The 56248-nt window shown below is 54.2% G+C and carries 58 protein-coding genes (2 of these 58 cut by a window edge); 51 read left to right on the top strand and 7 right to left on the bottom strand.

Features of this window, described 5'->3' with window-relative positions; all coding sequences use genetic code 11:
• The 5 genes in view from lpxK to murB are tightly spaced (at most 27 nt apart) and all read left to right on the top strand, a layout consistent with a single transcriptional unit that may run on beyond the window.
• On the top strand, nucleotides 1-972 hold the 3' portion of the coding sequence (gene lpxK, locus ACT3RU_RS04555) for a tetraacyldisaccharide 4'-kinase (protein ID WP_193056292.1). Its footprint begins 54 nt before the window's first position; only the last 972 of its 1026 coding nucleotides appear in the window; its start codon lies beyond the left edge, outside the window; it ends in the stop codon at nucleotides 970-972.
• Between the two features lie 13 nt (nucleotides 973-985).
• Nucleotides 986-1195, top strand: coding sequence for a Trm112 family protein (locus tag ACT3RU_RS04550; protein ID WP_172116363.1), 210 nt, complete (start codon nucleotides 986-988; stop codon nucleotides 1193-1195).
• Nucleotides 1195-1965, top strand: a complete 771-nt coding sequence (kdsB, locus tag ACT3RU_RS04545) for a 3-deoxy-manno-octulosonate cytidylyltransferase (RefSeq protein WP_483392523.1) — start codon at nucleotides 1195-1197, stop codon at nucleotides 1963-1965. The genes ACT3RU_RS04550 and kdsB overlap by 1 nt, the downstream gene beginning before the upstream one ends.
• A gap of 27 nt (nucleotides 1966-1992) precedes the next feature.
• Nucleotides 1993-2463, top strand: coding sequence for a low molecular weight protein-tyrosine-phosphatase (locus ACT3RU_RS04540; protein WP_192526361.1), 471 nt, complete (start codon nucleotides 1993-1995; stop codon nucleotides 2461-2463).
• Entirely contained in the window at nucleotides 2460-3497 is a 1038-nt protein-coding gene (gene murB / locus ACT3RU_RS04535; protein WP_318779676.1) for a UDP-N-acetylmuramate dehydrogenase, read from the top strand. Before ACT3RU_RS04540 ends, murB begins: the two co-directional genes overlap by 4 nt.
• 70 nt (nucleotides 3498-3567) lie before the next feature.
• On the opposite strand, the gene rne is transcribed toward murB, so the two are convergent.
• Nucleotides 3568-6789: a ribonuclease E gene (gene rne / locus ACT3RU_RS04530; protein ID WP_192526362.1), complete on the bottom strand. Its 3222-nt coding sequence runs from the start codon at nucleotides 6787-6789 to the stop codon at nucleotides 3568-3570.
• A 672-nt stretch (nucleotides 6790-7461) separates the two neighbouring features.
• Here rne and ACT3RU_RS04525 point away from each other — a divergent pair.
• From ACT3RU_RS04525 to sppA, 3 genes are all read left to right on the top strand, one after another.
• Complete coding sequence (locus tag ACT3RU_RS04525) at nucleotides 7462-8403, top strand: RluA family pseudouridine synthase (protein WP_087109302.1); 942 nt, start codon at nucleotides 7462-7464, stop codon at nucleotides 8401-8403.
• Nucleotides 8404-8435: 32 nt separating this feature from the next.
• Entirely contained in the window at nucleotides 8436-9086 is a 651-nt protein-coding gene (locus ACT3RU_RS04520) for an HAD family hydrolase (RefSeq protein WP_192526363.1), read from the top strand.
• A gap of 62 nt (nucleotides 9087-9148) precedes the next feature.
• Nucleotides 9149-10273, top strand: a complete 1125-nt coding sequence (gene sppA, locus ACT3RU_RS04515) for a signal peptide peptidase SppA (RefSeq protein WP_192526364.1) — start codon at nucleotides 9149-9151, stop codon at nucleotides 10271-10273.
• Between the two features lie 8 nt (nucleotides 10274-10281).
• Here the strand turns inward: sppA and ACT3RU_RS04510 are convergent, their stop codons facing one another.
• The gene (locus tag ACT3RU_RS04510) at nucleotides 10282-10881 is read right to left on the bottom strand and encodes a Maf family protein (RefSeq protein WP_192526365.1); all 600 of its coding nucleotides are present in this window, start codon (nucleotides 10879-10881) and stop codon (nucleotides 10282-10284) included.
• 168 nt (nucleotides 10882-11049) lie between these two features.
• Here ACT3RU_RS04510 and ACT3RU_RS04505 point away from each other — a divergent pair, with 168 nt between their 5' ends.
• The 15 genes from ACT3RU_RS04505 (at nucleotide 11050) to ACT3RU_RS04435 (ending at nucleotide 24272) form a co-directional block, all read left to right on the top strand.
• The gene (locus tag ACT3RU_RS04505) at nucleotides 11050-11580 is read left to right on the top strand and encodes a YceD family protein (RefSeq protein WP_087109293.1); all 531 of its coding nucleotides are present in this window, start codon (nucleotides 11050-11052) and stop codon (nucleotides 11578-11580) included.
• 36 nt (nucleotides 11581-11616) lie between these two features.
• Nucleotides 11617-11787 (top strand): 50S ribosomal protein L32, encoded by a 171-nt coding sequence (gene rpmF / locus ACT3RU_RS04500; protein ID WP_087109291.1) that lies wholly within the window; start codon nucleotides 11617-11619, stop codon nucleotides 11785-11787.
• Nucleotides 11788-11830: 43 nt separating this feature from the next.
• Nucleotides 11831-12850: a phosphate acyltransferase PlsX gene (plsX, locus tag ACT3RU_RS04495; protein WP_087109289.1), complete on the top strand. Its 1020-nt coding sequence runs from the start codon at nucleotides 11831-11833 to the stop codon at nucleotides 12848-12850.
• Between the two features lie 196 nt (nucleotides 12851-13046).
• The gene (gene fabD, locus ACT3RU_RS04490) at nucleotides 13047-14006 is read left to right on the top strand and encodes an ACP S-malonyltransferase (RefSeq protein ID WP_192526366.1); all 960 of its coding nucleotides are present in this window, start codon (nucleotides 13047-13049) and stop codon (nucleotides 14004-14006) included.
• Nucleotides 14007-14075: 69 nt separating this feature from the next.
• Nucleotides 14076-14819, top strand: a complete 744-nt coding sequence (fabG, locus tag ACT3RU_RS04485) for a 3-oxoacyl-ACP reductase FabG (RefSeq protein ID WP_087109285.1) — start codon at nucleotides 14076-14078, stop codon at nucleotides 14817-14819.
• Nucleotides 14820-14943: 124 nt separating this feature from the next.
• Nucleotides 14944-15177 carry an acyl carrier protein gene (gene acpP, locus ACT3RU_RS04480; RefSeq protein ID WP_008956801.1) on the top strand — a complete coding sequence of 78 codons (234 nt, stop codon included), beginning with the start codon at nucleotides 14944-14946 and terminating at the stop codon, nucleotides 15175-15177.
• A 191-nt stretch (nucleotides 15178-15368) separates the two neighbouring features.
• Nucleotides 15369-16607: a beta-ketoacyl-ACP synthase II gene (gene fabF / locus ACT3RU_RS04475; RefSeq protein ID WP_172116374.1), complete on the top strand. Its 1239-nt coding sequence runs from the start codon at nucleotides 15369-15371 to the stop codon at nucleotides 16605-16607.
• A gap of 6 nt (nucleotides 16608-16613) precedes the next feature.
• Nucleotides 16614-17441 (top strand): aminodeoxychorismate lyase, encoded by an 828-nt coding sequence (gene pabC, locus ACT3RU_RS04470; protein ID WP_192526368.1) that lies wholly within the window; start codon nucleotides 16614-16616, stop codon nucleotides 17439-17441.
• Between the two features lie 9 nt (nucleotides 17442-17450).
• On the top strand, nucleotides 17451-18455 hold the full coding sequence (mltG, locus tag ACT3RU_RS04465; protein ID WP_192526369.1) for an endolytic transglycosylase MltG: 1005 nt from the start codon (nucleotides 17451-17453) through the stop codon (nucleotides 18453-18455).
• 63 nt (nucleotides 18456-18518) lie between these two features.
• Nucleotides 18519-19172: a dTMP kinase gene (tmk, locus tag ACT3RU_RS04460; protein WP_192526370.1), complete on the top strand. Its 654-nt coding sequence runs from the start codon at nucleotides 18519-18521 to the stop codon at nucleotides 19170-19172.
• Entirely contained in the window at nucleotides 19163-20149 is a 987-nt protein-coding gene (locus ACT3RU_RS04455) for a DNA polymerase III subunit delta' (protein ID WP_192526371.1), read from the top strand. Before tmk ends, ACT3RU_RS04455 begins: the two co-directional genes overlap by 10 nt.
• Before the next feature lie 90 nt (nucleotides 20150-20239).
• Nucleotides 20240-20572 (top strand): PilZ domain-containing protein, encoded by a 333-nt coding sequence (locus tag ACT3RU_RS04450; RefSeq protein WP_087109273.1) that lies wholly within the window; start codon nucleotides 20240-20242, stop codon nucleotides 20570-20572.
• Nucleotides 20573-20618: 46 nt separating this feature from the next.
• On the top strand, nucleotides 20619-21458 hold the full coding sequence (locus tag ACT3RU_RS04445) for a TatD family hydrolase (RefSeq protein ID WP_192526372.1): 840 nt from the start codon (nucleotides 20619-20621) through the stop codon (nucleotides 21456-21458).
• Between the two features lie 25 nt (nucleotides 21459-21483).
• Nucleotides 21484-22068, top strand: a complete 585-nt coding sequence (locus ACT3RU_RS04440) for a DUF1285 domain-containing protein (RefSeq protein ID WP_192526373.1) — start codon at nucleotides 21484-21486, stop codon at nucleotides 22066-22068.
• The gene (locus tag ACT3RU_RS04435) at nucleotides 22065-24272 is read left to right on the top strand and encodes an ATP-dependent helicase (RefSeq protein ID WP_483392522.1); all 2208 of its coding nucleotides are present in this window, start codon (nucleotides 22065-22067) and stop codon (nucleotides 24270-24272) included. Before ACT3RU_RS04440 ends, ACT3RU_RS04435 begins: the two co-directional genes overlap by 4 nt.
• Nucleotides 24273-24317: 45 nt before the next feature.
• Here the strand turns inward: ACT3RU_RS04435 and ACT3RU_RS04430 are convergent, their stop codons facing one another.
• On the bottom strand, nucleotides 24318-25982 hold the full coding sequence (locus ACT3RU_RS04430; RefSeq protein WP_483392521.1) for an electron transfer flavoprotein-ubiquinone oxidoreductase: 1665 nt from the start codon (nucleotides 25980-25982) through the stop codon (nucleotides 24318-24320).
• Nucleotides 25983-26374: 392 nt separating this feature from the next.
• Here ACT3RU_RS04430 and ACT3RU_RS04425 point away from each other — a divergent pair, with 392 nt between their 5' ends.
• The 14 genes from ACT3RU_RS04425 to ACT3RU_RS04360 all read left to right on the top strand — a co-directional run bounded on the left by ACT3RU_RS04425 (nucleotide 26375) and on the right by ACT3RU_RS04360 (nucleotide 38713).
• Nucleotides 26375-27124 carry an electron transfer flavoprotein subunit beta/FixA family protein gene (locus ACT3RU_RS04425; RefSeq protein ID WP_087109263.1) on the top strand — a complete coding sequence of 250 codons (750 nt, stop codon included), beginning with the start codon at nucleotides 26375-26377 and terminating at the stop codon, nucleotides 27122-27124.
• 56 nt (nucleotides 27125-27180) lie between these two features.
• Nucleotides 27181-28107 carry an electron transfer flavoprotein subunit alpha/FixB family protein gene (locus ACT3RU_RS04420; protein WP_483392520.1) on the top strand — a complete coding sequence of 309 codons (927 nt, stop codon included), beginning with the start codon at nucleotides 27181-27183 and terminating at the stop codon, nucleotides 28105-28107.
• Nucleotides 28108-28329: 222 nt separating this feature from the next.
• Nucleotides 28330-28941, top strand: coding sequence for a superoxide dismutase (locus tag ACT3RU_RS04415; protein WP_483392519.1), 612 nt, complete (start codon nucleotides 28330-28332; stop codon nucleotides 28939-28941).
• 251 nt (nucleotides 28942-29192) lie between these two features.
• Nucleotides 29193-29414 carry a glutaredoxin-like protein NrdH gene (nrdH, locus tag ACT3RU_RS04410; RefSeq protein WP_087109257.1) on the top strand — a complete coding sequence of 74 codons (222 nt, stop codon included), beginning with the start codon at nucleotides 29193-29195 and terminating at the stop codon, nucleotides 29412-29414.
• Nucleotides 29415-29421: 7 nt separating this feature from the next.
• Complete coding sequence (gene nrdI / locus ACT3RU_RS04405; protein ID WP_483392518.1) at nucleotides 29422-29859, top strand: class Ib ribonucleoside-diphosphate reductase assembly flavoprotein NrdI; 438 nt, start codon at nucleotides 29422-29424, stop codon at nucleotides 29857-29859.
• Complete coding sequence (nrdE, locus tag ACT3RU_RS04400; protein WP_483392517.1) at nucleotides 29841-32024, top strand: class 1b ribonucleoside-diphosphate reductase subunit alpha; 2184 nt, start codon at nucleotides 29841-29843, stop codon at nucleotides 32022-32024. The genes nrdI and nrdE overlap by 19 nt, the downstream gene beginning before the upstream one ends.
• An 86-nt stretch (nucleotides 32025-32110) precedes the next feature.
• Nucleotides 32111-33082 (top strand): class 1b ribonucleoside-diphosphate reductase subunit beta, encoded by a 972-nt coding sequence (nrdF, locus tag ACT3RU_RS04395; RefSeq protein WP_087109253.1) that lies wholly within the window; start codon nucleotides 32111-32113, stop codon nucleotides 33080-33082.
• A gap of 44 nt (nucleotides 33083-33126) precedes the next feature.
• Nucleotides 33127-33534, top strand: coding sequence for an NUDIX hydrolase (locus ACT3RU_RS04390; protein ID WP_483392516.1), 408 nt, complete (start codon nucleotides 33127-33129; stop codon nucleotides 33532-33534).
• A 252-nt stretch (nucleotides 33535-33786) separates the two neighbouring features.
• The gene (locus ACT3RU_RS04385; protein ID WP_483392515.1) at nucleotides 33787-34572 is read left to right on the top strand and encodes a DUF3450 family protein; all 786 of its coding nucleotides are present in this window, start codon (nucleotides 33787-33789) and stop codon (nucleotides 34570-34572) included.
• Nucleotides 34569-35933 carry a MotA/TolQ/ExbB proton channel family protein gene (locus ACT3RU_RS04380; RefSeq protein WP_483392514.1) on the top strand — a complete coding sequence of 455 codons (1365 nt, stop codon included), beginning with the start codon at nucleotides 34569-34571 and terminating at the stop codon, nucleotides 35931-35933. The genes ACT3RU_RS04385 and ACT3RU_RS04380 overlap by 4 nt, the downstream gene beginning before the upstream one ends.
• 1 nt (nucleotide 35934) lies before the next feature.
• Complete coding sequence (locus tag ACT3RU_RS04375) at nucleotides 35935-36477, top strand: MotA/TolQ/ExbB proton channel family protein (RefSeq protein ID WP_087109245.1); 543 nt, start codon at nucleotides 35935-35937, stop codon at nucleotides 36475-36477.
• The gene (locus tag ACT3RU_RS04370; protein WP_087109244.1) at nucleotides 36470-36877 is read left to right on the top strand and encodes an ExbD/TolR family protein; all 408 of its coding nucleotides are present in this window, start codon (nucleotides 36470-36472) and stop codon (nucleotides 36875-36877) included. The genes ACT3RU_RS04375 and ACT3RU_RS04370 overlap by 8 nt, the downstream gene beginning before the upstream one ends.
• Nucleotides 36874-37644 carry an energy transducer TonB gene (locus tag ACT3RU_RS04365; protein ID WP_483392513.1) on the top strand — a complete coding sequence of 257 codons (771 nt, stop codon included), beginning with the start codon at nucleotides 36874-36876 and terminating at the stop codon, nucleotides 37642-37644. Before ACT3RU_RS04370 ends, ACT3RU_RS04365 begins: the two co-directional genes overlap by 4 nt.
• Before the next feature lie 4 nt (nucleotides 37645-37648).
• Nucleotides 37649-38713 (top strand): tetratricopeptide repeat protein, encoded by a 1065-nt coding sequence (locus ACT3RU_RS04360; protein ID WP_483392512.1) that lies wholly within the window; start codon nucleotides 37649-37651, stop codon nucleotides 38711-38713.
• Nucleotides 38714-38843: 130 nt separating this feature from the next.
• Here ACT3RU_RS04360 and xthA read toward each other — a convergent pair whose 3' ends face one another.
• Nucleotides 38844-39677 (bottom strand): exodeoxyribonuclease III, encoded by an 834-nt coding sequence (gene xthA, locus ACT3RU_RS04355; protein WP_483392511.1) that lies wholly within the window; start codon nucleotides 39675-39677, stop codon nucleotides 38844-38846.
• Entirely contained in the window at nucleotides 39677-39925 is a 249-nt protein-coding gene (locus ACT3RU_RS04350; protein WP_087109236.1) for a hypothetical protein, read from the bottom strand. Before ACT3RU_RS04350 ends, xthA begins: the two co-directional genes overlap by 1 nt.
• Before the next feature lie 145 nt (nucleotides 39926-40070).
• Here ACT3RU_RS04350 and rhlB point away from each other — a divergent pair, with 145 nt between their 5' ends.
• Nucleotides 40071-41345, top strand: a complete 1275-nt coding sequence (gene rhlB, locus ACT3RU_RS04345) for an ATP-dependent RNA helicase RhlB (protein WP_087109235.1) — start codon at nucleotides 40071-40073, stop codon at nucleotides 41343-41345.
• Nucleotides 41346-41350: 5 nt separating this feature from the next.
• Entirely contained in the window at nucleotides 41351-43480 is a 2130-nt protein-coding gene (gene dinG, locus ACT3RU_RS04340) for an ATP-dependent DNA helicase DinG (protein ID WP_483392510.1), read from the top strand.
• A gap of 67 nt (nucleotides 43481-43547) precedes the next feature.
• On the opposite strand, the gene ACT3RU_RS04335 is transcribed toward dinG, so the two are convergent.
• Entirely contained in the window at nucleotides 43548-44624 is a 1077-nt protein-coding gene (locus ACT3RU_RS04335; protein WP_483392509.1) for a 3-deoxy-7-phosphoheptulonate synthase, read from the bottom strand.
• A 329-nt stretch (nucleotides 44625-44953) separates the two neighbouring features.
• On the opposite strand from ACT3RU_RS04335, the gene rpoE reads away from it, so the two are divergent.
• The 12 genes from rpoE (at nucleotide 44954) to acpS (ending at nucleotide 56183) form a co-directional block, all read left to right on the top strand.
• Nucleotides 44954-45553 (top strand): RNA polymerase sigma factor RpoE, encoded by a 600-nt coding sequence (gene rpoE / locus ACT3RU_RS04330; RefSeq protein ID WP_087109228.1) that lies wholly within the window; start codon nucleotides 44954-44956, stop codon nucleotides 45551-45553.
• Nucleotides 45554-45907: 354 nt separating this feature from the next.
• Nucleotides 45908-46642, top strand: coding sequence for a sigma-E factor negative regulatory protein (locus ACT3RU_RS04325; RefSeq protein WP_483392508.1), 735 nt, complete (start codon nucleotides 45908-45910; stop codon nucleotides 46640-46642).
• Between the two features lie 265 nt (nucleotides 46643-46907).
• Nucleotides 46908-47756, top strand: coding sequence for a MucB/RseB C-terminal domain-containing protein (locus ACT3RU_RS04320; RefSeq protein ID WP_483392507.1), 849 nt, complete (start codon nucleotides 46908-46910; stop codon nucleotides 47754-47756).
• Between the two features lie 67 nt (nucleotides 47757-47823).
• Nucleotides 47824-48270, top strand: coding sequence for a SoxR reducing system RseC family protein (locus tag ACT3RU_RS04315; RefSeq protein ID WP_483392506.1), 447 nt, complete (start codon nucleotides 47824-47826; stop codon nucleotides 48268-48270).
• Between the two features lie 66 nt (nucleotides 48271-48336).
• A complete protein-coding gene (locus ACT3RU_RS04310) occupies nucleotides 48337-49752 on the top strand; it encodes a DegQ family serine endoprotease (protein ID WP_087109221.1) in 1416 nt (471 codons plus the stop codon).
• A gap of 194 nt (nucleotides 49753-49946) precedes the next feature.
• A complete protein-coding gene (gene lepA / locus ACT3RU_RS04305; RefSeq protein ID WP_192526394.1) occupies nucleotides 49947-51764 on the top strand; it encodes a translation elongation factor 4 in 1818 nt (605 codons plus the stop codon).
• A gap of 14 nt (nucleotides 51765-51778) precedes the next feature.
• On the top strand, nucleotides 51779-52582 hold the full coding sequence (lepB, locus tag ACT3RU_RS04300; protein WP_192526395.1) for a signal peptidase I: 804 nt from the start codon (nucleotides 51779-51781) through the stop codon (nucleotides 52580-52582).
• 65 nt (nucleotides 52583-52647) lie between these two features.
• The gene (gene rnc / locus ACT3RU_RS04295) at nucleotides 52648-53340 is read left to right on the top strand and encodes a ribonuclease III (RefSeq protein WP_087109215.1); all 693 of its coding nucleotides are present in this window, start codon (nucleotides 52648-52650) and stop codon (nucleotides 53338-53340) included.
• Nucleotides 53337-54236, top strand: a complete 900-nt coding sequence (gene era, locus ACT3RU_RS04290; protein ID WP_087109213.1) for a GTPase Era — start codon at nucleotides 53337-53339, stop codon at nucleotides 54234-54236. Before rnc ends, era begins: the two co-directional genes overlap by 4 nt.
• Nucleotides 54237-54244: 8 nt before the next feature.
• Nucleotides 54245-54937, top strand: a complete 693-nt coding sequence (gene recO, locus ACT3RU_RS04285) for a DNA repair protein RecO (protein ID WP_087109211.1) — start codon at nucleotides 54245-54247, stop codon at nucleotides 54935-54937.
• A 34-nt stretch (nucleotides 54938-54971) separates the two neighbouring features.
• Nucleotides 54972-55802, top strand: coding sequence for a pyridoxine 5'-phosphate synthase (pdxJ, locus tag ACT3RU_RS04280; RefSeq protein WP_192526396.1), 831 nt, complete (start codon nucleotides 54972-54974; stop codon nucleotides 55800-55802).
• Between the two features lie 3 nt (nucleotides 55803-55805).
• On the top strand, nucleotides 55806-56183 hold the full coding sequence (acpS, locus tag ACT3RU_RS04275; protein ID WP_087109207.1) for a holo-ACP synthase: 378 nt from the start codon (nucleotides 55806-55808) through the stop codon (nucleotides 56181-56183).
• Here acpS and ACT3RU_RS04270 read toward each other — a convergent pair.
• Nucleotides 56167-56248, bottom strand: partial view of an ATP-binding protein gene (locus ACT3RU_RS04270; protein WP_192526397.1) — the final stretch only. The gene runs 2639 nt beyond the window's last position; the window shows 82 of its 2721 coding nt (coding positions 2640-2721); its start codon lies beyond the right edge, outside the window; its stop codon occupies nucleotides 56167-56169. The genes acpS and ACT3RU_RS04270 overlap by 17 nt on opposite strands.

The raw sequence follows: 56248 nt of genomic DNA, 5'->3' as shown, positions 1-56248 counted from the left end.
TTGCCGCTAAGGCCATTGGGCGCGCTTTATAAGTATGTCATGGCGCGTCGTGAAGCCGCGTATGTGAGTGGCCAAAAGGCCACATGGCGTGCGCCAGTGCCGGTCATCGTGGTGGGTAATATCACCCTGGGTGGAACCGGAAAGTCGCCATTAGTGGCCTGGTTAAGCCGCTGGTTGGTTGCACAAGGTTGGACGCCGGGTATTGTCACGCGTGGCTATGGCGGTAAAGCCGAGCACTACCCGCTCCAGGTAACGCCCTCGACGGATCCCGCGCAAAGCGGTGACGAGCCGGTTATGTTGGCCCAGCAAACCTTGTTACCCGTGGTAGCAGACCCCAAGCGTGTGCGTGGCGCTCAAGCGTTGGTCGATCTCGGTTGCGATATTATTTTGAGTGACGACGGGCTGCAGCATCTGGCGCTTGAGCGAGACATTGAGATCGTGGTGATTGATGGGGCGCGAGGGTTGGGTAATCGTCGCTGCCTGCCTGCGGGGCCACTGCGTGAGTCGCCCGAACGTTTAGCGCGTGTAGATGCGGTGGTTGTTAATGGTGAAATAGCGAATGGTGAAATAGCGAAGGGAGACATGCGCCAATCACTTTCGGTGAGCGCCACTTCCATGCAGCTAATGCCGATAAGTTGGCGGCGCCTAAATGATGGCAAGCGCTTTCCGCTGACACCGCTACCTTTTAGCGTGCCGGTGTTTGGCGTGGCCGGTATCGGACACCCCGCGCGCTTTTTTACTACATTGCGTGATTTAGGCGTAAACGGTGAGATGCTGGCGTTGGCAGACCATCAGCGTTTTAGTGCGGATATATTTACTCCGGCGAAACAGCGGCCCGTGGTCATGACCGCCAAAGATGCGGTGAAATGCATGGGAATTGCGCCACCCAATAGCTGGATATTAGAAGTGGAGGCAACGCTTCCATTAGAATTTGAACATTGGCTGGCAGCCAGGCTGTCAGCCCTGTCCTGAAGGGGATGCATAAATGGATAAGGAACTGCTGGCAATGCTGGTTTGCCCGTTATGTAACGGCAAGCTTAAGTACGACCGCGAAGCGCAGGAACTGGTTTGTCTTTATGACGGTCTAGCGTATCCGATACAAGAAGGTATCCCGGTTATGCTGCCTGAGGAAGCCCGGGTAATGGACGCTGACGAAAAGCTCCCAACCTCGCCAGGTCGCACGGGAGACCTGTAATGGCGTTTCCTGCATTTATAGCCGTTGTGCCTGCCCGCTATGGTTCAACCCGGTTGCCAGGTAAGCCACTGCTGGATATTGCTGGTGAGCCTATGGTCGCCCATGTGTGGCGGCGTGCCTGTCAAAGCCAGGCGGCTCGTGTCGTTGTTGCGACCGATGATGAACGTATCCGTGATGCGATGCTGCCGTATGGGGCTGAGGTCGTCATGACGCGCGATGATCACGCCTCGGGGACGGATCGGCTTGCCGAAGTTGCCCAGAGCCTTTCTTTGGGTGAAGACGAACTAGTGGTGAATGTGCAGGGTGACGAGCCGCTCATTCCGCCCGCGTTAATTGATCAGGTGGCACTGCGCTTAGCTGATGACGCAGAAGCCTCCATTGCGACGTTGGCTGAGCCGATTAACGATGTAGCATCACTCTTTAATCCCAACGTGGTCAAAGTAGTGCGCTCACTGCAGGGGCGGGCGCTGTATTTCTCACGTGCGCCCATCCCCTGGGATCGTGAGCAGTTCAAGCAGCAGCCTGCACTGCTTGAAACGGATGCATGGCTGCGCCATATCGGGATTTATGCCTACCGCGCGAGCTTTCTAGCCGCCTACCGGGACTGGCCGGCCTCAATGCTGGAGCAGTTAGAGCAGCTTGAACAGCTGCGCGCTTTGCAGAATGGCCATTTAATTCAGGTGGCGTTGGCGTGTGAGGTTAACCCAGCAGGTGTCGACACGGCGGAAGATTTAGCTCATGTTCGCGCTCTGTTAGCGCCATCTGGTTAATACTTTTCAACGTACAGGGAGCGCGTTGTGACGCGGGTACTTTTTGTCTGTTTAGGGAATATTTGTCGCTCGCCCACTGCCGAGGGCCTTTTTCAACGCGCGTTGAAAAACGCAGGTATGAGTGAACGTGTCAGTATTGACTCTTGCGGAGTAGGCGCTTGGCACATCGGGAAAGCACCCGATTCGCGCGCTCAATCAGCAGCCAAGCGGCGAGGTATTGACCTGAGCCAGCTATGTGCCCGGCAGCTGACCCCAGAAGATTTTCTGGATTTCGATTATGTACTGGGCATGGATAACGATAACCTGCGGGCAATGCGTGCCTTAAAACCTGCCGAAAGCAACGCTTATGTCGGGCTTTTTCTGGAGTTCTCTGGAACGCCGGGAGCAGAGGTTCCAGACCCTTACTATGGCGGTGAACAGGGGTTTGAAAACGTGCTTGATATGATTGAAACGGCGTCACAAGGTTTAATCCAGCACCTGAAAAGTGACCGCGTGTGACAGCTTCAGCCCTTAAAAACTCGGCTTGTACCATTAACGAACACGTGGATCTTTCATCGTCCAATACGTTACGTTTGCCCTGCGTGGCTGATTATTACGCTGAACCCACCACGCTAGGCGCCTTACGCGCTACGCTTGCTATCGCCCATCATAAGCGCTGGCCGGTAACGCTTTTGGGCGGAGGGAGCAACGTGCTTTTGCCGCCGCGCTTAACAGGGATTACGATACGCCCGGCACTACGACAGTGGTGGCTGACCTCGGCGGGTAATAATGTGCTGGCGCATGTGGGGGCTGGCGTTAACTGGCATGCACTGGTGCTCAATATGACGGCCCGAGGGCTCTGGGGAATTGAGAACCTGGCGCTGATTCCGGGTGATTGTGGCGCAGCCCCCGTGCAAAACATCGGTGCCTATGGCGTTGAGCTCGCCGATAGCCTTCAGACCGTGCAGATCATGGAGATTGCGACAGGAAGAACGCGTTGGCTTGAGAATGCTGAGTGTACGTTTGGCTACCGCGACAGCCTTTTCAAGGGTGTGCTGTGTGATCGTGTCGTGATTACTCGGCTGGTATTGCGGCTTTCCAGGCAGCCCGCACCGAAGGTTCACTATGGCGATCTTGCCTCGCGCTTGCCGAATGCGCCCACCCCGTTGGATGTTGCAGAGGCAGTGGCCGCTATTCGCCAGGAAAAATTACCTGACCCAAGGCAGCTTGCCAATGCAGGCAGTTTTTTCAAGAATCCCATTGTTTCAGATCAGCAGGGGCAGGCGCTATTGGCCCGCTATCCTGACATGCCGCATTTCCCTTTAGGCGAAGGAAAGACCAAGTTGGCGGCCGGTTGGTTGATTGATCAGTGCGGTCTTAAAGGCGTATGTGAAGGCGCATTTGGCGTGCATGACCGCCAGGCGTTAGTGTTGGTTCATTTGGGCGGCGGCGACCGTAAGGGATTGCTGCGCTTTGCAGGCAAGATTATCGACCATGTGCATGCTCGTTTTAACGTACGGCTGGAGCCAGAGCCACGTTTGGTTCAAGGCTGATAAATGTGTGAGCACTGACGCATAAAAAACCCCGCCGAGGCGGGGTTTGGTTTTTTGCGCAGTCAGCAAATTACTCTTTGCTGGCTTCTTGTGCCTGCTTGCGCAGCTCACGAGGATCGTTATGCGCACGGGTACGGCGACGACGCGGCTTGGGTGCTTCTTCAGCCACTTCTTCGGCGATAGGTGCGTCTACCGATTTAGCGGCGTGTGGCGCAACGTCAGCGGTAGTGTCGTCAGTCTGTGCATCTGCCTGGGGTACGTTATCCGCAGGTGTTCTGCTTTCTACGGATTCCTGAACAGGTGTAGCGTCTGCCAACTCATTTACCGGTGCCAACTGTTGGGGTTCATCGGCAACGCCGCTTTCGGCCAATTCAGTGGGCGATGGCGCGAGCGTAGTATCGGCGTCGCTACTTGCGTCGCTTTCGAGCTTTTCATCGATCTGGTGCGGAAGAGATATGACATCGTCACTCTTCAGTTCATCTGCCGTTTTCGGCTCATCTTCCGTGACCGGTGCGCTTTCAGGCTCGGCAGCTGCGGGCGTCTCTTGCTGGGCCGGTGCTGTTGCTTCAGCTGGCGCATCGTCATGCTCGGCGACTTTCGGAGAGGGCTGTTCCGCTTTAAGTGTTTCGGCGGGTTCAACTGCCGCTACCGGAGTCGTTTCGTCAGCAGCGCTAACGCCGGTATTTTCCGCGTCTTGAGGCTTGGCACTTTCCTGAGCTGCTTCCTGAGCTGGTGCTTGAGATGGTGCTTGAGATGGTGCTTGAGAGAGTTCCTGAACGGTTTCCTGAGTGTTTTCCTCAGCGGTCGCTTGGTGCGATTGGCTGTCAGCGTGATTGCTATCCGCAATGCTGCTGGAAGGCGAAGCCTCGGCTTGCGTTTCAGGCAACTGAACAGAGGCTTGAGAAAGACTTTCGTGAGCTACTTCCTGCTTCGGCGCTTCAGTTTCGGGCGTTTCCGTCGCTGGGGCCGTGGCGCTTGCGTGCGTTGCCTCTTCGGCTGCTTGGGCCTGCAGTTTTAACTGCTCGGCTTCCGCCTGAGGGCTAACCGCCTGCTTGCGTGAACGGTTGCGCGGGTTGTTGCGCGTACGTTTCGGCTTGCCATCATCCTGAGCAGTTGGCTGCTCTGCGTCGTTGTGTGCAGCCTCTTTTGCAGGTTTATTGTCGCGCTGAGCATCTCGACGCGACTCTTTTTGAGGCGCCTTCTTCGATGTGTCAAGATTTTCGTCTTTTGCGGGAGATGCCTCTTTCTGACTCTGGCGGCTGTTTTTGCTGCCACTCTCCTGCGCTTTAGCATCGTCCTGCTGCTGGTTCCGGCGACGATTGCGAGTGCGAGAAGGGCCACTGCGCTTATCGTTGGCTTCTTCGCTGACATCGGCATTGGCATTTCGCGACGGTGTTTGCCGCTGATCTGCCTTGCTGTTTTCGGTGCGCTCGCTACGGGCAGGACGCTGTTTCGTCTCACTGCCTAATGGGGCCGGTTTCTGTTGGCTGCGTTCGGCTTGTTTACGTGGCGCAGGTGCTGCTGGCTTGCTAGTAGGGGCTTCGGCTGCGCTGTTGTCATCGCTGCCCAGTAGCTTTGCAAACCCGCGGATAAAGCGCCCAATAACGCTGGGTTGCTCATCATTGGTTGTGGGCGCGGTGGCCTTGGCTGCTGCTGGCTCATCCGTCTGTAGCGAGGCGGGTGCGGGTGCATTATGAGCAATGCTCTTAACTGCCGCTTCAGCGCGCTGTGTGGGCGGCGCGAAGTTGGGGTTGGGCTCTTTACCTACTTCGGTATCGGTAGATAGCTCGAAGCTTGACAGTGTTTGTGTGTCATCTTCATCTATATGATCATCGCGTAAACGCTGCACGTCATAATGAGGCGTATGCATTTCCGGGTTAGGTAGCAGTACAACGCGTACCCCTTGGCGCGACTCAATATCGGCCAGTACGCTACGTTTTTCATTGAGCAGGTAGGTAGCGACAGGTACTGGCAGAATCGCGCGGATTTGTGCGCTACGCTCTTTCATGGCCTCTTCTTCGATAAGGCGCATAATCGAGAGTGAAAGCGAGCGTACATCACGGATGGTGCCTTGGCCGATACAGCGCGGGCAGACCACGCCGCTGGTTTCGCCTAGTGAAGGACGCAGGCGCTGGCGTGACATCTCCATCAAGCCAAAGCGTGAAATGCGACCAATCTGTACCCGTGCGCGGTCAAGCTTCAAGGCATCGCGCATGCGGTTTTCGACTTCGCGCTGATTGCGTGCCGGACCCATGTCGATAAAGTCGATCACCACCAGGCCGCCAATATCACGAAGGCGCAGCTGGCGGGCGATTTCATCGGCCGCTTCAGAGTTGGTCTGAAGGGCGGTTTCTTCAATATCGCTGCCGCGGGTCGCCCGGGCGGAGTTGATATCGATTGAAACCAGTGCTTCGGTGTGGTCGATAACGATCGAGCCGCCAGACGGGAGTTTTACCTCACGCTGATAGGCTGTTTCGATTTGGGACTCGATTTGAAAGCGTGAGAAAAGCGGCACTTCATCCGCATAGAGTTTGATTTTTTGCTGATACGAAGGCATTACCTGGCGGATAAAGCCTAGCGCTTCAGCATGAATCTCAGGGCTGTCAATGAGCACTTCGCCGATATCCTGGCGTAGGTAATCCCGCATGGCCCGGATAATAACGTTGGATTCGCGGTAAATCAGGAACGGAGCAGGGCGCTTGGCGGCCTCCGTGGTGATTGATTCCCACACCTGAGCCAGATAATCCAGGTCCCACTGAAGTTCTTCGGGATTACGACCAATGCCCGCCGTACGCACGATGAGACCCATTTTGTCAGGTACGGTGAGCTGACCCATGGCGTCTTTTAGCTGGCTGCGCTCTTCACCCTCAATGCGGCGAGAAATACCGCCTGCACGAGGGTTGTTGGGCATAAGCACCAAAAAGCGGCCTGCCAGGCTAATGAAGGTCGTTAAGGCTGCGCCTTTGTTGCCGCGCTCTTCCTTGTCCACCTGCACGATAACTTCCTGACCCTCTTTCAGTACCTCTTTGATACTGGGGCGGCCAGATACATCTTTGATAAAGTATTCGCGGGAGATTTCCTTGAGCGGTAGAAAGCCATGGCGTTCTGCGCCAAAGTCAACGAAGGCCGCTTCAAGGGAAGGTTCCACGCGGGTAATCTTGCCGCGGTAAATATTGGCTTTTTTCTGCTCTCGTGCACCTGATTCAATATCCAAATCGTACAGGCGTTGTCCATCAACCAGCGCGACCCGAAGCTCTTCGGGTTGGGTCGCATTGATAAGCATCCGTTTCATGTTGTCTCGCATAGCGTTGTGCACCGACGGACCGTCTAAGGAGTGACGTAGACGAATCGGTGGGTGCTGCGTGCTTGTGCTCGGCGCATGGTTATGCTGACGCGGCAAGCCAGGAAGGTTTTAACCGACCCGGCTGACAGGTTGAGTACGTGGCGGAGGCAGGACGTGTTTCGGTGGCTGTCACGTCCATCCGGCCCTGCTGACACCGCCTACACCTAGCATTCATCGATTCGTCAACGCCGGCCGTCGGCACAGCGTTGAACTTGTCGCCCAGAAGTGGCCAGCGCCTTGTGACGAAAAGGCGGGGCAGTTCTGAGCGTGGCGTTTTATTCAGCATTCGCTTGCCGTTTTAGGCCAAGCGTTAGCAAATCTGTCGACATCATACGGGCGACAGAGTGACTGCATTTAATACGTTAAGATTCGGGCAATGCGTACACTGGCGCCGCTTCTTGTGCTCAGGCCTGCGTGTTAGTCGGGCAGGCGCTTTTAGCTAAACGTGGTAGTAGCTCTTGTGAAAACAGTAATACTCGACAAGCTGCCCACGCTTAGTAGTGAACGATTTGGAATATAACAGTAAAGACAACTACCAGCAATTGACGCAATGCCCTTGGGTCTACGTTAGAATGCCGTTTTTAGCCTGGCATCATAGAGACACAGCAGGAGTGCGCGGCAATGGCCGAAGGGCGTGAAGTACAGTGGGTGGATATCGCCCCGGAACAGGCAGGTCAAAGAATTGACAATTTTTTGATGACTCGCCTGAAAGGTGCTCCTAGAGCATTGATATACCGCATCGTACGTAAAGGTGAAGTGCGGGTTAATAAAAAGCGCGTCAAGGTGGACTATCGTCTCCAGGCGGGTGACCTGGTTCGGGTGCCGCCATTACGTTTGGCGCCGCGTGAGGCGGTGAAGGAAGTCAGCGATAATTTGCGTGACGTGTTAGTAGGTAGCGTCATTATGGAAGGCCCTGACTGGATGGTGCTTAATAAGCCTTCTGGCTTGGCGGTGCATGGGGGGAGCGGGGTTAAAATCGGGTTGATTGAAGCACTGCGTCAGGTGCGGGATGATTTGAGCTTTTTGGAGCTTGTTCATCGGCTTGATCGCGATACCTCTGGCTGCTTGTTGCTGGCGAAGTCTCGTGATGCCTTGGTGACACTTAACGAGTCGTTAAAAAAACATGGTATGGACAAGCGCTATCTGGCGCTAGTGAGTGGTCGCTGGCCTGCACGTAAAACCTATGAGAGCGCGCGTCTTGACCGGTTCGACGCAGGCAACGGTGAGCGTAGAGTGCGGGTGGATCCAAACGGCAAGGTATCGCGCACCCATTTTGCGGTTGTTGAAACCTTTGAGAAAGCCACGCTGATTGAAGCCGAGCCGGTGACCGGACGAACACATCAAATTCGCGTTCATGCGACTCATGCGGGGCATGCGCTGCTTGGGGATGATAAGTACTCGACACGTGAAAGTGCGCACTTGACGAAACAGCTAGGCGTTAGCCGTCTGTTTCTGCATGCCCGCTCGCTAACGTTTCCGGAACCTACCAACGGCCGCCCAGTGACCGTTAAGGCGCCGTTGCCAGAAGTTCTGGAAGACGTGCTCAAGCGTGCTCGGCAATAAATGCACGGGCAGTGAAGTAATAAGGGGCGGTAATGCGTTACGAGCTGATTATTTTTGATTGGGACGGCACCCTGATGGATTCGGTGTCGAAAATTGTTGCCTGCATGCAGGCAGCGGCCCAAGAGGCAGAGTGGGGCGAGCTGGACGTCGCGGCAATTAGAGATATTATCGGCCTGGGACTCCCTGAAGCCATCGCCAAGCTGTGCCCGGGCATCGGTCCTGCTCAGGCCGAACGCTTGCGTCAGCGCTATGCACATCAGTTTGTGCATGGGAACACAACGCCCATGCCGTTTTTTAATGGGGTCGAGGCGCAAGTGGCGCGCCTTCGCGAGCGCGAACAGCAGCGTTTGGCCGTTGCCACGGGTAAAAGCCGTCGTGGCCTTGACCGGGTTTTCACTGAAACGGGAAGTGGGAGCTGGTTTCATGCTAGTCGCACCGCAGATGAAACACGTTCAAAGCCACACCCGCAAATGCTGAATGAGTTGCTTCTAGAGCTTGACGTTCCTGTGGGGCGTGCGGTGATGGTAGGCGATACTGAATATGATTTGGAAATGGCGCGGGCCATCGGCATGGATCGTGTGGCAGTAACTTACGGTGTTCATACGCCAGAGCGGCTAGCGGCAAGCCAGCCCAAGTGGGTCGCTCATAACGTTGAAGATCTTTTTGGCTGGCTGCATGGATAGAGGATGCGACGTTGGGTGGATGGTCAATCATCTAGCGTCCCTAAACTCAAGAAGGATGATATATGAGTGATGATTGGCGCCGCAGTGATAGCCGCGGGTACCAACAGTCTGCGGACAACCCTACGCCTGATCATTCAAGTCAGGATCGCTGGACACAGGGCCCGGACGTGGCGGCTTATAAAGATGAGGCTGCTACGGTGGGGGCGGCAGGCGATGATGCTGAAACGCTACGTGAGCGGCAGCGCTTGGCTCAGGTTGAAATGATGGATCGCTGGATTGGTGGCGTGTTAACGGAGCAGCGCCGTACACGGCGTTGGAAGTTGTTTTTCCGTTTCATGACGCTCTTTTTGATACTGGCGTTCGTCGCGACCGTTGTATATAACGCCTTTTGGGCGACAACGGGCGATGCGTCTACCCTGCAGCGTCACTTAGGCATCGTAGACGTTAATGGCGTTATCGCCAGTGACGCTCCAGCAAATGCCGAGCGTATCATTCAGGGGCTAAACCGCGCCTGGGAATCCGATAATGTCGAAGCCGTTGTGCTGCACATTGATAGCCCTGGTGGTAGCCCGGTTCAATCGCAGCGTATTTATGCGGAAATCATGCGCCTGCGCGAACAGGGTGATAAGCCGATTCTGGCGGTTATCGAGGATATCGGTGCGAGTGGGGCGTATTATATCGCCTCGGCAGCAGATGAAATTATTGCTTCACCGGCAAGCCTGGTGGGCTCGATTGGGGTTATTTATGCAGGGTTTGGCTTTCAGGATGCGATCAGCCAGATAGGTGTGGAGCGCCGTGTGTTAACGGCGGGCGAGAATAAGGCATTTTTGGATCCGTTTCAGCCGCTTGATGAAGAAGCGCAGGTATTCTGGCAGAGTGTTTTAACGCAAACACATCAGCAATTTATGGATGACGTTCGTGCTGGGCGAGGCGATCGGCTAAGCGATCAGCCCGATATATTCTCTGGGCTTATCTGGAGCGGCGAGCAGGCGCTTGAGCTTGGCTTGGTGGACCAACTGGCAAGTCTGGAAGAAGTGGCGCGTGATCAGGTGGGTGAGGCGAGTTGGGAAGATTACACGCCGCGCCTTGATCCGTTTGATCGGCTGACGCGACGCTTTACTCAAGTGGCGGCGGAGGTGCTTGGCTTTAAGGCGCCTAACTCGCCGCTACGCTACCAGGCACAATAAGCCTGACGTTAACCGTCGAGTGGGTCCATGCCCACTTGACGCAGCATGCTACATAGCGCAATAAGCGGAAGTCCGATCAGTGCATTCGGGTCGCGCCCTTCTAACGCTTCAAACAGCGTGATGCCTAATCCTTCCATTCGAAAGCTGCCAGCGCTGTCCAATGGTTGCTCAAGGGCGACATAGCGCTCAATTTCGCGTGTGGTTAGCGGCCGAAAGACAACGTCGAAAGGCTCTATATGGGTATAGTGACGTTGCCTTTGGGTATCAAGCAGCGCTAAGCCGGTTAAAAAGGTAACGCGCTGACCTGAAAAGCGCGCCAGGTTGGCGCAAGCGCGTTCCTGCGTGTGAGGCTTGCCCAGTATGTCGCCTTCAAAGAGCGCTACCTGGTCTGAACCGATGATGTAGTGATTGGGGAAGTGGGGCGCCACGGCGTTGGCTTTGCTGAGCGCTAAACGATGCACAAGCGCCTTGGGGGACTCATTGGCACGAGGTGTTTCGTCAATATCGGGTGAATAGCACTGATAGGGAAGCTGTAAGCGTTCCAACAGCTCTCGTCGCCAGCGCGAACTTGAGCCCAGCACCAGCGATGCGTTTTGAGTAAGCGGCACGCCATTTCTCCTAAGCGATTTGGAATAAAAAGGGAGTGTAGCGAAAGCCAGCGAGCGTGCCTAATTTGCTGGTTTGGGCGATAAGTCATGGGGAAATGTGCGATAAACCATGAAGAATTGTGTTGAAGCTTTGACACCAGCGGGGGGAGTGCCTATCATTGCGCGCCTATGTTGACCTCACAACTCCCCAGCCGGGTTGAGCCTTATAAGCTTGCAGCCCGCCGCGAACGACTAGAAGGCGTAGTGGCACTGAATTCGTTGCCACGGCTTGCCGAAGAGGCAGGTGACCAAACAGGCGACTGTCATGTTGTCCTTGAGTTTGGTGTGGATGCCCAAGGTCGTCGTGAAATTCGTGGCCATTTGCAAGCGACACTGGCATTGCCATGTCGTCGTTGCCTGGTGCCGCTGAGCCAAGACGTGTCCAGTGATTTCCTGCTTGGAATGATCAGTGACGAGGCCTTGGCCGCCGAGCTGCCTGCCAGTCATGAACCGGTGCTGGTGGAAAAAGAACAGCTGGATCTACTAACGGTAGTTGAGGATGAACTTATCCTCAGTCTGCCGCAGGTGGTCTATCACGATGAGACCGAATGCCATGTCTCGGCGGAGCAGCTGGTCAGCAAGACAGACGGCACGTCAGAAGAAGCGACGCCGGCCACGAACCCTTTCGCAGTGCTTAATGCCTTAAAGGGCAAAAAGTAAGCGTTATTTACCCTACACACCCTGGAGTAAACACCCATGGCAGTTCAAAAGAACCGTAAGACTCGTTCCAAGCGCGGTATGCGTCGTAGCCACGACGCGCTGAGCGCGCCGACGCTGTCTCAGGACAAAGAAACCGGTACAACGCACCTGCGTCACCACGTCGCTGCAGATGGTTTCTACCGTGGTCGCAAGGTGGTTGAGGTATAAGCCTTAACTATCTTGTTAAGCGGCCAAGTAGAGTGGGTGCTGCATGCGCCTAGCGATTGATGTGATGGGAGGCGATCAAGGCTCCCATGCGGTTATCGAAGGCTCTGCAAGAGCAGTGATTGAACATCCTGGTCTTGAATTGACTCTGTTTGGTCCGCGTCAGCAAATTATTGCTGAGCTTTCACGCTTGCCGCAGCCTTTGGCTGCGGCAGCGTCACGTTTAGCGGTTAGTGATGCCCCTTTAAGCATCTCTCAGGCATCAAGTGCTGCCTGGGCGCTTAGGCACGGCCAGGCGAGTAGTATGGCGTGTATGCTGCGAAGCCTTCGGCTGGGTGAGTCAGTTGCTGGAGTAAGCGCGGGCAATACGGCTGCGTTGGTGGCTCTTGCTCGTCGTGAACTGGGAACGCTTAAAGGTATTTCGCGCCCTGCCATTAGTACTGCGATTCCGGCCCGTTACGGTCGCCGCTGCTACTTACTGGATTTAGGGGCGAACGTGGATTCACCCGCGCACCGGTTGGTTGATTTTGCCGTCATGGGTGCTGCGATGGCACAGTGTGTCGATAATGTAAGCCTGCCCCGTGTTGCGCTGCTTAATGTGGGGGCGGAAGCCACAAAGGGGAGTGCTAATGTGCGCGAAGCAGACCGGCTTCTGCGCGAATATCCTGATGCGTCCGCCTTTGCCTATCACGGGTATGCCGAAGGTGGTGATCTTTTTGAAGGCAAGCTTGATGTGGTTGTGTGTGATGGCTTTGTCGGGAATGCCGTACTCAAAGCAAGCGAAGGTTTGACTCGTATGCTGGTTGAGCGTGTCCAAATGGCGTTTGAATCGCGTCTAAGCGGTCGTTTGGCAAGTCTACTGGCCAAGCCTGTGTTGCGCTATCTAAAGCAAGAATTAAACCCTGTGCGCTACAATGGAGCAAGCCTGCTTGGTTTGAAGGGCATCGTGGTGAAAAGCCATGGTGGTACCCAGGCAGAGGGTTTTTACTATGCGATCCAGCGCGCTGTACGTGAAGTGGAGCATAATCTGCCCGCGCGTATGGCAGGGCGTTGGGAGCGCCGTTAATACAATTTTCAGCTATTAAGAAAGGCGCCCATGTGTGCACCATGGTGTAGGGTATGGGTGCAGAGTGCTACTAGGTAAAGTGCTCGATAATAATAGGTTAGAACTTATTTTGCGGGCTATTGGTGACAGCAGGATGTACCCATAGCCACGCCTATCGCTCAAATGAGCAAATGCCTAAAGAGCAAAGGTGAACGACATGTCTCAACCCCTTGCCCTCATTTTTCCCGGGCAAGGCTCTCAGCAGCTTGGAATGCTGCGTGAGCTAGCCGAACGCTATAGTGTAGTGGGAACAACATTTGAGGAAGCTTCGGATGCACTTGGTTACGACTTGTGGAAAGTCGTCCAGGAAGGCCCCGAGGCCACGCTAAACGCGACCGCTTGCACGCAGCCTGCGCTGCTTTCTGCTAGTGTTGCAATTTGGCGGGTGTGGCAGGAGCTTGAAGGGCCTCGACCTACTGTCATGGCCGGGCATAGCCTGGGTGAATATAGCGCCATGGTGTGTGCGGGCGTGATGGGCTTTGCTGAAGGCGTTCAACTGGTTCGCCTTCGTGGCGAAGCCATGCAGGACGCAGTGCCGGTCGGTGAGGGCGGTATGGCGGCTATTCTCGGCTTGGAGGATAATGCGGTTGAAGCCGCTTGCGCCAGTGCTGCGCAGGGAGATATTGTTTCGGCCGTTAATTATAATTCACCGGGCCAGGTCGTGATTGCTGGAAGTGCCGCTGCGGTTGAGCGGGCGATTGTGGCGTGTCAGGAGGCGGGTGCCAAGCGTGCAATGGCGCTACCGGTTTCGGTGCCTTCACATTGTGAACTGATGCGTCCAGCAGCCGAGCGTTTGGCCGCCGCTATGGAAAGTGTCGAATTTCGAGCGCCACGTTACACGGTTATTCAAAACGTAGATGCGCAGGCGCATGCCGACATTGATACGCTGCGTACGCGGTTGATCGAACAGCTTTATCAACCGGTGCGTTGGGCAGCATGCGTTGAAGCCATGGCTGCTCAGTCTGTTAATGTGTTTATTGAGTGTGGCCCAGGTAAAGTGCTGACAGGGCTTAACAAGCGCATTGTCCGTGGTGCTAAAGGGTTGGCAGTCAATGACCCTGACAGCTTGGATGCGGCGCTTGAGCTGGCACGTGAAGCGCAGGCTAGTGACGCCTAGTTAGCCGAAATTTTCGCTATCCTTGCTTATTTACGTGGTTAAAAAGCAAATAGTTAAAGGCAAAAAATTATGACGCAAGAACGCCGAGTTGCGCTTGTTACTGGTGCCAGTCGTGGTATCGGTCGAGCGATTGCCCACGAGCTGGGCCGTCAGGGCCGTATCGTGATCGGAACCGCGACCAGTGAGTCCGGTGCACAAAAAATTGATGCCGATTTGCAGCAAAACGGCATTGAAGGTGCTGGTCTTTGCCTTAACGTGACGGACCAGACGAGCATTGATGACGTGCTTAAGGTCATCGCGGAGCGCTTTGGTGCGCCGACAATTTTGGTTAATAACGCGGGTATTACGCGTGATAATTTATTGATGCGCATGAAAGAGGATGAGTGGGATTCGGTGATGGATACCAATCTCAAGTCCGTCTATCGTGTAAGCAAGGCGTGCCTGCGAGGCATGACCAAAGCGCGTTTTGGACGTATCGTATCCATCAGCTCTGTAGTGGCGACCATGGGCAACCTTGGCCAGACTAACTATGCGGCTGCAAAAGCGGGTATGGAGGGTTTTAGCCGTGCGTTGGCACGTGAAGTGGCTTCACGTGCAATTACCGTTAATGCGGTAGCACCAGGCTTCATTGCCACCGATATGACCGAAGCGTTGCCGGAAGCACAGCATGAAATGCTGCTAAAGCAAATTCCGTTGGCTCGTCTGGGCGGCCCGGAAGAGATAGCCGCCGCTGTCGGTTTTCTTACCAGTGATGCTGCAGGTTACATTACCGGTGAGACGCTGCATGTGAATGGCGGCATGAATATGCGTTGATGGCCTTAGGCTTAGCGGTTGCGTCTGCCTAAGGGCGTCTATAAACTACCCCGCAGCTTTTGGCTTGCGGTTTCCAAATAGCTGGTTATCCAAAACGGCTAATGTGAACGACTGGAGTACGTTAATGAGTACTATTGAAGAGCGCGTTAAGAAAGTTGTAGCAGAGCGCCTGAACGTTAAAGAAGAAGACATCCAGAACAGCTCTTCTTTCACTGAAGACTTGGGTGCTGACTCGCTTGACACTGTTGAGCTGGTAATGGCTTTGGAAGAGGAATTCGATACTGAAATTCCTGATGAAGAGGCGGAAAAAATTACGACAGTTCAGGAAGCCATCGACTACGTAAACGCCCACCAGTAAGGGCAAGTTGGTGCATCAAACGAGGGTGTGGTGCTAGCACCCCCCTTAAAAGCCGCCCTTTTAACGGGCGGCTTTTTTGCTTTGTGCTTCACCGTAAACATAACGTTCAATCTCCGTTATACTAGGCACCTAATTTCTGCTGAAAATGACCCGGATGGGTCGAGTCACCATGGATGCCTGGAGGAAAGCTAATGGCGCGAAGAAGGGTAGTGGTAACTGGGTTAGGCCTGGTGACCCCAGTGGGCAATAGCGTGGATGAAACGTGGGCGAATATTACGGCCGGTAAGAGCGGCATAGCGCCCATTGAGCACTTTGATACAAGTAGCTTCAATACACGCTTTGGTGGTTCGGTTAAGAATTTTGATATTAGCCCTTATCTGAATCCCAAAGAAGCCCGCAAAATGGACCTGTTCATTCAGTACGGCATGGCGGCTGGCGCGCAGGCAATTCAGGATGCTGGTATTACCTGTACAGAAGAGAATGCACCGCGTATCGGGGTGGCCATGGGGTCAGGCATTGGTGGCCTGCCCATGATCGAGCATAACCACAATGCGCTTAATAAGGGCGGCGCTCGTCGCGTATCACCTTTTTTCGTGCCGGGCTCCATCATCAATATGATCTCGGGCAATTTGGCGATTCAACATGGCTTTCAAGGCCCTAACATCGCTATTACCACCGCATGTACCAGCGGTACGCACAATATTGGCTATAGTGCACGTACGATTGCCTATGGTGATGCGGATGTCATGATCTGCGGTGGTGCTGAAATGGCAACGACGCCACTTGGCCTGGGAGGCTTCTCTGCCGCCCGAGCGCTTTCAACGCGTAATGATAATCCCGAAGCAGCAAGCCGTCCTTGGGATAAAGATCGCGATGGCTTTGTTCTCTCGGATGGTGCCGGTGTACTGGTACTCGAAGAGTACGAGCATGCCAAGGCACGTGGCGCGAATATCTATGCCGAGCTTGTCGGGTTTGGTATGAGTGATGATGCCTATCACATGACGGCACCGCCTGAAGATGGTCGCGGGGCTGCGCTTTCCATGAGCAATGCGATTAAAGATGCTCAAATGGACCCTTCCGAAGTGCACTATATTAACGCGCATGGAACCTCCACGGCCGCTGGCGACCTTGCAGAAAGCCGTGCTGTTGAACGGGTGATGGGCAGTGCCGCTCAGGATGTGGCGGTAAGTTCTACCAAGTCCATGATTGGCCATTTGTTAGGAGCTGCTGGCGCTGTTGAAGCGGTGTTTAGCATCCTGGCCATTCGTGATCAGGTGGCACCTCCAACCATTAACCTGGATAACCCTCAGGAAGGCTGCAATCTGGATTATGTGCCGCACACGGCGCGTAACATGCGCATTGATGTTGCCTTGTCCAACTCGTTTGGGTTTGGCGGCACCAACGGCTCGCTGTTGTTTAAAAAGGTATAACGCAAGATGACCCTGCCTCAGGTGCCGTTTGATGATCGCGGGCTGGCGTATGGGGACGGCGTGTTCGAAACGGTGCTGCTGCGTAACGGTAAACCGGTGCTGTGGGCATACCACGTAGCGCGGTTGGTGAAGGGGTGTCAGCGGCTCGGCATTCCAGTTCCCTGCCAAGAGGCGATTGATGCCACTTGGCAGGGAAACGCCACGGCACCGCTTGAAGTATTAAAACTGATTGTTACACGGGGTAGTGGTGGAAGGGGGTATGCATTACCTGATACACCAACACCCCGTTTGCTAAGTCGGCGGACTTCTTTCGCCCCTATGGTTGAGCGCTGGAAAAGCGGCGTGACGGTGCGTATCTGCCGCATACGCTTGGCTCACCAACCGGCTTTGGCTGGTATCAAGCATTTAAACCGCCTCGAAAATGTAATGGCACGACAGGAGTGGCAGGATGTGTCGATTGCCGAAGGTTTGTTGGCGGACGCTCAGGGGCAGCTGATCGAGGCGACCAGCATGAACCTGTTTTGGCAGCAACACGGTGAACTGTTTACGCCGCCACTCGATACATGTGGCGTGGCCGGTACATTGCGTGCCGCGTTAATTGCTGAAGGCGCTGTGCGCGAAGCCAATCTAACCCTTGAAGCCTTACCCGCCGTTGAGCGCGCTTGGGTGGCGAACTCCGTACAGGGGGTATGGCCAGTGGCGACGTTATTGTCTGAAGATGCGGATTGTCTGCAGCGTTGGCCGATTAATCAGCCCGATAAGCTCCAAACACAGGCGCATCGTCTGCTTGGCTATGCGTCAACTTATACCGCAAGCCCTGACCTATTTTGTTGAGGTGATACGTTGAAACGGTTACTGGCCGCTGTTGGAATTATTCTGGTATTGGGCATCGTTGGCGTCGCAGGCAGCTATTTTTATTGGCAAAGCCGATTAGACGCTCCTCTTGCTTTAGAAGCCCCTGTTTTATATCAGGTGCCTGCTGGAGCAGGCTTTAATCAGGTGGTTGCGCAGTTGGAGGCGCAAGGGATTCTTGAGGATGCCTGGGCTTTTCAAGTATTGGCTCGGGTTCAGCCGGAACGTATTCCCCGTCTTCGGGTGGGCGAATATGAGTTAACGTCCGGTATGAATGGGCTTGAAATGCTGGCGCTGTTAGGCAGTAACCGAGTGGTGACGTATCCGTTGACGCTTCCAGAAGGACGCTCATTCAGTCAACTACGCGACCTACTCAATAACGCGCCCAAGCTGGAGCATCGCACGGCGGAGTTGAGCGATGAAGAAATAATGACCTTGCTGGATAGAGAAGGCACCTTTCCAGAAGGCTGGTTTTTCCCCGATACGTACCGCTACCACCTGGGTATGAGTGACGTCGATATTTTGCGCCAAGCGTTGGTGCGGATGGAAAACATTTTAGAAGAGGTATGGGCCGCACGCTCGGATGACCTGACCATTGAGACGCCTTATGAGGCGCTTATTATGGCATCGCTGATTGAGCGTGAAACAGGCGCGCCTGAAGAGAGGCGTGAGATCGCCGGTGTCTTTAAGCGCCGGACGGAGCAGGGCATGCGCCTACAAACTGATCCGACCGTGATTTATGGTATGGGCGACCGGTATCAAGGGCGCATTACCTATGCCGATCTGCGTGAAGCCACGCCTTACAATACCTATGTGATTGATGGCATGCCGCCTACGCCGATTGCCATGCCGGGGCGAGCGTCGCTTGAAGCAGCGGTCGATCCACTGCCTGGCGAGACGCTCTATTTTGTATCCAAGGGTGACGGTACACACCACTTTTCGCGTACGCTGCGTGAGCACAATAATGCAGTTAATCGCTATATTCGCAACCGCTGATCCAAAGTGTTGGTTTTTCATGAAGTTAATCTCAACGATGCACGCGTTGATTAAGGGATGGCAATGACCAAGCGGGGACGCTTTATTACGCTTGAAGGCGGTGAGGGCGTAGGTAAATCCACCAATATGGCTTTTGTGGTCGCATCGCTGGAAGCGCAAGGTCTTGACGTGGTGAGCACCCGCGAACCGGGGGGAACGCCGCGCGCCGAGGCGATCCGCGCGCTACTGCTGGACCCCGCTCCCCAAGAGCCATTGCACGCCGATGCCGAGCTGTTACTCATGTTTGCCGCGCGAGCGCAGCATCTGGCCGAAAAAATAGTACCTGCATTGGAGCGCGGTGCATGGGTGGTATGCGACCGTTTTACTGATGCAACCTTTGCCTATCAGGGCGGCGGGCGTGGTATGTCGGTTGAGCGTATTGCCCAGCTTGAAGCCTTTGTGCAGAAGGGGCTAACGCCAGACCTGACGTTACTGCTCGATATGCCGTTAACTGCGGCGCAGTCGCGCCTGGAGTCACGGCTTAACAGCCGCAATGAACAGCGTGACCGCTTTGAGCAGGAGCGGGGCGAGTTCTTTCAAGCCGTCCGTGACGCCTACCTGGCGCGTGCTAGTGCTGAGCCTGAGCGCTTTGCGCTCATTAATGCCCATCAGCCGCTGGCCAGCGTGCAAGCCGATATACTGGGTACGCTCGCCGAACGGATAGCGCTATGGCGTTAAGCGGTCTACTGCCTTGGCATGAGGCCACATGGCAGCAGTTGGTGCGGCTGTCAGATGAGGGGCGTATGCCCCATGCCATTTTGTTAAGCGGCGCTCACGGCGTGGGTAAGCAGCAGCTGGCAGAGGTGCTAATTGCCCGCATGTTGTGCGCAAGCCCGAATGGGCTGGCATGCGGCCAGTGTCACAGCTGTTCCATGCTGGCGTCGGGTTATCATCCGGACCTGTTGCGGGTTTCGCCTGAAGAAGGCAAGCGCCAGATACGTATTGACCCTATCCGCGATGTTAATCGGTTTGTCTCACAGACCGCTCAGCAGGGCGGCTATCGCGTGATTGTTATTTCACCGGCAGAGAGCATGAATATCGCCGCGGCCAATGCGTTGCTTAAAAGTCTGGAAGAGCCTGGTGCTAAAACGCTGTTTATTCTGCTGTCTGATGTGCCATCTCGCATGTTGGCGACTATTCGCTCCCGGTGCCAGCAGTGGTCGTTGCCCAGTGTACCTTTCACTGCGTGTCGCAGCTGGTTAATCGAAAAGTTGGGCGGTGAGGAAGAGGCGCACTTTTGGTGGCAGGTATCGGGTGGATTACCGCTTTTGGCGGCTGAATTAGCCTCGCCTGAAGAGCGGGCATTACGCCACCAGATTCATGATTGCTTTGAGCAACTGGTGCGGGGCGCTGAGCCGGTGTCGGAGGCCGCACGGCTGGACCGCCAAGCGATTGACGCTATCTTGTGGTACGGTATCGCGTGGCTTGAAGACTTAATTCGTTTGGGTATTTCAGGTGAAGCAAGCGTACTACATAATCCCGATTTAGAGCCCCTTTACCGCCAGGCGGTCAAAAACGGCCGTGCACAGGATTGGTTCCGTTTGCTGGATTACGCCCGAGAACAGCGGCGCCTGTTAGCGGTTGGGGCCAACCCAAATCCGCAGTTGGTGCTTGAAGCATGGTTAGTGCGTTGGGCAGCGCTACTGCGCTCATAGCGTTATTGCGTTGGCTATGGATTTCAACCATCAACCTCTAGTTATGTATTTACGACTGTGGTTATGGGTTTACCGGCGAGTGAGGTTGATATGAGTGTTCAGAAAGCCCTTGCCCTCACCGTACCTGATACGTCTACGCTATTTTCAGCTTATATGCCGTTTTTGGAGCGTGGAGGTCTGTTTGTACCTACCAAAACGCCCTATGCGCTGGGTGATCAGGTAACTTTATTGCTCACGTTGCCGGGTGAGTGTGAACGCCTGACGGTTTCGGGTGATGTCGTATGGATATCGCCTGACGAGGTAAGTAGTCAGCGTGTCGCGGGAATTGGTGTTCACTTTAGCTTCAAGGATAGCGCTCTGCGCGAGCGCATCGAAATGCTGCTGGAAGCTGATGACCATACGGCTCCCTCATTGACGCTTTAGCGTTATCCTGCCTTTTTTATTTCTCTTTTTGGTTGATGAGACGTTCATGTTTGTTGATTCGCACTGTCATTTGGATCGTTTGTCGGAGCACACACACGGTGGTGATATCGCCGCCACGCTAAATGCGGCGAGAGCTGCAAACGTTAGCCAGTTTTTGGCGATTTCAGTGACCCTTGAGGATATGCCAGGCCTCGCTGCGATTGCTCGTGAGCATAGCGACGTCGCTATTTCGGCGGGCCTTCATCCGCTGCATACGCCTGTTCAAGAGCCATTGGCGAGTGATATTCAAGAAGCCGCAGAGCAGTACGGCGCCATTGCCATTGGTGAAACCGGGCTGGATTATCACTATCAGGAAAGCGTGCCGGTTGCGGTGCAGCATGAGCGCTTTAAGCAGCACTTGATTGCTGCCCGCGAGCTTGAGTTGCCAGTTATCGTACATACCCGGGAAGCCAAGGAAGACACGCTTGCCTTGTTGCGAGAACATAGCGATCCACGCGTCGGTGGTGTGCTCCACTGCTTTACTGAAGACCTGGACATGGCGCGTGAAGCGGTGCGGCTTGGCTTCTATATTTCGTTGTCCGGTATTATTACCTTTAATAACGCGGCGTCGCTGCGTGAATTGGCCCGTCAACTGCCGCTGGATCGTCTTCTTGTTGAAACCGATAGTCCTTACTTGGCCCCTGTGCCTTACCGTGGCAAACCCAACGAACCTGCGTGGGTCGTTGAGGTGGCAGAGTGCATCGCCAAAGCGCGGGGTATCAGTGTCGATGAAGTGGCCATGCAAACGACGGCCAATTTCTTTCAGCTTTTTAAAGCGGCCGTGCCGGATGCGCCTGCGCATGTTAAGCAGGCCCTGGCGCAGTCTGGGCTCGTGTCTTCACGTTAAGCGGTATTAGCGCAAGGCGGATGCAATGAATATTGATCGACTCCTGCAGCAGCGTCAAAGTGTGGCCACTATTCCGCCTGTGGATCAATGGCAGCCAGCGCTGTCTGGCGATATCAATATTGTGATTCAAGCAGACGGCACCTGGTTACACGAAGGACAACCGTTTGCCCGTCCTGATGTTGTGCGTTTGCTATCCTCGCTGTTGCGCCACGACCCGGAAGGCTACTGCCTGGTTACACCTGTTGAGCGTTGGTGTCTCCAGGTAGACGATTTGCCCTTTGTGGCTGTTGAGGCCGACTTTCATGATGATGCCTGGTGGTTTACGACCCAGTTTGAAGATGTCGTGCGCCTTGACGCGACACACCCTCTGGCGTTCAGCGAGACCCCGGGTGGCGAGATGCTGCCGGAAATTGCTGTCCGTTATGGGTTATCCGCCCGATTACATCGCCATGTTTTTTATCAGTTGGTTGACGCGGCAAGTATGAAAACGCTGGCTAATGGCCAGTGTGAAGTCGGTGTGTGGAGTGCCGGTGAATGGTTTCCACTCGGCTGTGTGGATGCTGAAGACGGTGCTGGTGGCGGTAATGGCGCACCGAGTGAGGCTTTGTGAAGTTAACCGCAGAACAACATGCTGTTGTCCATCATGAAAACGGCCATGCCAGAGTAGCGGCAGTCGCCGGTGCGGGTAAAACCACCACTATGGCAGCACGAGTACTGCACCTGCTGGCCGGTGGGGTTGCGCCCAAGCGGATGCTGATATTGATGTTTAACCGCTCAGCACGGGATGATTTTCATCAGCGCTTGGTAAGCATGGCCCCCTCCGGGCAGGCGCTGCCTGCGGTGCGTACTTTTCACTCGCTGGGGCATCGATTAACCCAAAGTCTGTGCCGATGGGGAGTGCTCGCATCACGCCGATTGCTGTCGGCTGATTGGCAGTTGGAGCGCTTGCTTCGCCAGGCAAGTTTAAATGTACTGCATGAAAGCGTTGAGCGGCGTGATGCGGCCATTGAGGGCGAGCGCCTGGAGGCGCTGGCGCATTTTTGTAATCTGGTCAAAGCAGAAATGGCCGAACCTCAAGCACTTTATGAGCGGCTTAACTACGAGCCGGACACCGATTATTTCCCCGGCGCGTTTAACGAAGCAGAGCGAATGCTAGCGGATGAAGGTCTTATGACCTACGCCGATTTGCTTTATCGGCCACTCTTGGCGCTGGAAGCTGACCGTGCGCTACGCCAGCGCGTGGAGGGCTTTTTGGATCACGTTATTATTGATGAGTATCAGGATATCAACGCGGCTCAGCAACGCCTCCTTGCGGTATTAGCGGGAAGCACGGCTGCGGTTATGGCGGTAGGGGATGCCAATCAGTGTATTTACGAGTGGCGTGGTGCGCGGCCGGACACCATGCTGGAGGATTTTACCGCGACCTTCGGGCAGCCCACCGATTACCCACTATCAACGACGTTTCGCCATGGGCATGCGCTGGCATTAACGGCGAATCACGCGATTGTTGCCAATCAACGACGTCCCGATCAGCTCTGTTTAGCGGCGGCAAATAATCCGGATACGCGGGTATCGGTCGGGCAGAGAAGTGCTGTCCTGCTGGATACCTTGATGGATTGGAGTGCGCAGGGACGCGCTTTTTACCAGGTCAGCCTGTTAGTGCGCAGTTGGGCACTTTCCGTGCCGTTCCAGCTGGCGTTATTGCAGGCCGGCATCCCCTTTCGCTTACTACGTGAAGATCGTTTTGTCTTTCGCTTACCGCTGGTGCAGGCGTTGGTGGGTTACTTAAAACTATCTCGCCGTCCTGAGCTTCTCCACGACCCGGAGCACTTGCTGTTACTACTCTCTCAGCCGACCCCTTTTGTTGCACGGGAACGGCTACAGCGCTTGGCCTACCAGTTGGCCACTACGCAAGACTGGCCAGAACGGCATGACCCCGTGCTTACTGAGCTAAAGCCGCTTCAACGGCGTACGCTAAAAAAACGCTGGGCGTTATTGTGTGAGCTTCCCAAGCTAAGTGCATGGCCATCCGCTAAATTACTTAGCCATGTAGTGGAAAGCATCGACGCTGAAAAAACGTTAAAGCGTGCCGCAGCCCGGCGAGATAAAGGTGAGGAGGACGTCCGACTTTTGGATGTGCTGATCGAACAGGCTCAAAGCGTGCCTGATCCTGACGCCTTTATAGCGTTATTAGAGCGTCCGGTTGAAAACCAGGCCGAGGGTGTACTGATTTCAACCGTGCATGGTGCCAAAGGGTTGGAGTGGCCGCTTGTGGTCGTCGCTGGCGTCAATGAGGAAGACTTCCCGCATTATAGCCGGGATACGCCGCTTAGCGATGAGCGTCTTGAAGAAGAACGCCGACTCTTTTATGTCGCGATTACTCGCGCAGAAGAGCAGCTTCTGGTCATGCACGATGGTGGCTCGCATCGTCCAAGTCGCTTTATTGCTGAAAGCGCCTGGCAAGACAGCATGCAGGTTGCCGAGTGTTTGGCGAAGAGCGAACCCTCAAGAGCTGCGTTACAAGCGGCTTCGCCAGCGATTGTAAAACGCTATCTTGAGCGGTTAGGACGTGAAGATATTACGTTAACGGTGCCCGAGGTGAAGGAGCCCCAAGCCGCTTATGCGCCTGGGGAGCACTTTTACCCCGGTCAACGCCTGCATCACGCCGTTTTTGGTGAGGGAGAGATTGCCTCGGTAGAAGGTAATCCCTCTGACCCGGTCATTGATGTGCGTTTTGTTCAAGCAGGCAGGCGACGTTTAATTGCTCGCCGCGCACCCATTGAGCGATTAGAGCCACCTGTGCAATCCGCCTAACAATTAGGCGGTGCAAGTGGCTCTTTTGCCGCTGTCGTTTACAGCTTACATATTAGGATAGTTGGGCCCACCGCCGCCTTCAGGCGCTACCCAGGTAATATTCTGGGCCGGGTCCTTAATGTCACAAGTTTTGCAGTGCACGCAGTTCTGGAAGTTGATCTGAAAACGTGGCTGCCCAGCATCATCCTCTACCACTTCATACACGCCAGCGGGGCAGTAACGCTGGGCCGGCTCGGCATACTTGGGTAAGTTGTGCTTAATCGGAATGTCAGGATCGTCCAGGTGCAGGTGGCACGGCTGGTCCTCTTCGTGATTGGTGTTGGAGAGAAACACCGAAGACGACTTATCAAACGAGAGCTTTCCGTCCGGCTTGGGATAGTTGATTTTTTCAAACTCAGCCGCCGGTTTTAGAGCGCCGTAATCAGTGGTCGTATCGTGAACATTGGGCAGCTTGTTGCCCAGCAACTGATTAACAAAGTTGTAAGCGCCGCCACCCACGGTGCCGTACTTATGCATGGCGGGTCCAAAGCTTGCGCTCTCTTTAAGCTCTTCGTAAGCCCAGCTGGCCTCCCACTTTTGGGTAAAGCTAGCCAGTTCTTGCGCGCCTTCATCACCTGCTTTTAGGGCTTCAAAAACGCTTTCAGCGGCCACCAGGCCTGACTTCATGGCGGTATGTAGGCCTTTGATTTTGGAGAAATTAAGGGTTCCTGCATCACAGCCAATTAGTAGGCCGCCTGCAAACGTCATTTTAGGCAGGCAGTTAAAGCCTCCTTTGGTGAGCGCTCGGGCGCCGTAAGCCACACGCTTACCGCCTTCCAGATATTGGCTAAGCGCCGGGTGGTGCTTCATGCGCTGAAATTCATCAAACGGTGAAAGCCAAGGGTTCTGATAGGAAAGATCCATAATCAGGCCAACCACTACCTGCTGGTTTTCAGCGTGATACAGGAACCAGCCCCCAGAGGTATCTTTATCCAGCGGCCAGCCAGAACCGTGAACCACAAGCCCCGGTTCATGCTTGTCAGCGGGAACGTCCCAGAGCTCTTTTAGGCCAATGCCGTAGTGTTGCGGGTCGCGTCCGGCATCAAGGGAAAAATGCTTGATTAAGCGTTTGCCTAAATGGCCACGCGCGCCTTCAGCAAACAGCGTGTATTTGGCGCGCAGCTCCATGCCGGGCATATAGCCATCTTTCGGCGTGCCGTCAGCGGCAACGCCCATATCGCCTATCAAAATGCCGCGTACGGCGTCTTCTTCAATAATGACGTCCTGGGCGGCGAAGCCAGGGAAAATTTCAACGCCAAGCTCTTCAGCTTGCTCGGCGAGCCAGCGGCACAGATTGCCAGCACTGATCACGTATCGCGTTTGATCACCGCCGGTATTGTGCATGCTTTTGGGGACCAGCGAATTGGGTAGCTTCTGCGCCTTTTGATCATCTTTCAGTAGGTATACATCGTCGCGAATGGCGGGAGTGTTCAAAGGGGCGCCACGCTCTTGCCAATCGGGAAAGAGCTCATTGAGCGCCCGTGGTTCAAACACCGCGCCAGATAAAATGTGCGCGCCCACCTCTGAGCCTTTTTCCACCACGCAGACGGTGAGCTCATGTTCGGCTTCATTTGCTTGTTGCATCAGGCGGCAGGCAGCGGCAAGTCCAGAAGGGCCCGCGCCTACAATCACTACATCGAAGTCCATGACGTCGCGTTCAACATTTTCCACCTGGTCTCTCCTTATTCTCATAAGTGCAGTGCCTTATAAAAACACGGCCTTAATATAAAACGGTCGTTTGCTTCTGGTTATGCTCCATGATAGGCATAATACCGTGGTCAGGTCACGCCTACGATGCTAAAAGCCGCGTTTCACACTAAGTGGCCCAAACGTATCCCTGTTTGGCGACTGTTCGACTATTGCGGTAGCGAATGGGTATTGTTGCTATTGGGCAGGCTGTGGCAAATTAACAAGGTTTTGAACTGCGTGCCTATCAAACGCTTGCATGAATCTCTTCGGCATCGTCATCGCGTATGGCGAGGCTGACTCTTTTATAAGCGGTGTCCGCTGGGCGGGTGCCGACTTTGGTTAACGGCTTTTGCCACCAGCCAAGCGAGGAACCTATGAAAGTACTCGTCGCGGTTAAACGCGTCATCGACTATAACGTCAAAATCCGCGTCAAAGCAGACCACTCTGACGTTGATCTTACCAATGTCAAAATGGCCATGAATCCCTTCTGCGAAATTGCGGTGGAAGAGGCGGTACGTCTAAAAGAGAAGGGCGTTGCTACTGAAGTAGTGGCCGTCACCGTTGGCCCCAAAGCCGCCCAGGAGCAGCTGCGTACGGCGCTGGCGCTGGGTGCTGACCGCGCTATTCACATCGAAACCGACGCGCGAGTTGAGTCGCTAGCAGTTGCCAAGTTGCTGGCCAAGGTGGTTGATGAAGAGCAGCCCGGCCTGGTCATTCTGGGTAAGCAGGCGATTGACACCGACAATAACCAGACGGGCCAGATGCTGGCCGCATTAACCAACTTGCCGCAAGGCACGTTCGCCTCAGAAGTGGTCGTTGATGGTGATACGGTTAATGTTACCCGTGAAATCGATGGCGGCTTGCAGACCGTTGCCCTGACGCTGCCTGCCATTGTGACAACCGATTTGCGCTTGAACGAGCCACGCTACGCCAAGCTGCCGGATATCATGAAGGCCAAAAAGAAACCGATGGATGTCAAAACCCCAGCCGATTACGGCATTGAGGTGGCATCCAAGGTAAGCCTTTTGAAAGTCGAGTCCCCGGCAGAACGTAAAGGCGGTATTAAAGTTGCGTCGGTGGATGAATTGATCGATAAACTAAAAAATGAAGCCAAAGTTCTTTAAGAAAAGTTCTTTGAGATAAGTTCTTCAAGATAAGTGCTTTGAAAGGAGCTGATCTAATGAGCATTTTGGTACTTGCCGATATCAATGACGGCCAACTCGCCAGCGCCACCGCTCACGTGGTAGCTGCCGCCAAAGCCATCGGTGGCGATATTGACGTTCTGGTGGCTGGAGAAGGCGTCCAGGCCGCCGCTGAAGCAGCCGCCAAGCTTGATGGCGTAAGCAAGGTGCGGGTTGCAGATAACGCTGTTTACGCTTACCAGCTGGCTGAGCCCATGGGTGCGCTGCTGGTGGAGCTAGCCAATGGTTACACCCATGTGCTGGCGAGCGCCTCCACAGCAGGTAAAAATGTGTTGCCGCGTTTGGCTGCACTGAAAGATGTTAGCCAGCTTTCCGACGTCATTGGCATTGAGAGCGCTGATACCTTCCTGCGTCCCATTTATGCGGGGAACGCCATCGCTACCGTGAAAAGCGATGATCCGCTGAAAGTAATTACCGTGCGCTCCAGCGCGTTTGATGCCGTTGCCGACAGCGGCAGCGCTACGATCGAAGCGGTCGACGTGGTGGTTGAAAACACCCAGTCAAGCTTTGTTAAAGAAGAGCTTGCACAGTCCGACCGCCCCGAGCTGGGTGGCGCCAAAGTGGTTATTTCAGGCGGCCGCGGCATGGGCAATGGTGAAAACTTCAAGCTGCTGGACGGTATTGCCGATAAGCTGGGGGCGGCCGTAGGCGCCTCACGGGCAGCGGTAGATGCAGGCTTTGTTCCTAACGACATGCAGGTCGGGCAAACTGGCAAGATCGTCGCGCCGGATCTCTACATTGCCGTGGGCATTTCGGGCGCGATCCAGCATTTGGCGGGCATGAAAGACTCCAAGGTCATTGTCGCGATTAATAAAGACGACGAAGCGCCGATCTTTCAAGTAGCGGACTATGGTCTGGTAGGCGATCTGTTTGATATTCTGCCTGAACTAGAGAGCAAGCTATAAGCTGTTTTGGGGGATCTGATTGATGTAAGCCGGCTGAATCAAGAGCCGGCTTTTTGCATGCGAGCAGTTAGATAAATCGCCCGTAGTTGGCTAAAGTACGGGCACAATACGAAACAGCATCAGCCAAGGCTGAGAAAGTATCGCCATGGCGGTTGAAAAAGGTGCGGGCTGACCGCATGTAATGTAGTGAACGCAACGAAAGCCACTCAAGGAGATGATAAAATGGCACATACCCTTCCCGAACTGCCGTACGCTTATGACGCTCTCGAGCCGAATATCGATGCGATGACCATGGAAATCCATCATTCGCGTCACCACCAAACGTACGTTAATAATCTCAACGCTGCGCTTGAAGGCACAGGCCTTGAGGACGTTGCGATTGAAGAACTCGTTTCAAACCTGGACCGCGTACCAGAAGCCAAGCGCCAAGCGGTTATTAACAACGGCGGCGGCCATGCCAACCACTCCATGTTCTGGCAGATGATGTCACCAAATGGTGGTGGTCAACCCCTGGGCGATGTTGCAAAAGCTATCGATAGCGAGCTGGGCGGCTTGGACTCCTTCAAGGAAGAGTTCAAAAAGGCAGCCGTAGGTCGTTTTGGTAGCGGCTGGGCATGGCTCTCTGTTACTCCCGATAAAAAGCTGGTTGTTGAAAACACGCTAAACCAGGATAACCCGTTGATGCACGGCAACACGCCGCTGCTCGGCTTGGATGTATGGGAGCACGCCTACTACCTGAAGTATCAGAACAAGCGTCCTGATTACGTTGCTGCGTTCTTCGACGTCGTTAACTGGGAAGACGTAGAGCGTCGCTACCAGGCTGCTATCGCTTAATTTAGCGCTATGTAGGGCAGGATGCCAGCCGTTGGCGCCTGCAAAAGGCCGCCCCTCTGTGGGGCGGTTTTTTTATTTCCAGGCCATAGGCTGGGCATGAGCTGTCAATAACCTGTGGATGAAAAAATACTATATATGCTTGAATTGATTTTCCCATGGTCTATATATAGTATGCGTGATGTCTTCAGAGAGGGGGAGATACTAGATATGCTCTACCCGAAAAATACCGCTATGAAAAGGGGAAAATGACCATGGCAATCCAGATTTATAGCAAGCCTGCTTGTGTTCAGTGTACTGCTACCTACCGTGCTCTGGATAAACAGGGTTTAGCGTATACCGTTATCGATATTACGGCCGAGTCGGGTGCCCAACAAGAAGTAGAGGCCCTGGGCTACCGTCAGCTTCCGGTTGTCGTTGCTGGTGATGATCACTGGTCGGGTTTCCGCCCGGACCGTATCCAAGCGTTGGCGTAAAATTGCTATGTTGGTGGACGCCGCCGCTGCAACACCCAAGGTCGGCAGCCTAATTTATTTCTCCACCAAATCAGGTAACACTCATCGTTTTGTACAAAAACTTGGTCTGGCCGCACAGCGTCTTCCGCTAGGGCGTGATGAACCGACGCTACATGCCACAGCACCTTATATATTAATCACGCCCACCTACGGGGGCGGCGAGGCAAAAGGCGCAGTGCCAGGACAAGTCATTCGCTTTCTTAACGATGAGCAGAATAGGCGCCTTATTCGCGGCGTCATTGCTGCCGGTAACACTAATTTTGGCGAAGCGTATGGCCTGGCTGGTCGCATTATTGCAGAAAAGTGCCGTGTGCCATTGCTGTATCGATTTGAATTATTTGGCACCGACGACGACGTGGCCAAGGTTCGCAAAGGAGTAGAAGAGTTTTGGAAACGACAAACCTAGTCACGAAAAACCAGGCTGAACCCAAACGGCCGGCTACGGGAGCTTCCGAAGCGCGTACTATGGATTATCACGCGCTAAACGCGATGCTTAATTTGTACGGTGCCAACGGTGAACTACAGCTGGATAAAGACCGTGAAGCAGCACGTCAGTACTTCCTGCAACACGTTAACCAGAACACCGTCTTTTTCCACTCGCTGGAAGAAAAGCTCGATTACCTGATGGAAGAGGGCTATTACGAAGCGGAGATGCTCGGCCAATACAGCTTCGCCTTTGTTAAAGCGTTGTTTGAACAGGCGTATGCCTACAAATTCCGTTTTCCAAGCTTTTTAGGCGCTTTCAAGTACTACACCAGCTATACGCTAAAAACGTTCGACGGTAAGCGTTACCTTGAGCGCTATGAAGACCGCGTATGTATGGTGGCACTGACCCTGGCGCGCGGCGATGAAGCGCTGGCAAAATCCTTGGTTGATGAAATAATCAGCGGTCGTTTCCAGCCAGCGACGCCTACCTTCCTAAACTGCGGCAAGCAGCAGCGTGGTGAGTTGGTATCGTGCTTCTTGCTGCGTATTGAAGACAATATGGAGTCGATCGGTCGCTCGATTAACTCAGCGCTGCAGCTTTCCAAGCGGGGCGGTGGTGTTGCCTTTTTGCTGAGCAATATCCGTGAGTCCGGCGCACCCATCAAGCGTATTGAGAATCAGTCATCGGGCATTATCCCGATCATGAAGCTTTTGGAAGACGCCTTCTCCTATGCGAACCAGTTAGGTGCTCGCCAAGGCGCTGGCGCGGTTTATCTGAATGCGCACCACCCCGATATCCTGAGCTTTTTGGATACCAAGCGTGAAAATGCTGATGAGAAAATCCGCATTAAAACGCTGTCGCTGGGTGTGACGATTCCGGATATTACGTTTGAACTCGCCAAGCGTAACGACGATATGTACCTGTTCTCGCCTTACGACGTTGAGCGCGTTTATGGCGTCCCGTTTGGCGACATCAGTGTTACCGAGAAATACCATGAGATGGTCGCTGACGCGCGCATCCGTAAGCAAAAAATCAATGCGCGGGCGTTCTTCCAGACACTGGCAGAGCTGCAGTTTGAGTCGGGCTATCCGTACATCATGTTTGAAGATACGGTCAACCGGGCGAACCCGATTGCTGGTCGTATCAATATGAGTAACCTGTGCTCGGAAATTCTGCAGGTCAATACGCCTACCGAATACGACGATGATCTTGGCTATCGCCAAATGGGTCAGGATATCTCCTGTAACCTGGGGTCGATGAACATCGCCAAGGTAATGGACGCCGGCAACATTGGCGAAAGCGTTGAGATCGCCATTCGCGGGTTAACCGCGGTTTCTGAAATGAGCAATCTGCGTAGCGTACCCTCTATTGCCGAAGGTAATGCCAAGTCACGCGCTATTGGTCTTGGTCAGATGAACCTGCACGGTTACCTGGCTCGCGAACACATTTATTATGGCTCCGAAGAGGGGCTGGACTTTACCAACCTGTATTTCTACTGCATCGCCTTTCATGCCATTCGCGCTTCGAACCGCTTGGCGATTGAGCATAACGATACGTTTGCAGGCTTTGAAGACTCCAAATATGCAACGGGCGAGTTCTTCGATAAATATACGGAGCAGGAGTGGCTGCCGCGCACCGATAAAGTACGTGGACTGTTCGAGCGTAGCGACATTACGCTACCTACTCAGCAGGACTGGCAGGAGCTCAAGGCATCGGTAATGGCCCACGGCCTTTATAACCGCAACTTGCAGGCAGTGCCGCCCACGGGTTCTATTTCCTATATTAACCACTCGACCTCAAGCATCCATCCGGTAGCGGCCAGGATCGAGATTCGTAAAGAAGGCAAGCTGGGGCGTGCTTATTACCCTGCGCCGTTCTTGAGCGAGTCCACGTTTGATTACTTCCAGGACGCTTATGAAATTGGTCCTGAGAAGATTATTGATACCTACGCTGAGGCTTCCCAGCACGTTGACCAAGGGCTCTCATTGACGCTGTTCTTCCCGGACACTGCGACAACGCGTGATATCAATAAGGCGCAGATTTACGCCTGGCGGAAAGGTATTAAAACGCTTTATTACATTCGTCTGCGCCAAAGCGCGCTGGAAGGTACTGAGGTGGAAGGCTGCGTTTCCTGCACGCTTTAATACCCGTGCCTGGAAAATTGCCAGCATTTGATATTCTGTACTTGATGCGCCGTATGTAATACGGCGCTTTTAATGAGAGTTATTTCATGACTACCACGCAACGCTTATCGCGGGTGAATGCGATTAACTGGAACCGTCTTCAGGATGACAAGGATCTTGAAGTATGGAATCGCCTGACCAGTAACTTTTGGCTGCCGGAAAAAGTGCCGCTTTCCAACGATATTCAATCGTGGAACACGCTGACTCAGCAGGAAAAGCAGCTGACCATTCGCGTGTTTACGGGCCTGACGCTGCTGGATACCATCCAAAGCAGCATTGGTGCTCCGGTGCTAATGGAAAATGCTCGCACACCCCATGAAGAGGCGGTATACACCAATATTGCGTTTATGGAGTCGGTGCATGCGCGCTCGTACAGCTCGATTTTCTCAACGCTTTGCGCCACGCGCGATGTTGACGATGCCTTCCGATGGAGTGAAGAGAATCCCACGCTCCAGGCTAAGTCAGAACTGATTCTGGAGCGCTATCGCTCTGATGACCCGTTGATGCGCCAGGTGGCCAGCGTATTTTTGGAGTCCTTTTTGTTCTATTCGGGCTTCTATCTGCCCATGTACTGGTCCAGCCACGCCAAGCTAACCAACACCGCTGATCTTATTCGTTTGATTATTCGCGATGAAGCGGTACACGGTTACTACATTGGCTACAAATTCCAGCAAGCCTTGGCAGAAGCCACGCCCGAGCGTCAGCAGGAAGTCAAGGATTACGCGTATGAACTGCTTCTTGAGCTGTATGATAATGAAGTGCGCTACACCGAGTCGCTGTATGACGAAGTGGGGCTGTCGGAAGATGTGAAGAAATTTCTTCACTATAACGCCAACAAAGCGCTGATGAACCTGGGCTATGAGCCGCTGTTCCCCAGTAGCGTGACCGATGTTGACCCGACGATTATGGCGGCTCTGTCGCCCAGCGCGAATGAAAACCACGACTTCTTCTCAGGCTCTGGCTCCTCGTATGTTATTGGCAAAGCCATTGCCACTGAAGATGATGACTGGGAGTTTTAATAGTCTCATCCGGTAAGCGGTAAGGGTAAAAAGAGGGAAGGGCCATGCCAGATGTAGCGCCAAACAAGGCCAGTGTACTGCAAATCGTAGCGGCTGTTGTAAGTGACCTTGATGGTCAACTGCTACTGGTGCGTAAACAGGACACCGCTTTCTTTATGCAGCCGGGCGGTAAGATCGACCCGGGTGAAACGGCGCTGGCAGCACTATGTCGTGAGCTTAAAGAAGAGCTCGGTTTGCATGTCACTGAAGACCGGCTGCTTCCTTTGGGCGTACAGAAGGCCCCTGCGGCGAATGAGCCTGGCATGACGATTGAAGCACAGCTCTATGGGTTGGTGATTGATGAGCCGGTAGAGGCGGCCGCTGAAATCGCTGAAGCCAAATGGGTAAGCCATGAGCAGGCGAGGGAGCTTCCACTCGCGCCGCTAACCAAAGACTATGTCATCAAAGGCTAAGTCATCAAAGACATGTGTCATGTTGAGCGTTTAAAGACATCAAGCATCAACATTATAACCGGGGCGCCATTTGGCGCCCTTTTTTATACCCAAAATAAAGCAAAAAGCGTCTTAATGTTAATGATAAATATTGTCATTTATTGAGATGGTGGTAGGCTAGCGCGTAGAATTTAAACGCAAATCGTTCTTATACTTAATTAGTTTCTAGTGTGGCTAATGGTAAAGCCCGCTAGGCAGTAACGGAGAGTCGACGTGCTGAACAGGTCTTTCTTTGCCGTGCGTACGTGTTGCTTAGCCTTTGTGCTAGTCAGCGGTGGGCTAATGGCAAGCGATGAAACAGCGGGCCAGGCAGCCCAGAGTGTAGAAGCCCAGCAAACCCAAGCGGCCCTGCAGCAGCAAATTGACGCAGCCGATGAAGAGACCCGGGGGGCGCTAGAAGAGTTACGTCGGCTAGAGCGTGAGACTCGTCAAATGGAGGCCGCAAACGCGTCGCTAAGTGCGCGTTTGGTAGAAGAAGCCGATCGTCAGCAGCGTTTAAGTACTGCACTGAATACTCTGGAAGAGACACGCGCGGCGCTACCGCTTATCGAGCAGGATATGCAAGCGCAGTTAACGCGCTGGATTGAGCAGGATATGCCGTTCTTGCGCGATGAGCGCTTGGCTCGAGTCGCGCGCTCTGATGAGGCGCAGAGCACCGACACCGTTGAGCGGATCAACGGCTTATTAGAAGCATGGCGAGTAGAGCTTGAGTACGGCCGTGACATTGATAACTGGCGTGGACGCTTGCAAAGCCCTGAAGGCAACGCTCGGGAAGTGGATTATCTACGCGTCGGTAGAATTGGATTTTACTACCTGACGCCAGACGCTCGGGAAGGGGGTGTTTGGGATGCCGCCAACCATGAATGGCTACCGCTGGATGAGCGAGCACGGCGCGAAGTCCGCAATGGCCTGCGCATCGCCGCTGACCAGCGCACGCCGGATCTATTGAGGTTGCCGCTATCCATTACCGTTGCAGAACAGCAGGGAGGTCAGCCATGAGCGTCAATCGTCAACGTCTGCAACGCCTGATAAGTGCTGGTTTGTTGGTAGGACTTGTCGCCGTCAGTTTCGGTGTCTCGGCGCAAAGTGAGCCTGTTTCATCACTACGGGAAGCACGCCAGGCCGCTGAGGCGCGTGACCAGGAGCGCTTGGCGCGCTTTTTGGAAGATCAACAAGCGTTAAATGCAGCGCTTGAAGAGGCTCGCGCCGCCCATCAGTCAGCCGAGGAGCAGAGTGAAGCGCTGCAAGCCCAGCAAACCGAGCAGGCTGAGCAGGCCAGTGAGCTAACCGAGCGACAGAACGAACAGGGTGAAGCGCTTTCCGGCTTGTTGGCAAACCTTGCGCGACACAGTACCGAAGTGCGCAATGGATTGGGTGAAGATAGCTGGTTAACCTTGCAAGAAGAGATACTGCCGCCTCGCCTGGATAACGCGGAAGTGCTTGAGCGTAGTCAGCTAGAAAACGTGGTCGACAGTCTGGCAACGCTGGCTGCAAAAACTGGGCAGGTTGAACGTTTGGAGCTTCCGGTCGCGGATTCCAGCGGCGCGATCGCGCCCCGTAACGTGGTTCGATTGGGTGACTTCGCCGCCTTTACGGAAAATGCACTACTTCGTCAAGAAGGTGGCGTCAGTCATTTGGCCGAAGTCTCGCGTACGCCAGATGAAATTCAAAGTGTGCTCGCGGCTTACCATCGGGGAGAAAGCAGGGAGTTCCTGATTGACCCCACTCAAGGCCCCGTTTTACAGGCACTTTCTCAACGTCCTAGCCTGTGGGAGCGTTTCCAGCAGGGTGGGTATGTCGGTTATGTCATCGTCGTACTGGGGGTGTTGGGTCTGCTGGTGGCGCTGGGGCAATATGCCTACTTGGTGCTACAGAGTCTTCGCGTGCGCCGTCAACGTCAGTCGCTTAATCAGTTGCAGTCGAATAACCCGCTAGGCCGCGTGTTGCTACGCTTTAAAGAGATGGATAAGCACCAAACCCCTGAAGCGTTAGAAGCGCGTTTGGATGAAGCGGTACTAGCAGAGTTACCGCGCATTGAGCGGGGTCAGCCCATTGTTAAGCTATTGGCTGCTATTGCGCCGCTGCTGGGGTTGTTGGGAACGGTGACCGGCATGATTGTAACGTTTCAGGCGATTACCGTGTTTGGTACCGGCGATCCGCAGCTCATGGCAGGGGGGATTAGTCAGGCACTGGTCACCACGGTACTAGGCCTCATTACGGCGGTACCTTTGCTGTTTGCACAAACGGCGCTTTCAAGCCGCAGCCGTCACTTAAGCCAAGTGATTGAAGGCGAGGCGAGTGCGACCTTGGCGGATCATTTGGAAGCTCAATCTACTGTTCATGCTACGTCGGTGAATTGATATGCCCACGCTACCTCTCTGGCTTGAACCGGTAGAGCGGCTAGTCGATGCCGGTGGTGCGGTTCTGGTCGTACTGGCGTTGGTCGCGGTGCTGGTATTCGGTATGGCGATAGAGCGCTGGTGGTACTACCGCATTACCTGGCGTTCCGCCCGTCGGCAGTTGATTCGTCGCTGGGCGGAGCGCCGCGACCACCGTAGCTGGAGCGCGCGCACGCTACGCCACGTGTGGACAGAAGCATTGGTGGCCAAGCTTCGTCGTCCGCTACCCTGGTTAAAACTGCTGGTCGCGCTCTGCCCCTTACTAGGCCTGCTGGGTACTGTTACTGGCATGATTACCGTGTTTGATAGCCTCTCGATGAGTGACACGCATCAGGCGCGCGCGATGGCCGATGGTGTGGCGCGTGCAACGCTGCCAACGTTAACCGGCATGGCGATTGCGGTCGTGGGGCTTCTGTTTATTAGTCGTTTAGAGCACGTGATTCGTCGAGAAGATCAGCGGTTGCATGACCGGCTGGCACGTGCCTTGGAGGAGAATGATGCGTAGACGCCGTTCAATGGACGCAAACGCAGAAAGCAATGAAGTCAACCTGACGCCCATGCTCGATGTGGTGTTCATTATGCTGATCTTCTTTATCGTAACGACCAGCTTTATTAAAGAGAGCGGCATTGAAATTGAGCGCCCCGAATCCAGTGCGGCGAGTCCGCGTCCGGAAGCGCAGGTGCTGGTGGCTATTACGCCTGAAGGTGCTGTCTGGGTGGACGGTAAGCCAGTGGATATCCATCACGTAGGGCGGGAAGTGGCCGGTATGTTGACCGAGCAAGGGTCTGCTGTGATTCAGGCGGACCGGGCATCGACGACGGGGCTGCTCATTGAAGTTATGGATCGCCTGAAAGAGGCCGGGGTAGAGCAGGTGGCCGTCGCTGCGAGCCGGAGTGCGCCATGATGCGTCATGCGGTGTCCTTTCTGGTGGGAATTACGCTGGCAGTGGGTCTGTTTTGGCTGCTGGCGCTACTGGTAACGCCGCCAGAAAGTGAGCCTGAATCGCCGATAATGGCTATGACCATGAATATGGTGGAAGCGCCAGAAGTGGCGCCTGAGCAAGAGGCGCCAGTGCCGCAGCCTGTGCAAGCCACGCCTCAGCAGGCGCCGCCGCCCATGCCGACACCCGAGCCGCCTCCGGTAACCGATAGTGTTATTACGCTGCCTGATGTAGAGCTACCTGACGTGCCCGTCGAGCCGGTGGAGATGGATGATGAGCTGCCGGAGTTAACGGAAATAGCGCCCGAGCCTCAACCTGAGCCTCAGCCCGCACCGCAGCCGGAACCTGCACCTGAGCCATCCCCTGAGCCGCCGACGGAAGCAGCGCCAGTAGCGACGCCCACGGAGGCACCCGCTCAGCGTGAAGCGGCCCCAGTAGCCGAAGCGCCGCCTTCCAACGAGCCAGTAAGTGTCGGGCAGGTAGCGCCTACCAATCGTGTTAACCCCACTTATCCACCGCGCGCGCAGCGCAGAGGTATGGAAGGGTTCGTTGAGGTGGTATTTATTATTCGTCGCGATGGCAGCGTTGACCGGTCCTCCGTTCGAGTGACGGACTCTCAGCCACGGCGTGTATTTGATGATGCCGCCCAAGAGGCTATTGGGCAGTGGCAGTTTGCCAGCAGCCAGCAGATCCGGCGTGCCACACAGCGCATAGAGTTTCAATTGAGGTAGCGGTATGCAGCGTTTAGCGTGGATTCTAATATTCAGTGTTTGGGTCTCTGCCGCCCAGGCCGATGCGCCACTTCCAGGTGATGTCATTCGTGATTTAAAAGCGCAGCAGGAGCAGTTACAGAGCGGCGCATTTGAAGCGGTGGCTGAACGCGCCACCGCCCAGGCGAATCGATTGGCTGGAGGAAATGTTTCTGACCGTTGGGCTAGTGCGCTCTACCATCAGCTGGCGGCAAGCGCTTTGGCTCGCCAAGAAAAGCCTGCTCAGGCCGCTGATCATCTCGCATTGGCGCGTCAGACCAGCGGTGTGGATGCAGAGCAGGCAGCGCGTTGGCTGCGTGAAGAAGCGTCGCTGCGGCGTGTGGCGGGGCAAAATGAGCAGGCCATTGATTTATTGAGCGAATGGCTGGAGAGCGAGCAGGATACCGCCACGCTATGGCAGTTGGTGCGTTTGATGGCGCAAGAAGCGCAGTGGGATGCTGCCGCTGAGCGGCTGAATCAGGCCGTTGAGCAGACACAAGCGCTTGATGAGAGCCAGCAAGCACTGGCGCTTGCCATACTGCGCCATTCAGGGCAAAACGAGCAGGCGCTTGGCTGGTTGGTTGAGGGCCTGGGCCCTCAAAGCGATAGAGACGCGTGGCAGCAGGCAGCGGGGCTTGCCCAGCAGGCAGGCCAGCCAGGCGTTGCCGCTGGCTTGTGGGAAAGGGCGTGGCAGTTGGGCAAGCTGGAATCAAAGGATGACTTTTGGCTACTGATTCAGTTGCATCGAAGCGGAGGAACGCCTGCGCGGGCCGCTGAGCATGTGGAAAATGCCTTGGCGAAGGGGGAGCTTGAGCGAGATGAGCGCTCGTTACGCTTGCTCGCCACGTCCTGGCAGCAGGCCAGGCACGTCGACAATGCGCTAAGTGCCTGGCAAGCATTGGCTGAATATACCCAGGCGGCCAAGGACTGGCGCCAATATGGGCAGTTGGCTTATGCCTGGGGAAGTGAAGAGCAGGCCGAACAGGCACTTTCCAAGGCTGCTGAGTTGGGCGATGAAGAAGCCAGCCAATGGCTGGCTAATTTCAATTAACGTCAGAATGACTGAGAAGATTAACGTCCGGCGCGTAACTTACACAGAGGGGTTATGCAGAAGGGCTATGCAAAGGGCTCTGGCAAAGGGCTACGGCAAAGAGCTTGTGCAGAGGTTTTGTACAGAACAATTACGCTGAAGGACTGAGCGTAATCGCAAAATCGCTCCAGGTAGGCGCGTGGTCGGAGGGACGTTCCATGGCGCGCAGCTCATAATCGATCCCCGCTGCCTGAACGCAGCCGGCAAGCGGTTCTGTCACCAGAATATAGTCGATCCGTAGGCCACGTTTGGGCTCGCGATCAAAGCCTTTGGAACGATAATCAAACCAACTGAACCACTCATTGTTCTCTGGGTAGCAAAGGCGATAGCTGTCGGTTAGCCCCCAGGCTTTGATGCCCTCCAGCCATTCGCGCTCAATCGGCTGAAAACTTGCTTTGCCTTCACGCAGCCAGCGCTTGCGGCTCGCCTCGCCAATGCCGATATCCTGATCTTCAGGTGAAATGTTAAAATCACCCATAATCGCTAGACGCTCGTCCGCGCGGTAATGTTCGTTGAGCAGGCTTGTTAGTTGGCGGTAAAATTGCGCTTTATGGGGAAATTTCGTCGGATGGCTAACGTTTTCACCCTGTGGGAAGTAGCCGTTCCAAACGGTGACTGATTCGCCGTCGTTAGCCAGCAAGCGTACGCCAATCATGCGCCGCTGCGCTTCTTCGCCATCATCGGGAAAGCCATAAAAGATGTCCTGAGGCTTTTGGCGGCACATTAACGCCACCCCATAGTGACCTTTTTGCCCATGGTAATAAACGTGGTAGCCCATGGCCTCCACATCGGCCAAGGGGAACTCGCTGTCCTGTACTTTGGTTTCCTGCAGGCCTATAACGTCAGGCTGCTGGGTATCAATCAAGGCCTGCAACTGATGAAGCCGAGCGCGAATGCCGTTGATGTTGAAAGAAACCAACCGCATTACGATTTATCCTCTGGCGTGTGATCCGCCCCTTTGTCAGGATGGATGGCGATACTTTGTCCCTCCTGTTGGCGCGCTAGCTTGCGCACTGCCTGAAGTTTACGCTGCTGCTGCTTTTTGGCGACAAAACGGCGTGAAGAGGTCACCTGGTCGGGGTTATCATGGCGCCACTGTTTATAGTCTTTGCGGCGCCCGGTGCGAATCGTCACCTTGTCAGCCAAAGAACGTGTTTTTTTCTTACGCGTCATGTCGCGCTCCTTATGTCGAATTAAGCCATATTCTAACAGGCTCTGGCCTACCTTCGACAGCAGGACGCGCTCTTAGCGCCAACCCCTGATACAATACGCGCTTCGTGATGCCTAACATTCACAGTAATGGACAGATACATAGCCTATGAGCGAGTCGGAACAGACCATAGCATCGGCCCAGAACCGCAAGCCGAAACGTCGCCGTCGGAAACCGCGTCGCCGCCAGTCGAGCTGGGATCTTCGTCAGTTTCAGGTGCCTGCCGTGGCTGGCAAATGGCGCTTTCATGACTTTGATCTGCCGCTACCGTTGATGCGCGCCATTCATGCCCAAGGGTTTGAGTACTGCACACCGATCCAAGCTGAAGCGCTGCGTGCAACGCTGCTGGGTGGCGATATTGTTGGTAAAGCGCAAACCGGTACCGGCAAGACGGCTGCATTTTTGATCTCGGTAATGGCGTACTTCCTTGAAGAGCCTGCACCGGATGGTCAAAAGCCCGGTGCGCCGCGAGCCCTGATTATTGCGCCTACGCGTGAGTTGGCCCTGCAAATCGAAAAAGACGCCAAGGCGCTTGCTCGCTTTACGCAGTTGAACGTGGCCAGCGTTGTTGGTGGAATGGACTATCAAAAGCAGCGCGAAAGCCTGGGCAAAAAGATTGATATCCTGGTCGCAACGCCAGGCCGCTTGTTGGATTTCCATCAAAAGCGCGATATCGACCTTTCTGAAGTGGAAGTGCTGGTATTGGATGAAGCCGACCGTATGCTGTCGATGGGCTTTATTCCTGACGTGAAGCGTATTATTCGCTACACGCCGAAGACAGAAGAGCGCCAGACGTTCCTATTTTCTGCCACCTTTACAGACGATATTCTCAATCTGGCCAATCAGTGGACGGTTAACCCGGCCCACGTTGAGATTGAAGTCACGGTTGAAAACCAGGCGGATATTGACCAGCGTGTTTATCTTGTCTCGGACGACGATAAGCAGCGCCTGTTGGTAAACCTGCTTGAGCAAGAGAGCTTTGAGCGTGTGATGGTATTCGGTAATCGCCGCGATTTGGTTCGTAAGCTGGATGATCTGCTGAAAAAAGCCGGTATCAGTGCGGCCATGTTGTCGGGTGACGTACCGCAAAACCAGCGCATCACTACGCTTGAGCGTTTCCGCGAGGGTGAAATCCAAGTGCTGGTTGCCACGGATGTGGCAGGCCGCGGTATTCATATTGAAGACGTAAGCCACGTCATCAATTACACGCTGCCTGAAGACCCGGAAGACTATGTTCACCGTATTGGTCGTACCGGTCGTGCAGGCGCCAAAGGCGTTTCAATCAGCTTTGTGGGCGAAGAAGATGCCTTCTCATTGCCTGAGATCGAACGCTATATCAACGGCAAACTACCCTGCGAACATCCGCCGGAAGGTATGCTGTAAAGCACATGCTTGATGATGCCCTAAAAAGCGATATTCAGGACGCTTATCGTCGCGTGGTGGAAAAGCTTGAGCTGACTCCGCGCTACGGGCAGCGTCTGATGATTGCTGAGATTGCCCGCACGTTAGGGGATATCGAAAGCGATAGCGAAGGCAAGCGGACCAGTGACAGCCATGTCTGTGTGCTGGAGGCGGGCACCGGAACCGGCAAAACGCTGGCGTATCTGATCGCTGCATTACCTATTGCGAAAGCTCGTGGTAAGCGGTTGGTCATTTCGACCGCTACGGTTGCCTTGCAAGAGCAGGTGCTGAATCAGGACTTGCCCGCGCTTGCCAGCCATAGCGGCATCGCTTTTCGCTACGCGTTGGCAAAAGGTCGCGGCCGGTATGTCTGTGTGGCCAAGCTGGACCAGGTCATGGAAGGCGCTGAGCCTAACCCGACGCTTTCGCTATTCGAGCAGTCCCTGCAAACGGAAAGCAGCGATTTTACCGTGCTTGCCACTGATATGACGGACGCCTATGGGCAGGGGAATTGGGAGGGCGACCGCGATAACTGGCCCACCACCATTGATGATGCCCACTGGCGGCGGCTAACGGTAGACCACCGCCAATGCACCGGTAGGCGCTGTGGCCACTTTGGCGCCTGTGCCTTTTTTCGCTCGCGTCGTGATCTTGAGAATGCGGATGTCATCGTTGCTAACCATGACCTGGTGCTGGCAGATTTGGCACTGGGAGGTGGGGCTATTTTACCGGATCCTTCCGACTGCATTTTTGTATTTGATGAAGGTCATCACCTGCCTGATAAGGCGCTTTCGCATTTCGCCCACCGGTTTGCCGTACACGGCTGTGTGCGCTGGTTAAATACGCTTAAAAGCAGTTTGACCGACCTGAATCAGGCGTTGGCGGTGCAGCCCACCATCGCACGCCTACTGGCAAGCCTCCCCGAAGCTATTCATGGCCTGGAGCCTGTGCTGGGCGATGTGTTTAGCGTAGGGCACCAGTTGGCAGGGCGGCCCAATGGGCTGTCAGATGAAGAAAGCACACTGCAATCGCGGTTTGAAAAAGGCCAAGTGCCTGATGCGCTGCGTGAACAGGCGCAGCAGTTGTTGGTGATGTTTGCCACGCTCTCGCGTTGCCTGGAGAGTATCAGCGATATTCTGCGTGAAAGCCTTGATCCTGATAAGCAGACCGGGCTTGATCGCGAGCAAGCGGAAAGCTGGCTGCCACTGGTCGCGCTGTTGCATGGCCGCGCCTTGGAAGCCCACGCCTTATGGCAAGCGTTTAGTGAGCAGGATGCACCTAACGCCCCGCCGAGTGCTCGGTGGCTTACGCTAAGCCGGGTGGCGGGTGAGCCCGAGATTGAGTTTTCTGCAAGCCCAGTATCAGCGGCCCATACGCTTGCCAAGCATTTATGGGGGCGCTGCCATGGTGCAGTGGTCACCTCGGCAACGCTTACTGCACTGGGTCGATTTGAACGCATTCAGGAGCGCGCCGGGTTAGCTAATCGGTACCGCTACCAGGCGTTGCCCAGCCCGTTTGATTATGCCAATGCGGTGCTGCGTGTGCCAAAGGAGGCGACTGACCCTGGTGATCGCGATGCGCATGAAAATGCGATCGCTCAGTTTGTCACGCAGTTGACCGATAAAGAGGCGGCCCTGGTGCTGTTTTCTTCTCGTGCGCAGCTTCGCGCGGTAGAGAAAAGCCTGCCAGCGGCAATCAGAGAGCGGGTGCTTGCCCAGGATGCGCTGCCCAAAAGAGAGCTAATTGAGCGGCACCGCGCAGCGGTCGACAAGGGCAAAGGTAGTATTATTTTCGGACTAGCAAGCTTTGCCGAAGGAATCGATCTGCCTGGTGACTATTTGACCCATGTGGTGATTACTCGGTTGCCGTTTTCAGTGCCGGATGACCCGGTAGGGGCGACGCTTGCCGAATGGATCGAGAGCCAGGGCGGGAACTCTTTTATGCGCATTAGCGTGCCGGATGCCTCGATTAAACTGGTGCAGGCCTGTGGGCGGCTAATTCGTAAAGAGAGCGACCAGGGGGTGATTACCTTGCTGGACAAGCGCGTGATTACCCGGCGCTACGGTCAGGCGCTACTGGATGCTTTACCACCGTTCAGGCGCGAGATTCACCCATAAGCCACCCGCAATCATCTGAACCCCCGCTATGGCATACGCCATAGCGGGGCATGTGCATGCAGTCGGGTTACTGCGCAATGCGCTTGGCAAGTGCCGGTGCCAGCTTATCGTTCATGCGGGTAAACGTTTCAACCGTTGTATCCCAGTCGATGCAGGCATCAGTAATGGAAACGCCGTACTGCAGTTGGCTTAGGTCCGCAGGGACTTTTTGATTGCCCCAGCCGATATTGGATTCCACCATCAAGCCGATGATAGAGGTGTTGCCTTCAAGGATCTGGTTGGTCACGTTCTCCAATACCAACGGCTGCAAAGCCGCGTCTTTATTAGAGTTGGCGTGAGAACAGTCGATCATGATGTTGGCAGAAAGATTGGCTTTTTTAAGCTCTTTTTCGGCCAGCGTCACGCTAACACTGTCGTAATTGGGTTTGCCGTTACCGCCCCGTAGAACGACGTGGCCGTATGCGTTACCTCGGGTGCGAATAATGGCCACTTGACCGGCTGGGTTAATGCCCAGGAAATTATGCGGGCTCGCCACGGACTGCAGCGCATTGATGGCGACATCCAGGCTGCCATCGGTTCCGTTTTTGAAACCGACCGGCGAGGAGAGGCCTGAGGCCATTTCGCGGTGGGTTTGTGACTCAGTGGTACGTGCACCAATCGCTGACCAACTGATACAGTCTTGAAGGTATTGAGGCGAAATGGGGTCGAGTGCTTCGGTCGCCAGCGGCAAGCCAAGTTCCGCCAGGTCGACCAGCAGCTTGCGCGCAATATGCAGGCCTTCATCAATCTCAAAGGAGTCGTTGAGGTGCGGGTCGTTGATAAGGCCTTTCCAGCCGACTGTTGTGCGAGGCTTTTCAAAATACACGCGCATCACGATATAAAGACTATCGCTCACCTGGTCGGCCAGTTTGCGCAAGCGGCGGGCGTAATCCAGCGCTGCGTCTACATCGTGGATAGAGCAGGGGCCGACGACGACTAAAAGGCGTGGATCTTTACCATCCAGAATATTCTGAATGGTTTGACGCCCTTCGATGACCGTACGTTCAGCTGTGTCGGTAAGAGGAACCGCCTGCTTGAGCGCGTCGGGTGTGGTGAGGACATCCTGGGCGAGGACGTTAAGGTTATGAACCTGTTGTTCTGACATCTAGCTACCTATGCGTGCGTAGTGAGCGAAAAATAACGCCTACTATGGCGTGTCAGGGTGGTAAAAATCAATTCTTGAGGAACTTGAAAGCGTTGAGCAGTGTCAGCTTCAAGATTTTGCAAGTAGTGTGTAAGCGCTTGATGCCTCGTACAGAACGCGTAACACTTAACGTTATGAACCATAAACACAGCGGCATATTGGTCGCCGCTGTCATCATTGTCATTAATTAATGCCCAAGGGACGCTATGCTGCTTGCTGTGAAGGCCCGATCAAAAGGGGTGACAGAAATAGGGCTCGACGCATGTCGTACGAGCTGGAGGGGCGTGTGAATGGGCACTCGGGAAACGGATCAACAGCTTGTCGAACGTGCCCAGAAAGGCGATACGCGCGCGTTTGATCTGCTGGTAAAAAAATACCAGCATAAAATTATTGGTTTGATCGGCCGCTACGTGCACGACCACTCTGAGGTCCAGGATGTGGCCCAGGAAGCGTTTATCAAAGCCTATCGAGCGCTCGGTAAGTTTCGTGCTGAAAGTGCTTTTTATACCTGGATGTACCGTATTGCTATCAATACGGCTAAAAACCACTTGGTGTCTCGGGGCCGACGGCCACCTGGTAGCGACCTGGACATCGTGGATGCAGAGCTTGTCGATCAGAGCGGCCGACTGGCCGATGCCGAGTCGCCAGAAGCCGCTATCGCACGTGATCAACTTGAAGCCGCCGTTTATGAGGCGATTGAAAAGCTGCCGGACGATCTACGTACGGCGATTACGCTGCGCGAACTGGATGGTCTTGCCTATGAAGACATTGCTCAGATAATGCAGTGTCCAGTGGGGACTGTGCGTTCGCGGATTTTTCGCGCGCGTGAAGCGGTGGATGAACACATTCGACCGTTAGTGACGACCGCACGGAACAGTCGCGATGAATAGTGGTCGATAGAACTGAATAAACACAGTGCTGCTGGAAGTTGCAGGTAGAAGTTGCAGGTAACGGTCAGGACACAGAAAATTACGTTTTTCCTTTTTTTGTGAACTGTCTGGCAGGTAAAGCGTCATACACACCAGCTGCTTCCGTTAAACGGATGAGAACAAGCAGCCGTGACGCTCTAGCTACCATGTCGCATCGAGCGGCTGATGTACCGAAGAATGAGGCAACATGATGCGAGGTGCATTGCACTAAGCGAGTTGTTATCAGATCTTGGCCAGTGGAGTTGTTACAGCGGTCGCTGCTTATTTGCCGTGCTGCGGTAAGGCTTCATTTAACACAGTGTGAGGGTGTGAAGTATGAGTCAAAACACACGGGAATCGCTTTCAGCGTTAATGGATAGCGAAAGTGATGAGCTGGAACTACGCCGAGTGTTGAAGGCACTGCCAAATGATGCTGATGCGGCAGATACGTGGCGACGTTACCACTTGGCTCGTAGCATGATGCAGCGTGAGCGGAGTGTTGATGTGAGTGCCGACCTTTCCGCCGGTATTATGGCGCGTTTACAGGATGAACCTGCTCCGATGATGGCTGACGCCCCAGCGTCAACTCCTGCTCGGTCAAGTAACATCTCTTTTGCTCGCGGCGCCGGTGTTGCGGCAGCAGTATCGCTTATGGTGATTACTGGTGTTCAGTTCTTTGGTGCTGACGGTGAAAGTATTGAACCCGGCAACACTATTGCGGCAACGTCCTCGACGGGAGGAGGCGCAGCGGGTCAGGTTCAGCCTGTCAACCTTGCCGCCTCGCAGCCAGCATCAATGACCTCTGCTGGTATGCCGATGTTTGAACCAACGCCTTTTCGGGTTAATGGTCAAGCGCAAAACGGGCTAATGAACGTAAGCGAGACGGGTTTCGCTTCAGCCGCCGTGGCTCAAAGTGCTCCCGCGCAGCAAGTTAACACTATTGATGTTGATCAGATTAGGCTTCTGCAGTCGTATCTAGAGCAGCATTCTCAGGGCGCCGCTTATGGCAATGGCGACAGCTGGATGCCGTTGATGCGTTCTTCTGTCACTGAACCGCTAGGCCAACGCTAACACGTTATTACAATGTTTCCTGAGTGTGGTACCTGAATACGAGTTTTAAACGCGTATTCGTAAAACCAAGGCTCGGGAGCATGCCTTAATCTCTAGATAGGCATTTGAAAGATTGTACGTAATAGCAGGCTAAGAGTGGCTACCGATAGATAAGGGAATACCCCGGATGATGGTGACCTGGCGAAACAGGTGGGTGGCTTCTGCTGCGTTATTGAGCATTAGCCTGTTGCCTTTACAGCTATATGCACAAACTGATGAACCTGACATGTGTGCGGATGCGCCCTCTGAAAATGCATCTGGCAATGTTCAGCTGTGGCTGGAAAGAAGTTTACAAGCGAGCCATTGTTATACTTTTCAAGCACGGGCTGTTGCGATTAATGCCATTGATGTGCGCACGCTAGCGCTTTCACATCGCATTCAGGATGGTATTCGCCAGCAAGTTGTTCAGTTGCTTGATGGTCCCTCTATAAGCGTCGAACGCCGCTCTCGGGTAGGGCAGCTGGCTTGGTCAGCAGAGAGTAAAAACGGTGCATTTCCTTCCCTGGAAGGGTGGGTTGAGCACACTTCTCGTTTTTATGATATTTCACTGGATGAAGACGTCCGAGTCGCTGGGCGCGAGGCAGCAACGCTTCGATTTGAGCCGCACGACCAGCAGCGCTATACCCATGAGTGGTGGTTGGATAATACAACCGGCTTATTGTTAAAACACGTGTTAAGTGATTCAACGGGTCGTATTTTAGAAACCTTTCAAATAACACAATTAAATGAGCCCGAGCGCTATACAGGTCCGGTTGTCATTGATGCGTTGCCCGTCAGCACAGAGCCCGCTTGGCAGCCTTCATGGCTGCCCGAAGGCTTTGTCGCTCAGCCGACATTCTCCCAGGATGACGACGCGCATCAGCGTTTGTATAGCGACGGTTTGGCCACCATTAGCATTTTTGCCGAGCCTCAAGCGGGGCCGCAAGAGTTGAATCGCGGCGTCCATCAAATTGGTGTTTCGTCGATAGCGGTTGACGAATATGCTGAAGGCGAGCAGTACTGGCAGCTAGTCGGTATTGGTGAAGTTCCCCCTTCAATGCTTCAGCGTATTGTTCAATCGGTTGAGTTTGACTAAATTTTCTTATTTACATTGTGCGCATGTTCTCCAGCTCAATCAGTTCAGCCAAGGTGTTAGTGCGTTGATGAAATCTGAAGGTGATGCCTTGCTGCGCACCGGTCGCGTTGTTGGCTACACCCCGCGTGGGCTGTTAGTTGATGTGTCGGTGAAAGAGAGCTGTCAGCAGTGTGCCCAGGGTCGTGGATGTGGCATGGGCGTATTGGCGCGTCAGCAGCGCCAGCGTATCGAAGTAAAAACCTCTTATGCTTCCTCTCAACTTTGCGAGCACTACCCGCTTGGCACAAGCGTAACGCTTACTCTTGGTCGTTCTGATATTACCCTGTTAGCCTTGCTTGTCTATGCGCTGCCGCTATTGGTTGCGCTACTGTTATCAGGAGGGGTTGCAGCGTTAGACGGGGCTGTGTGGTGGGCACCTGCCAGTTTTTTTATGACGCTGTTCGTTGGATGTGTGATTTTAAAAAAATTGATTAGCGGGCGAACGGAACGCTTTCGCCCTCAATTGGTCAGTTAGGCGTCCTGCATCTCATGGTGAGTTGCACTTCCTTCGTTTGATGTCTGCTTTATTAGGAGCTCTTACATGAAGCGCTTGGTTCTTCCTTCCGCATTATGGCTATGGTTAGTTACATTATTGATGATAGGCCAAAATGCCTATGCCTATAATTTACCCGATTTCACTGAATTGGTTGAAGAGGCTGCGCCAGGCGTTGTCAATATTTCAACCAGCCGTACCGTGCAACGCAGCAGCGGCCCTTCAATGGGTGGGTTCGGCGGGCAAGAGATACCTGAAATTTTCCGGCATTTTTTTGGTGATAGTTTTCCCACGCCGCCAGGCAGTGGCGGACAAGGACGTAGTGAAGAGCGTCAGTCGCTGGGGTCTGGGTTCGTGATTAGCGATGATGGCTATATCATGACTAACGCCCACGTTGTACAGGATGCTGATGAGATATTGGTGCGCTTGAATGACCGTCGAGAGCTCTCCGCTGAGTTGATCGGCAGCGATGCTCAGACCGACGTTGCACTTTTGAAAATTGATGCTTCTGAATTACCGGTCTTGAATCTTGGCAATTCTGACGATCTTAAAGTGGGTGAGTGGGTGGCCGCGATTGGCTCTCCGTTTGGGTTTGATCACTCAGTCACTGCAGGCATTATCAGCGCGATTAATCGCACATTGCCGCGTGATGCCTACGTTCCCTTTATTCAAACGGATGTGGCGATCAACCCAGGTAATTCCGGTGGGCCGCTGTTTAATCTTGACGGAGAAGTCGTCGGGATTAACTCGCAAATCTTTACCCGTAGCGGCGGCTTTATGGGGCTTTCATTTGCGATTCCCATTAATGTCGCCATGGACGTTGCTGATCAACTGCGTGAAGAGGGACGCGTTGATCGTGGTTGGCTAGGCGTCATGATTCAACCTGTATCTCAAGATTTGGCCGAATCCTTTGGTATGGAAAACGCAAGTGGGGCCCTCATTGCTGACCTTGACCCGGAAGGCCCTGCAGCGCAAGGCGGCTTACGCGCTGGTGACGTGATTACAGGTGTCAATGGCGAAGAGGTTGATCGCTCAAGCACACTACCGCGTTTAATTGGTCGTGTTGCTCCTGGAAGTGATGTGGAGCTTACCTTAATGCGCGATGGCGAAGAGGTAACGGAGACGGTAGCGCTGGGTCATTGGCCCGATTCCGAAACAGCCTCACAGGGTGATGAAAGCAACAATCAGGTGCGTTTGGGGATTTCGGTTGCCGAGTTGGATGACGCGATGCGTGAGCGCTTGAATATTGAGGGGGGCGTTGAAGTGCGTCAGATGGAGCCTGATAGCGTTGCCGCTCAGGCGGGCCTCCACGTTGGCGATGTGCTGGTAAGTGTTGATCACCGCAGCGTGTCTTCTCCGGATGAGTTGTTAGACATTGTTGAACAGCTACCAAGTGATCGGGCAATTCCAGTGCGTGTTTACCGTGAGGGTCGCTCACTGTTTTTAGCTTTACGCCTGGAATAATCCCTTCTCTGCCTACCCAGTCCGGCGGTTCTCGCCGGACTGCTGTTCCTATCCCGCACATATCGCTACAATAGCGCTTATCTTTTTAACGGAAATAGGCAAAGTGGCCAACATGCCAGCTGTTTTCGGGCTTTAAACTCTCGAGGCGGCTGGTAATAAAGCCGCTTACGTACCACTAAGGCAGACCACTCTCGATGTCCCACGACGTTTCTAGCAGTAATTTAAAGAATATAAGAAACTTCTCAATTATCGCTCATATCGATCACGGGAAATCAACGCTCTCTGATCGCTTGATCCAAACCTGCGGTGGATTGACCCAGCGCGAGCTTAAAGAGCAAGTGCTCGACTCCATGGACATTGAGCGCGAGCGTGGTATCACCATTAAAGCGCAGTCGGTGACGCTCGATTACACTGCGGCCGATGGCGAGGTGTATCAGCTTAATTTCATCGATACGCCAGGCCACGTGGATTTCTCCTACGAAGTATCGCGCTCGCTGTATGCCTGCGAAGGGGCGCTGCTGGTCGTAGATGCGGGCCAAGGGGTTGAGGCGCAGTCGGTGGCTAACTGCTATACCGCCATTGAGCAGGGTCTGGAAGTATTACCCGTCCTCAATAAAATCGATTTACCCCAGGCCGACCCGGACAAGGTAGCGCAAGAGATTGAGGAGATCATTGGTCTCGACGCCACTGACGCCTGCCAGGTGTCCGCCAAAAGCGGTATTGGCATTGATGGACTGCTTGAACGTTTAGTGCGTGATATTCCGCCGCCCAAAGGTGACCGGAATGCGCCTCTGCAAGCACTGATCATTGACTCCTGGTTTGATAACTATCTAGGCGTTGTCTCGCTGGTGCGCTTGTTTGATGGCACGCTGCGCAAGGGCGACAAGATCCGAATCAAGTCAACGGGCCGCGACTGGAACGCCACTGAAGTGGGCATTTTTACTCCGTTGCGCAAAGAGACCAATATCCTGCGTGCGGGTGAAGTGGGCTTTATTGTCGCAGGTATTAAAGAGATTCACGGTGCGCCGGTGGGTGACACTATCACGCATACCAAAACGCCCGACGTGCCGCGTCTGCCTGGTTTTCAGAAGGTGAAGCCTCAGGTGTATGCCGGCATGTTCCCCGTCAGTGCTGATGACTACGAAGACTTTCGAGATGCGCTTGAAAAGCTCGCGCTTAACGATGCCTCTTTAGAGTATGAACCGGAAAACTCGGATGCCCTGGGCTTTGGTTTTCGCGTAGGTTTCCTGGGCACGCTCCACATGGAAATTATCCAGGAGCGGCTTGAGCGCGAATACGATATTGATCTGATTACCACCGCACCTACCGTGGTATACGAGCTTGCGATGAAAAATGGTGACGTTACTTACGTCTCCAACCCCTCCAAACTGCCGGATATGGCAGACGTGGATGAGATGCGTGAGCCCATCGTGCGGGCCAGTATTTTGGTGCCTCAGGAGTTTGTGGGTAACGTCATTACCGAGTGTGAGCAGCGCCGCGGCACCCAGAAAGACATGCAGTTCCTGGGTAACCAGATTCAGTTAGCCTATGAGTTGCCGATGTCGGAAGTGGTCATGGACTTCTTCGACCGCCTGAAATCCATCTCCCGCGGTTACGCGTCGCTTGAGTACAATTTCGAGCGTTTCGAAGAGGCCAAACTGGTGCGCCTGGACGTGCTGATCAATAGCGAAAAGGTCGATGCCCTCGCGGTGATCATCCATCGTGATCATGCTCATAGCCGCGGCCGGCTGCTGGTCGAAAAAATGAAAGAGCTGATTCCGCGCCAGATGTTTGACGTGGCCATTCAGGCCGCTATCGGTGGTCAGGTAGTGGCGCGCTCTACCGTAAAAGCCCTGCGTAAAAACGTAACGGCAAAATGTTATGGCGGTGATGTAAGCCGTAAGAAAAAACTGCTGGAAAAACAGAAAGCCGGTAAAAAACGGATGAAGCAGGTGGGGCGCGTTGAAATTCCCCAGGATGCCTTCCTCGCTGTGCTCAAGGTTAACGACTAGGGAAGGTTTTCTTTATGGATTTTTCATTACTGCTGGTACTGGCCGTTGTAATTTCAGGGGTCGTTTATTTTATCGATGTGATTTGGTTGCGGCCTAAGCGTCGTGAGCGGTTGGCGAAAGCAGAGGAAGCCGCTGCTGGGAACCTTGACGCACCAACACAGGAAAAACTTTTAAAAGAGCCTTGGCCGGTCGATTATGCGCGCTCTTTTTTCCCGGTACTTCTGGTGGTATTGGTAGTACGCAGTTTTATTGTCGAACCGTTTCAAATTCCATCGGGTTCAATGCGGCCCACGCTTGAAGTAGGCGATTTTATCCTGGTGAACAAGTTTGCCTACGGCTTGCGTTTGCCGGTGGTTCACAACCGTATTTTGGAGGTTGGTGAGCCTGAGCGTGGCGATGTGATGGTGTTTCGCTTCCCGGATGAGCCATCGGTCAACTTTATCAAACGGGTGGTAGGCCTTCCGGGCGACCGTATTCGCTACGAAGATAAGCAGCTTTATGTGAACGGCGACCTGGTCACTAAAACGTTATTGGAAGAAGGCCCCGATGCCTCGCCACAAGAGCTATTATTAGAAGAGCAGTTGGGTAGCGTGCGCCATACTATCTACAACAACCCCCGCGACCCAGGACCGCAAATGCGCGAAGTTGAAGTGCCTGAAGGTCACTACTTCATGATGGGCGATAATCGCGATCACTCCAACGATAGCCGTTACTGGGGGTTTGTACCGGAAGAGAATATCGTGGGTCGTGCATTTGCTGTTTGGATGCATTGGGACGGCGGGTTGCCCAGCTTTAATACGGTGCGACGGATTGAATGAATAAGTTTATGTCAGCCTTGGTTAGTCATGTCACTAATAGTTAACGTCAATGACGTAGGAGCCTTGTGAGTAATCCTTTAAACGCTTTTTGCCGACGAATCGGCCATACCTTTGGCGACGAAACGCTCTTGGAACTGGCCATGACGCACCGAAGCTACGGTGGTCGTAACAATGAGCGCCTGGAGTTTCTGGGTGATTCAATTGTTAATTTCGTTATCGCAGAAGCCTTGTTTCAACGTTTTCCTCAGGCGCGGGAAGGGCAGTTATCGCGCCTTCGCGCGCGTTTGGTGAAAGGCCAAACGCTTGCTGAGCTCGCCCGTGAAATGACCTTTGGCGAATGCTTGCGCTTGGGGTCTGGGGAAATGAAAAGCGGAGGGCATCGCCGTGAGTCGATTCTCGCCGATGCGGTTGAAGCGATAATTGGTGCCATTTACCTGGACGCCGGTATGGACGTTGTCCGGGAGCGCGTGCTGTCCTGGTACGCCGAGCGTCTAGAGAATATCTCGTTACAAGATACCCAGAAAGACCCTAAAACACGCTTACAAGAGTTTTTGCAGTCGCGTCAGTCAGCGCTGCCGCGCTATGAAGTGGTCTCTGTAAAGGGCGAGGCGCATGCCCAGACCTTTACCGTGGAGTGCTACATTGAGCTACTAAGCAAGCATACCACCGGTAAAGGCCCTAGCCGCCGCCATGCTGAACAGCAAGCGGCAGAAGAAGCGCTTTCGTACCTTGAGAAAAAACCAGGAGACAAATCATGAGCCAATCCTGCGGCTTTGTGGCCATTGTTGGACGGCCTAACGTAGGCAAATCAACCCTCATGAATCGTATTCTGGGGCAAAAAATCTCAATTACCTCTCGGCGTCCGCAAACCACGCGCCATCAGGTAATGGGTATTAAGACGGTTGAAGATACGCAGTTTATTTACGTGGATACACCGGGCATGCACATCATGTCCAAAGACCGTAATAAAGCCATCAACCGCTTTATGAACCAGGCGGCTACCCAAGCACTTCGTGATGTTGACTGTGTGGTCTTTATTATTGATCGTACCCGCTGGACTGACGAAGACCAGGCGGTACTCAAACGTCTTGAGCATGTTAAGGCACCGGTTATTCTCGCCGTCAATAAAGTGGATCGTCTACAGGATAAGGGCGATTTGCTTCCCTGGCTTGCTGAAGTGGGTGCGCGGCGTGAGTTTGCAGCCGTTGTGCCCATTTCAGCCAAGCATGGCACTCAGGTAGAAACGTTGGAAGAGGAAGTGGCTAAATACCTGCCAGAAAGCGTTCACTTCTTCCCAGAAGACCAGATTACCGACAAGAGCCTGCGCTTTATGGCCGCTGAGCTGGTGCGTGAAAAAGTCATGCGTCAGTTGGGTGACGAGTTGCCCTACCAGATGACCGTTGAGATCGAAGAGTTCCGCGAAACCGAGCGCATCACGCATATCAGCGCGCTGATTCTGGTGGAACGCCAAGGGCAGAAAGTCATCCTGATCGGCGAAAACGGTGACCGAATCAAGAGCATTGGCCGCGAGGCGCGCCTGGATATGGAGCGCGCGCTGGGCACCAAGGTCATGCTGAATATGTGGGTAAAAGTGAAGCGCGGTTGGTCCGATGACGAGCGTGCCCTGAAAAGCTTGGGTTACGACCTCGATTGAGTGTCGCAATGTCAGCGGAGCCCGCTTTTTTACTGCACCGCAAGCCCTACCGTGAAACCAGTGCATTAGTCGATTTGCTGACGCTTAATAATGGCCGTATCCGCGCCGTTGCCCACGGAGGGCAGCGGCCGGGGTCCAAATCGCGTCAACGACTACAGCCGTTTACGCCACTGTTTGTTAGCTGGCGCGGCGAACGCGATTTGAAACGACTAACATTGATGGAGTCGCGTGGACAAACGGCATTACTGGCAGGAGAGGGCCTTCTATGCGGTCTTTACGCGAATGAAATCGCCACCCGGCTGCTGCCGCTAGAACTCGCTGCGCCCGATGTTTTTGCCTTCTATACGGCGTTGCTTGAAGCGCTTCCAATGCCTTCCGAGCGCGCTCTTGCCTTGCGGCGGTATGAATGGGCGTTGTTGGATGCGCTTGAAGCTACCCCGCGCTTTTGCACGCCAGATAATAATGTGCTGGACCCGCAAGCCCGCTATCGGTTTGATGCACAAAGCCGTGCTTTTCTTCCCGCAGAGCAGGGGCTTGAAGGGCGCGCATTGCGTTATATTGAGCAGGGTGACTGGCAGCATACGGGGCTCGCGAGCGTTCTTAAATCGGTCATGCGGGCGGCTCTGGCACCGCATTTGGGGTCTACTGCGCTGCGCTCCCGGGAGCTAATGATGGCATTGGCCCGCCGGCGACAGCCATAGTTCATGCTTATGATTTTTTGGAATGGAGATAGTTATGCATCCTCCGCGCATTCTACTGGGCGTTAATATCGACCATATCGCCACGCTGCGTCAGGCACGTGGTACCCGCTATCCGGACCCGGTACAGGCTGCCTTGTTGGCTGAAGAAGCGGGCGCAGATGGCATTACGGTGCATTTACGCGAAGACCGCCGTCATATACAGCTTCGCGATGTCAGGCTGTTGGCGGAAGTGTTAAATACCCGCATGAATTTAGAGATGGCGGTGACCGAAGATATGCTGGCGCTGGCTGAAGAGGTGCGCCCAGCACATGTATGCTTGGTACCAGAAAAGCGTGAAGAACTCACCACAGAGGGCGGGCTGGATGTGGTCGGTGGTTTTGAGGCGATTGCCAAAGCATGTGAGCGGCTTAAAAACGCAGGCTGCGATGTATCGCTGTTTATCGACCCTGACGAAGCACAAATCGATGCGGCTCATCGCGCTGGTGCCCCAACGATTGAGCTTCATACCGGTGCTTATGCAGAAGAGAAGCTGGGGAGTGACGCCGCAAATGCTGAGTATCAGCGCTTAACCGCCGCAGCGATGCAGGCCGTTTCCCTAGGGCTGGTGGTTAATGCTGGGCATGGACTTCATTACCATAATGCAGAAGCAATAGCCGCACTGCCTGGGGTGAATGAGCTGAATATCGGTCACGCAATTATTGCTCGGGCGCTGTTTGTTGGCCTCAAAGAGGCTGTTCAGGAAATGAAGCGCCTTATTATTGCAGGCCAGGAAGCGGGGTTGATGGCGGCTTTAGATGCTCACGATCATGAACATGACCATGCAGATGAGCATACGCATGGTCATCATGACTGCTGTGGTCACTAACACATGATTGTGGGGATTGGCTCTGATATTGCCCGGGTAGCGCGTTTTACCCGGGCAGTTGAGCGTCATGGGTCACGTTTTGCTCAGCGTATTTTGGGAACTGACGAATACGCGATATGGCAGCAAAAAGGCGAACCGGTGGCTTACTTGGCGAAAAGATTTGCCGCCAAAGAAGCGTTTGTAAAAGCACTAGGGCTTGGCCTTCGAGGCGGCATGCAGTGGGGGGATATCCAAGTGGTTAATGACCACCTGGGGAAGCCCTTTTTACAGTTGAGTCGTGAGGCCAAGCGGCTAATGCAGGCATCCGGTGCGACGACCAGCCATATCACGCTAAGTGATGAAGCGGAGTACGCAGTTGCCTTTGTCATTCTGGAGCGTTAGGCCCACGGGCCAGCTTGCTTCGATGAGTACGCAAGCGTGCCATTGCGGTGTACAACGCTTCCAGG

The organism is Halomonas sp. TP35 (genome assembly GCF_052375975.1).
Lineage (GTDB): Bacteria > Pseudomonadota > Gammaproteobacteria > Pseudomonadales > Halomonadaceae > Vreelandella > Vreelandella citrativorans.
This window is presented reverse-complemented; position numbering and strand designations above follow the sequence as displayed.

What these genes read in the sequence shown, in the direction of transcription:
- ACT3RU_RS04550 (WP_172116363.1), top strand. Translation starts at nt 986, where the DNA reads ATGGATAAGGAACTGCTGGCAATGCTGGTTTGCCCGTTATGTAACGGC.
- kdsB (WP_483392523.1), top strand. Translation starts at nt 1,195, where the DNA reads ATGGCGTTTCCTGCATTTATAGCCGTTGTGCCTGCCCGCTATGGTTCA.
- rne (WP_192526362.1), bottom strand. Translation starts at nt 6,789, where the DNA reads ATGAAACGGATGCTTATCAATGCGACCCAACCCGAAGAGCTTCGGGTC.
- ACT3RU_RS04525 (WP_087109302.1), top strand. Translation starts at nt 7,462, where the DNA reads ATGGCCGAAGGGCGTGAAGTACAGTGGGTGGATATCGCCCCGGAACAG.
- ACT3RU_RS04520 (WP_192526363.1), top strand. Translation starts at nt 8,436, where the DNA reads ATGCGTTACGAGCTGATTATTTTTGATTGGGACGGCACCCTGATGGAT.
- sppA (WP_192526364.1), top strand. Translation starts at nt 9,149, where the DNA reads ATGAGTGATGATTGGCGCCGCAGTGATAGCCGCGGGTACCAACAGTCT.
- ACT3RU_RS04505 (WP_087109293.1), top strand. Translation starts at nt 11,050, where the DNA reads ATGTTGACCTCACAACTCCCCAGCCGGGTTGAGCCTTATAAGCTTGCA.
- rpmF (WP_087109291.1), top strand. Translation starts at nt 11,617, where the DNA reads ATGGCAGTTCAAAAGAACCGTAAGACTCGTTCCAAGCGCGGTATGCGT.
- plsX (WP_087109289.1), top strand. Translation starts at nt 11,831, where the DNA reads ATGCGCCTAGCGATTGATGTGATGGGAGGCGATCAAGGCTCCCATGCG.
- fabD (WP_192526366.1), top strand. Translation starts at nt 13,047, where the DNA reads ATGTCTCAACCCCTTGCCCTCATTTTTCCCGGGCAAGGCTCTCAGCAG.
- fabG (WP_087109285.1), top strand. Translation starts at nt 14,076, where the DNA reads ATGACGCAAGAACGCCGAGTTGCGCTTGTTACTGGTGCCAGTCGTGGT.
- acpP (WP_008956801.1), top strand. Translation starts at nt 14,944, where the DNA reads ATGAGTACTATTGAAGAGCGCGTTAAGAAAGTTGTAGCAGAGCGCCTG.
- fabF (WP_172116374.1), top strand. Translation starts at nt 15,369, where the DNA reads ATGGCGCGAAGAAGGGTAGTGGTAACTGGGTTAGGCCTGGTGACCCCA.
- pabC (WP_192526368.1), top strand. Translation starts at nt 16,614, where the DNA reads ATGACCCTGCCTCAGGTGCCGTTTGATGATCGCGGGCTGGCGTATGGG.
- tmk (WP_192526370.1), top strand. Translation starts at nt 18,519, where the DNA reads ATGACCAAGCGGGGACGCTTTATTACGCTTGAAGGCGGTGAGGGCGTA.
- ACT3RU_RS04455 (WP_192526371.1), top strand. Translation starts at nt 19,163, where the DNA reads ATGGCGTTAAGCGGTCTACTGCCTTGGCATGAGGCCACATGGCAGCAG.
- ACT3RU_RS04450 (WP_087109273.1), top strand. Translation starts at nt 20,240, where the DNA reads ATGAGTGTTCAGAAAGCCCTTGCCCTCACCGTACCTGATACGTCTACG.
- ACT3RU_RS04445 (WP_192526372.1), top strand. Translation starts at nt 20,619, where the DNA reads ATGTTTGTTGATTCGCACTGTCATTTGGATCGTTTGTCGGAGCACACA.
- ACT3RU_RS04440 (WP_192526373.1), top strand. Translation starts at nt 21,484, where the DNA reads ATGAATATTGATCGACTCCTGCAGCAGCGTCAAAGTGTGGCCACTATT.
- ACT3RU_RS04425 (WP_087109263.1), top strand. Translation starts at nt 26,375, where the DNA reads ATGAAAGTACTCGTCGCGGTTAAACGCGTCATCGACTATAACGTCAAA.
- ACT3RU_RS04420 (WP_483392520.1), top strand. Translation starts at nt 27,181, where the DNA reads ATGAGCATTTTGGTACTTGCCGATATCAATGACGGCCAACTCGCCAGC.
- ACT3RU_RS04415 (WP_483392519.1), top strand. Translation starts at nt 28,330, where the DNA reads ATGGCACATACCCTTCCCGAACTGCCGTACGCTTATGACGCTCTCGAG.
- nrdH (WP_087109257.1), top strand. Translation starts at nt 29,193, where the DNA reads ATGGCAATCCAGATTTATAGCAAGCCTGCTTGTGTTCAGTGTACTGCT.
- nrdI (WP_483392518.1), top strand. Translation starts at nt 29,422, where the DNA reads ATGTTGGTGGACGCCGCCGCTGCAACACCCAAGGTCGGCAGCCTAATT.
- nrdF (WP_087109253.1), top strand. Translation starts at nt 32,111, where the DNA reads ATGACTACCACGCAACGCTTATCGCGGGTGAATGCGATTAACTGGAAC.
- ACT3RU_RS04390 (WP_483392516.1), top strand. Translation starts at nt 33,127, where the DNA reads ATGCCAGATGTAGCGCCAAACAAGGCCAGTGTACTGCAAATCGTAGCG.
- ACT3RU_RS04380 (WP_483392514.1), top strand. Translation starts at nt 34,569, where the DNA reads ATGAGCGTCAATCGTCAACGTCTGCAACGCCTGATAAGTGCTGGTTTG.
- ACT3RU_RS04375 (WP_087109245.1), top strand. Translation starts at nt 35,935, where the DNA reads ATGCCCACGCTACCTCTCTGGCTTGAACCGGTAGAGCGGCTAGTCGAT.
- ACT3RU_RS04370 (WP_087109244.1), top strand. Translation starts at nt 36,470, where the DNA reads ATGCGTAGACGCCGTTCAATGGACGCAAACGCAGAAAGCAATGAAGTC.
- ACT3RU_RS04365 (WP_483392513.1), top strand. Translation starts at nt 36,874, where the DNA reads ATGATGCGTCATGCGGTGTCCTTTCTGGTGGGAATTACGCTGGCAGTG.
- ACT3RU_RS04360 (WP_483392512.1), top strand. Translation starts at nt 37,649, where the DNA reads ATGCAGCGTTTAGCGTGGATTCTAATATTCAGTGTTTGGGTCTCTGCC.
- xthA (WP_483392511.1), bottom strand. Translation starts at nt 39,677, where the DNA reads ATGCGGTTGGTTTCTTTCAACATCAACGGCATTCGCGCTCGGCTTCAT.
- ACT3RU_RS04350 (WP_087109236.1), bottom strand. Translation starts at nt 39,925, where the DNA reads ATGACGCGTAAGAAAAAAACACGTTCTTTGGCTGACAAGGTGACGATT.
- rhlB (WP_087109235.1), top strand. Translation starts at nt 40,071, where the DNA reads ATGAGCGAGTCGGAACAGACCATAGCATCGGCCCAGAACCGCAAGCCG.
- dinG (WP_483392510.1), top strand. Translation starts at nt 41,351, where the DNA reads ATGCTTGATGATGCCCTAAAAAGCGATATTCAGGACGCTTATCGTCGC.
- ACT3RU_RS04335 (WP_483392509.1), bottom strand. Translation starts at nt 44,624, where the DNA reads ATGTCAGAACAACAGGTTCATAACCTTAACGTCCTCGCCCAGGATGTC.
- rpoE (WP_087109228.1), top strand. Translation starts at nt 44,954, where the DNA reads ATGGGCACTCGGGAAACGGATCAACAGCTTGTCGAACGTGCCCAGAAA.
- ACT3RU_RS04325 (WP_483392508.1), top strand. Translation starts at nt 45,908, where the DNA reads ATGAGTCAAAACACACGGGAATCGCTTTCAGCGTTAATGGATAGCGAA.
- ACT3RU_RS04320 (WP_483392507.1), top strand. Translation starts at nt 46,908, where the DNA reads ATGTGTGCGGATGCGCCCTCTGAAAATGCATCTGGCAATGTTCAGCTG.
- ACT3RU_RS04315 (WP_483392506.1), top strand. Translation starts at nt 47,824, where the DNA reads ATGAAATCTGAAGGTGATGCCTTGCTGCGCACCGGTCGCGTTGTTGGC.
- ACT3RU_RS04310 (WP_087109221.1), top strand. Translation starts at nt 48,337, where the DNA reads ATGAAGCGCTTGGTTCTTCCTTCCGCATTATGGCTATGGTTAGTTACA.
- lepA (WP_192526394.1), top strand. Translation starts at nt 49,947, where the DNA reads ATGTCCCACGACGTTTCTAGCAGTAATTTAAAGAATATAAGAAACTTC.
- lepB (WP_192526395.1), top strand. Translation starts at nt 51,779, where the DNA reads ATGGATTTTTCATTACTGCTGGTACTGGCCGTTGTAATTTCAGGGGTC.
- era (WP_087109213.1), top strand. Translation starts at nt 53,337, where the DNA reads ATGAGCCAATCCTGCGGCTTTGTGGCCATTGTTGGACGGCCTAACGTA.
- recO (WP_087109211.1), top strand. Translation starts at nt 54,245, where the DNA reads ATGTCAGCGGAGCCCGCTTTTTTACTGCACCGCAAGCCCTACCGTGAA.
- pdxJ (WP_192526396.1), top strand. Translation starts at nt 54,972, where the DNA reads ATGCATCCTCCGCGCATTCTACTGGGCGTTAATATCGACCATATCGCC.
- acpS (WP_087109207.1), top strand. Translation starts at nt 55,806, where the DNA reads ATGATTGTGGGGATTGGCTCTGATATTGCCCGGGTAGCGCGTTTTACC.